This is a genomic window from Aliivibrio finisterrensis (assembly GCF_008933155.1).
Taxonomy (GTDB): domain Bacteria; phylum Pseudomonadota; class Gammaproteobacteria; order Enterobacterales; family Vibrionaceae; genus Aliivibrio; species Aliivibrio finisterrensis.
This window is the reverse complement of the sequence record NZ_WBVP01000012.1, coordinates 57,672-110,532: the sequence shown is the minus strand read 5'-3', so window position 1 is coordinate 110,532 and position 52,861 is coordinate 57,672. Positions and strand designations below refer to the sequence as shown.

The 52,861-nt window shown below is 40.6% G+C and carries 43 protein-coding genes and 5 tRNA genes (1 of these 48 running past the window's edge); 10 read left to right on the top strand and 38 right to left on the bottom strand.

Going from position 1 to position 52,861, the window contains the following annotated elements; all coding sequences use genetic code 11:
• Positions 1-67 precede the first annotated feature (67 nt).
• The 8 genes from F8B77_RS11815 to F8B77_RS11780 form a co-directional block, all read right to left on the bottom strand.
• Positions 68-160, bottom strand: a tRNA-Ser gene (locus F8B77_RS11815).
• A 67-nt stretch (positions 161-227) separates the two neighbouring features.
• A tRNA-Arg gene (locus F8B77_RS11810) sits at positions 228-304 on the bottom strand.
• A gap of 53 nt (positions 305-357) precedes the next feature.
• A tRNA-Ser gene (locus F8B77_RS11805) sits at positions 358-450 on the bottom strand.
• A 214-nt stretch (positions 451-664) separates the two neighbouring features.
• The gene (csrA, locus tag F8B77_RS11800; protein ID WP_005417777.1) at positions 665-862 is read right to left on the bottom strand and encodes a carbon storage regulator CsrA; all 198 of its coding nucleotides are present in this window, start codon (positions 860-862) and stop codon (positions 665-667) included.
• Between the two features lie 81 nt (positions 863-943).
• Entirely contained in the window at positions 944-2,113 is a 1,170-nt protein-coding gene (locus F8B77_RS11795) for an aspartate kinase (RefSeq protein ID WP_151655493.1), read from the bottom strand.
• Between the two features lie 12 nt (positions 2,114-2,125).
• Positions 2,126-4,705: an alanine--tRNA ligase gene (gene alaS / locus F8B77_RS11790; protein WP_151655492.1), complete on the bottom strand. Its 2,580-nt coding sequence runs from the start codon at positions 4,703-4,705 to the stop codon at positions 2,126-2,128.
• Positions 4,706-4,950: 245 nt separating this feature from the next.
• The gene (recA, locus tag F8B77_RS11785) at positions 4,951-6,000 is read right to left on the bottom strand and encodes a recombinase RecA (protein WP_151655491.1); all 1,050 of its coding nucleotides are present in this window, start codon (positions 5,998-6,000) and stop codon (positions 4,951-4,953) included.
• 142 nt (positions 6,001-6,142) lie between these two features.
• Positions 6,143-6,640: a CinA family protein gene (locus F8B77_RS11780; RefSeq protein WP_151655490.1), complete on the bottom strand. Its 498-nt coding sequence runs from the start codon at positions 6,638-6,640 to the stop codon at positions 6,143-6,145.
• Positions 6,641-6,780: 140 nt separating this feature from the next.
• Here F8B77_RS11780 and mutS point away from each other — a divergent pair, with 140 nt between their 5' ends.
• The 5 genes from mutS (at position 6,781) to F8B77_RS11755 (ending at position 14,548) form a co-directional block, all read left to right on the top strand.
• Entirely contained in the window at positions 6,781-9,315 is a 2,535-nt protein-coding gene (mutS, locus tag F8B77_RS11775) for a DNA mismatch repair protein MutS (RefSeq protein WP_208846140.1), read from the top strand.
• A gap of 251 nt (positions 9,316-9,566) precedes the next feature.
• Positions 9,567-11,243, top strand: a complete 1,677-nt coding sequence (locus F8B77_RS11770) for an AMP-binding protein (protein WP_151655488.1) — start codon at positions 9,567-9,569, stop codon at positions 11,241-11,243.
• A gap of 423 nt (positions 11,244-11,666) precedes the next feature.
• A complete protein-coding gene (gene codB, locus F8B77_RS11765) occupies positions 11,667-12,908 on the top strand; it encodes a cytosine permease (RefSeq protein ID WP_151655487.1) in 1,242 nt (413 codons plus the stop codon).
• Positions 12,909-12,918: 10 nt separating this feature from the next.
• Positions 12,919-14,196 carry a cytosine deaminase gene (locus tag F8B77_RS11760; protein ID WP_130046838.1) on the top strand — a complete coding sequence of 426 codons (1,278 nt, stop codon included), beginning with the start codon at positions 12,919-12,921 and terminating at the stop codon, positions 14,194-14,196.
• A gap of 112 nt (positions 14,197-14,308) precedes the next feature.
• Complete coding sequence (locus tag F8B77_RS11755; protein ID WP_130046839.1) at positions 14,309-14,548, top strand: VF530 family protein; 240 nt, start codon at positions 14,309-14,311, stop codon at positions 14,546-14,548.
• A 120-nt stretch (positions 14,549-14,668) separates the two neighbouring features.
• On the opposite strand, the gene fusA is transcribed toward F8B77_RS11755, so the two are convergent.
• A complete protein-coding gene (gene fusA, locus F8B77_RS11750; protein ID WP_151655486.1) occupies positions 14,669-16,753 on the bottom strand; it encodes an elongation factor G in 2,085 nt (694 codons plus the stop codon).
• Positions 16,754-16,947: 194 nt separating this feature from the next.
• Positions 16,948-18,333, bottom strand: a complete 1,386-nt coding sequence (radA, locus tag F8B77_RS11745; protein WP_151655485.1) for a DNA repair protein RadA — start codon at positions 18,331-18,333, stop codon at positions 16,948-16,950.
• A 117-nt stretch (positions 18,334-18,450) separates the two neighbouring features.
• On the opposite strand from radA, the gene F8B77_RS11740 reads away from it, so the two are divergent.
• Entirely contained in the window at positions 18,451-20,796 is a 2,346-nt protein-coding gene (locus tag F8B77_RS11740) for a PilZ domain-containing protein (protein ID WP_151655484.1), read from the top strand.
• A 62-nt stretch (positions 20,797-20,858) separates the two neighbouring features.
• Here F8B77_RS11740 and serB read toward each other — a convergent pair whose 3' ends face one another.
• The gene (gene serB / locus F8B77_RS11735; protein WP_167512812.1) at positions 20,859-21,827 is read right to left on the bottom strand and encodes a phosphoserine phosphatase; all 969 of its coding nucleotides are present in this window, start codon (positions 21,825-21,827) and stop codon (positions 20,859-20,861) included.
• Positions 21,828-21,960: 133 nt separating this feature from the next.
• Between serB and F8B77_RS11730 the strand changes: the two genes are divergently transcribed.
• Positions 21,961-22,557, top strand: coding sequence for a YtjB family periplasmic protein (locus F8B77_RS11730; RefSeq protein ID WP_151655483.1), 597 nt, complete (start codon positions 21,961-21,963; stop codon positions 22,555-22,557).
• Between the two features lie 52 nt (positions 22,558-22,609).
• On the opposite strand, the gene deoD is transcribed toward F8B77_RS11730, so the two are convergent.
• The 13 genes from deoD to ubiT all read right to left on the bottom strand — a co-directional run bounded on the left by deoD (position 22,610) and on the right by ubiT (position 33,685).
• A complete protein-coding gene (gene deoD, locus F8B77_RS11725; RefSeq protein ID WP_060992425.1) occupies positions 22,610-23,326 on the bottom strand; it encodes a purine-nucleoside phosphorylase in 717 nt (238 codons plus the stop codon).
• 71 nt (positions 23,327-23,397) lie between these two features.
• Positions 23,398-24,618: a phosphopentomutase gene (locus tag F8B77_RS11720; protein ID WP_151655482.1), complete on the bottom strand. Its 1,221-nt coding sequence runs from the start codon at positions 24,616-24,618 to the stop codon at positions 23,398-23,400.
• A 10-nt stretch (positions 24,619-24,628) separates the two neighbouring features.
• The gene (gene deoA, locus F8B77_RS11715) at positions 24,629-25,960 is read right to left on the bottom strand and encodes a thymidine phosphorylase (RefSeq protein ID WP_151655481.1); all 1,332 of its coding nucleotides are present in this window, start codon (positions 25,958-25,960) and stop codon (positions 24,629-24,631) included.
• Between the two features lie 115 nt (positions 25,961-26,075).
• Positions 26,076-26,852, bottom strand: coding sequence for a deoxyribose-phosphate aldolase (deoC, locus tag F8B77_RS11710; protein WP_122036691.1), 777 nt, complete (start codon positions 26,850-26,852; stop codon positions 26,076-26,078).
• A 265-nt stretch (positions 26,853-27,117) separates the two neighbouring features.
• Positions 27,118-27,288, bottom strand: a complete 171-nt coding sequence (locus F8B77_RS11705) for a XapX domain-containing protein (protein ID WP_151655480.1) — start codon at positions 27,286-27,288, stop codon at positions 27,118-27,120.
• 273 nt (positions 27,289-27,561) lie between these two features.
• The gene (locus F8B77_RS11700; protein WP_151655479.1) at positions 27,562-28,818 is read right to left on the bottom strand and encodes a NupC/NupG family nucleoside CNT transporter; all 1,257 of its coding nucleotides are present in this window, start codon (positions 28,816-28,818) and stop codon (positions 27,562-27,564) included.
• 198 nt (positions 28,819-29,016) lie between these two features.
• Positions 29,017-29,793 carry a TatD family hydrolase gene (locus F8B77_RS11695; protein ID WP_151655478.1) on the bottom strand — a complete coding sequence of 259 codons (777 nt, stop codon included), beginning with the start codon at positions 29,791-29,793 and terminating at the stop codon, positions 29,017-29,019.
• On the bottom strand, positions 29,793-29,906 hold the full coding sequence (locus F8B77_RS11690) for a DUF5363 family protein (protein WP_130044286.1): 114 nt from the start codon (positions 29,904-29,906) through the stop codon (positions 29,793-29,795). Before F8B77_RS11690 ends, F8B77_RS11695 begins: the two co-directional genes overlap by 1 nt.
• 102 nt (positions 29,907-30,008) lie before the next feature.
• The gene (gene prfC, locus F8B77_RS11685) at positions 30,009-31,589 is read right to left on the bottom strand and encodes a peptide chain release factor 3 (RefSeq protein ID WP_151655477.1); all 1,581 of its coding nucleotides are present in this window, start codon (positions 31,587-31,589) and stop codon (positions 30,009-30,011) included.
• Positions 31,590-31,706: 117 nt separating this feature from the next.
• Positions 31,707-32,153 (bottom strand): ribosomal protein S18-alanine N-acetyltransferase, encoded by a 447-nt coding sequence (gene rimI, locus F8B77_RS11680; protein WP_151655476.1) that lies wholly within the window; start codon positions 32,151-32,153, stop codon positions 31,707-31,709.
• Positions 32,143-32,544: a DNA polymerase III subunit psi gene (locus F8B77_RS11675; protein WP_151655475.1), complete on the bottom strand. Its 402-nt coding sequence runs from the start codon at positions 32,542-32,544 to the stop codon at positions 32,143-32,145. Before F8B77_RS11675 ends, rimI begins: the two co-directional genes overlap by 11 nt.
• A 129-nt stretch (positions 32,545-32,673) precedes the next feature.
• Positions 32,674-33,177, bottom strand: coding sequence for a GNAT family N-acetyltransferase (locus F8B77_RS11670; RefSeq protein ID WP_130044290.1), 504 nt, complete (start codon positions 33,175-33,177; stop codon positions 32,674-32,676).
• Entirely contained in the window at positions 33,167-33,685 is a 519-nt protein-coding gene (ubiT, locus tag F8B77_RS11665) for a ubiquinone anaerobic biosynthesis accessory factor UbiT (protein ID WP_130044291.1), read from the bottom strand. The genes F8B77_RS11670 and ubiT overlap by 11 nt, the downstream gene beginning before the upstream one ends.
• Before the next feature lie 216 nt (positions 33,686-33,901).
• On the opposite strand from ubiT, the gene F8B77_RS11660 reads away from it, so the two are divergent.
• The 3 genes from F8B77_RS11660 to F8B77_RS11650 all read left to right on the top strand — a co-directional run bounded on the left by F8B77_RS11660 (position 33,902) and on the right by F8B77_RS11650 (position 38,036).
• Complete coding sequence (locus tag F8B77_RS11660) at positions 33,902-35,929, top strand: putative bifunctional diguanylate cyclase/phosphodiesterase (RefSeq protein ID WP_151655474.1); 2,028 nt, start codon at positions 33,902-33,904, stop codon at positions 35,927-35,929.
• Between the two features lie 217 nt (positions 35,930-36,146).
• The gene (gene ubiU, locus F8B77_RS11655) at positions 36,147-37,148 is read left to right on the top strand and encodes a ubiquinone anaerobic biosynthesis protein UbiU (protein ID WP_151655473.1); all 1,002 of its coding nucleotides are present in this window, start codon (positions 36,147-36,149) and stop codon (positions 37,146-37,148) included.
• A gap of 9 nt (positions 37,149-37,157) precedes the next feature.
• A complete protein-coding gene (locus F8B77_RS11650) occupies positions 37,158-38,036 on the top strand; it encodes a U32 family peptidase (RefSeq protein ID WP_151655472.1) in 879 nt (292 codons plus the stop codon).
• Positions 38,037-38,107: 71 nt separating this feature from the next.
• On the opposite strand, the gene nlpI is transcribed toward F8B77_RS11650, so the two are convergent.
• From nlpI to ftsH, 14 genes are all read right to left on the bottom strand, one after another.
• Positions 38,108-39,076, bottom strand: a complete 969-nt coding sequence (gene nlpI, locus F8B77_RS11645; protein WP_151655471.1) for a lipoprotein NlpI — start codon at positions 39,074-39,076, stop codon at positions 38,108-38,110.
• Between the two features lie 110 nt (positions 39,077-39,186).
• Positions 39,187-41,316 carry a polyribonucleotide nucleotidyltransferase gene (gene pnp, locus F8B77_RS11640; RefSeq protein ID WP_151655470.1) on the bottom strand — a complete coding sequence of 710 codons (2,130 nt, stop codon included), beginning with the start codon at positions 41,314-41,316 and terminating at the stop codon, positions 39,187-39,189.
• A 350-nt stretch (positions 41,317-41,666) separates the two neighbouring features.
• Positions 41,667-41,936: a 30S ribosomal protein S15 gene (rpsO, locus tag F8B77_RS11635; RefSeq protein WP_130044297.1), complete on the bottom strand. Its 270-nt coding sequence runs from the start codon at positions 41,934-41,936 to the stop codon at positions 41,667-41,669.
• Between the two features lie 163 nt (positions 41,937-42,099).
• A complete protein-coding gene (gene truB, locus F8B77_RS11630; protein WP_130046864.1) occupies positions 42,100-43,056 on the bottom strand; it encodes a tRNA pseudouridine(55) synthase TruB in 957 nt (318 codons plus the stop codon).
• Positions 43,056-43,463, bottom strand: a complete 408-nt coding sequence (rbfA, locus tag F8B77_RS11625) for a 30S ribosome-binding factor RbfA (protein WP_151655469.1) — start codon at positions 43,461-43,463, stop codon at positions 43,056-43,058. The genes truB and rbfA overlap by 1 nt, the downstream gene beginning before the upstream one ends.
• A gap of 111 nt (positions 43,464-43,574) precedes the next feature.
• Positions 43,575-46,256 carry a translation initiation factor IF-2 gene (gene infB / locus F8B77_RS11620; protein WP_151655468.1) on the bottom strand — a complete coding sequence of 894 codons (2,682 nt, stop codon included), beginning with the start codon at positions 46,254-46,256 and terminating at the stop codon, positions 43,575-43,577.
• 23 nt (positions 46,257-46,279) lie between these two features.
• A complete protein-coding gene (gene nusA / locus F8B77_RS11615; protein ID WP_151655467.1) occupies positions 46,280-47,767 on the bottom strand; it encodes a transcription termination factor NusA in 1,488 nt (495 codons plus the stop codon).
• A 17-nt stretch (positions 47,768-47,784) separates the two neighbouring features.
• Complete coding sequence (gene rimP / locus F8B77_RS11610; protein WP_012549404.1) at positions 47,785-48,240, bottom strand: ribosome maturation factor RimP; 456 nt, start codon at positions 48,238-48,240, stop codon at positions 47,785-47,787.
• Positions 48,241-48,403: 163 nt separating this feature from the next.
• Positions 48,404-48,480, bottom strand: a tRNA-Met gene (locus F8B77_RS11605).
• 69 nt (positions 48,481-48,549) lie between these two features.
• Positions 48,550-48,634, bottom strand: a tRNA-Leu gene (locus tag F8B77_RS11600).
• Between the two features lie 9 nt (positions 48,635-48,643).
• A complete protein-coding gene (secG, locus tag F8B77_RS11595; protein ID WP_130044302.1) occupies positions 48,644-48,976 on the bottom strand; it encodes a preprotein translocase subunit SecG in 333 nt (110 codons plus the stop codon).
• A gap of 151 nt (positions 48,977-49,127) precedes the next feature.
• Positions 49,128-50,465 carry a phosphoglucosamine mutase gene (gene glmM, locus F8B77_RS11590; RefSeq protein ID WP_151655466.1) on the bottom strand — a complete coding sequence of 446 codons (1,338 nt, stop codon included), beginning with the start codon at positions 50,463-50,465 and terminating at the stop codon, positions 49,128-49,130.
• A gap of 44 nt (positions 50,466-50,509) precedes the next feature.
• Positions 50,510-51,346 carry a dihydropteroate synthase gene (gene folP, locus F8B77_RS11585; RefSeq protein WP_151655465.1) on the bottom strand — a complete coding sequence of 279 codons (837 nt, stop codon included), beginning with the start codon at positions 51,344-51,346 and terminating at the stop codon, positions 50,510-50,512.
• Between the two features lie 63 nt (positions 51,347-51,409).
• Positions 51,410-52,861: the 3' portion of an ATP-dependent zinc metalloprotease FtsH gene (gene ftsH, locus F8B77_RS11580; RefSeq protein ID WP_151655464.1), read on the bottom strand. The gene runs 522 nt beyond the window's last position; 1,452 of the gene's 1,974 nt are visible here — the last part of the coding sequence; the start codon falls outside the window, past its right edge; it ends in the stop codon at positions 51,410-51,412.

Genomic DNA, 52,861 nt, shown 5'->3' with positions numbered 1-52,861 from the left:
GCTGAGCTACTAGCGCACACTCATTCTTTTATGTTTTTGCTGATGTAAAATCAACAGAAACAAATAATGGCGGTGAAGGAGGGATTCGAACCCTCGATGCGGCTATAAACCGCATACTCCCTTAGCAGGGGAGCGCCTTCAGCCTCTCGGCCACCTCACCGTGTAAATTTGCTTATAGTCATCTACTAAATAACTATGTTATTGATAATCACTTACCAATGAAAGAATGGTGCGCCAGGGAGGATTCGAACCTCCGACCGCCTGGTTCGTAGCCAGGTACTCTATCCAGCTGAGCTACTAGCGCACAATAATTCTTTTTTCTTCTTGCTGACCATAAAGATCAACATGAATCAATAATGGCGGTGAAGGAGGGATTCGAACCCTCGATGCGGCTATAAACCGCATACTCCCTTAGCAGGGGAGCGCCTTCAGCCTCTCGGCCACCTCACCGTCTTGAGGAGGCACATATTACGGTTTACCAAAAATATGTCAATGACTTTCTTAGTAAAAAATAACGTTTTTTGTTTAACAGCCTATGAAATGACCAAAGCGAACAAAAATAAAACGTTATCCCTAGTTTGCGCCTTTTATTTTGTTTATTTTTACTCATAAATGCTAAATAAAAACAAACAAGGTCAACACTGTTAACCCTATTCATACGAAATTAAAAGTTACCTTGCGATGCTGCAGGTGTACCTTTTTCCGCTTGAATGCGCATATAAATTTCTTCACGGTGTACAGATACTTCTTTAGGTGCATTAACACCAATGCGTACTTGGTTACCTTTAACGCCTAGTACAGTAACTGTTACTTCGTCACCAATCATAAGAGTTTCACCTACACGGCGAGTCAAAATTAGCATTCGAATGCTCCTTGAGTTATCTCAGTTTTATAATAAATGTATGTTTTGTCCGTTATCGCTTATTTTCATAAACGTCTTTGCTCAAGAAACAGCGATCATAAGGTCATTATCTTGTGATTGCTCTGTAATAACAAACGTTTTATGTAAAATATCTGCCGCTCGTTCTAAATCAGCTTGATTCACGATAACCGAAAAACTTTTAGGCGCTATACTATGCTGATAAATATCAACAAAATTAGCCATTAGTTGATTGCAAGCAGAGTCTGCCATCCCTTCAACCTTATCTCCAACTAACGTCAGAATTGATAAGCTACTAATATTGCGTATTTTTGTGCTAAATGCCAGTTTCAATTGTAAAAAAGCCGCTTTTGGCACAACAATTTGAAAACAATCACACCTTTCAATTAACACAGGGTACTGTTTACGTAAATCAATCAACTCTTCTTCTAAAAAGCCATTACACTCTATTAGGAGTAAATCCTGCTTAAGCGCTAAACCAGTTACCCCTTTGCTCTCTACCGGTTGTTCACAAATCAGTGTCCCTTCACCATCATCAAATGATGATAATACCCGTAAGGTAACCGATGAATTCCAGGCGTGAGCGACAGAATGCTCCTGTAATACTTTGGCTCCAGACTTTGCTAATAAGTGCATATCTGAAAAAGAGATTTCTTTTAAACGACGTGTATTAGATACAAATCGAGGATCTGAAGAATACACACCATCAACATCAGTAAATATTTGGCACTCATCTGCATTTAATGCAGCAGCTAAAGCAACCGCCGTGGTATCTGAGCCGCCTCTTCCCAATGTCGTAATGTTGCCATTCTTATCTCGCCCCTGAAAACCAGCAACAATAACAATATAACCTTTATCTACCCACTGAGTTATTAAATCGGTTTCAATATGCTCAATAGTTGCATCATTAAATCTATTGTTAGTGTAGATTCCAGCCTGATCAGCCGTTAAAGAAATAGCTTTAATGCCCTTTTGATTTAAAGATAGGGCTAATAACGCGATAGAAACTTGCTCGCCAGCAGAAAGCAACATATCTAATTCACGTGGTTCTGGAACCTCGCTCATTTGATTTGCCAAATTCATTAAACGATTGGTTTCACCCGCCATAGCAGAAACAGCAACAACAACATCATGTCCTTGCTGCTGGGTTGAAATGATGCGTTCAGAAACAGATTGGATCCGCTCAACGGATCCAACTGATGTACCACCATACTTTTGTACGATTAATGCCACCGATACGACCTATTACAGACGCTCAGTTAGCCAAGCTTCAACGGAAGCTAGTGCTGCAGGTAATGCATTAGCATCAGTACCGCCAGCTTGAGCCATATCAGGACGACCGCCGCCTTTACCACCAACTTGTTGTGCAACCATATTCACTAATTCACCCGCTTTCACTTGGCCAATAAGATCTTTAGTTACGCCAGCAATTAAACCAACTTTACCGTCATTCACATTACCTAACATGATAACGCAGCTACCAATTTGATTTTTAAGCTCATCGACCATGCCACGAAGCGCTTTACTCTCTGCACCATCTAACTGAGCAATAAGCACTTTTGTTCCGGCAATGTCTTGAACTTGATTGATCAGATTTGCACCTTCTTGAGACGCTAGCTTATCTTTAAGCTGTTGGATCTCTTTCTCAAGTTGTTTTGCTTTTGATACAGCTTCATTCAGCTTTTTATCTGCTGATTTTTGTTGTGCTTCAATCGCGTCTAATGCTGCTTCACCAGTAACGGCTTCAATACGGCGGATACCTGCAGCAATACCACTTTCTGACGTAATTTTAAATAAGCCAATATCACCAGTGCTTGATGCATGAATACCACCACACAATTCAGTTGAGAACTCCCCCATAGAAAGAACACGAACTTCATCGTCGTATTTCTCACCAAATAGAGCCATTGCGCCTTTTTCTTTCGCTGCATCAATGTCCATTAGATTTGTTTCAATCTCATGGTTTAAACGCACTTGCTGGTTAACAATACGCTCAACTTTACGTAATTCTTCAGCTTTTACGCCTTCAAGGTTAGAGAAGTCAAAACGTAAACCTTCCGCCTTAACTAATGAGCCTTTTTGAGTTACGTGCTCACCGAGTACTTCACGAAGTGCTGCGTGTAATAAGTGAGTTGCTGAGTGATTTAAAGTAATCGCAGTACGACGAGCTTCATCAACTTGGGCCATTGCACTATCAGCCGTTGATAATACACCTTCAACTAACTTACCGTGGTGACCAATTGCATTACCTACTTTTTGAGTATCAGTAACAACAAACTTACCCGCTTCAACAGTAATGATACCGGCATCACCAGATTGACCACCTGACTCAGCATAGAATGGTGTTGCATCTAAAATTAGAATCGCATCATCACCAGCAGAAAGAGTCTCAACGGCTTCACCTTCGCGGAAGATTTCTAATACCGTTGCTTTTGCTTCAGTCGAATCATAACCGTGGAATACTGTTTCAGATTCAACTTTGATCACTGCATTATAATCAGTACCAAATTGACCCGCTTCACGAGCACGTTGACGTTGTTCTTCCATCGCTTTTTCAAAACCATCTTCATCGATAGTTAATTCACGCTCACGAGCAACATCATTGGTTAAATCAGCAGGGAAACCGTAAGTATCATAAAGTTTAAATACTGTTTCACCATCAAGAACCGTACCGTCAAGGTTATCTAACGCTTCGTTTAGAATTACCATTCCACGCTCTAGTGTGCGACCAAAGTTTTCTTCTTCAATCTTAAGAACTTTTTCAACTAGCGCTTGCTGTTTTTTCAGCTCTTCACCAGCGGTTCCCATGATCTCAGCCAATGGACCAACTAATTTATAGAAGTAAGAGCCTTTAGCACCTAACTTGTTACCGTGACGTACCGCACGACGAATAATACGACGTAATACGTAACCACGACCTTCGTTTGATGGCATAACACCATCAACAATTAAGTAAGAACAAGAACGGATGTGATCAGCAACAACACGTAGAGATTGGTTTGAAAGATCATCGTAACCAACTACTTTTGCTGTTTCTTTAATTAGTGTTTGGAAGATATCAATTTCATAGTTTGAGTGAACGCCTTGCATGATTGCTGCAATACGCTCAATACCCATACCTGTATCTACTGATGGCTTAGGAAGCAGTTCCATTGTACCGTCTGCTTGACGGTTGAATTGCATAAATACGTTGTTCCAAATCTCAATGAAACGGTCGCCATCTTCTTCAGGAGAACCTGGACGGCCACCCCAAATGTGCTCACCGTGATCGTAGAAAATCTCAGTACAAGGACCACAAGGACCAGTATCACCCATCTGCCAGAAGTTATCTGATGCGTAAGGTGCACCTTTATTGTCACCTATGCGTACGATACGATCTGCTGGAATACCCATTTCTTTATTCCAGATTTCGAAAGCTTCGTCATCAGTTTCATAAATAGTGACTAATAAACGGTCAGCTGGCAGTTCTAGACGCTCTGTTAGAAACTCCCAAGCATACTTGATTGCATCTTGCTTGAAGTAATCACCAAAGCTGAAGTTACCTAGCATTTCAAAGAAAGTATGGTGACGAGCAGTAAAGCCTACGTTTTCTAAATCGTTATGCTTACCACCAGCACGAACACAACGTTGAGCCGTTGTTGCACGAGTATAGTTACGTTTTTCTGAACCTAGGAAACAATCCTTAAATTGGTTCATACCTGCGTTGGTAAATAAAAGAGTTGGGTCATTTGCTGGAACTAGAGAAGAACTCTCAACAATTTGGTGTCCTTTGCTTTCAAAAAAAGCAAGAAACGCACGGCGGATCTCGTCAGTGCTCATATACATGTAGGTATTCCTGATTGAATCGTAGGTTAACTCACTCTTGTACTCAGTTAAGACAAGCAGTGTTTTTTAGACAGAATTTCGAACATTGTATACGCAAATGCAAGCGAAATATAGATAAGTAAAGTGATCAAATGAGGAATAAGGAGGGTTTTAGAATATCACTGATAGATTCTCAATAAATAGAAACAAAAAAGCCAAACACTGTGGTTTGGCTTTTGTCTGCATTTATTTTCAAAGAAAGCGATTTAGAACTCTTCGTTTTCTTCTACTTCAGAAGTCACATCTGGCCTTTCTGGCTGATCTTCTGCTGGAGTCAGTAACAGCTCACGTAATTTAGCGTCTAGTTCCGAAGCAATGGCTACGTTATCACGCATAAACTTAGAAGCGTTTGCTTTACCTTGACCAATCTTGTCGCCGTTATAGCTGTACCAAGCACCCGCCTTATCAACTAATTTATGCTTAACACCTAAATCAATTAATTCACCTTCGCGGTTAAACCCTTTTCCGTATAAGATTTGAGTTTCAGCTTGCTTAAATGGTGCTGCAATTTTATTTTTAACAACTTTAATGCGTGTTTCGTTACCAATCACTTCGTCGCCATCTTTTACTGCGCCTGTACGACGAATATCAAGACGAACTGATGCATAAAACTTAAGTGCATTACCACCCGTTGTGGTCTCTGGGTTACCAAACATCACACCAATTTTCATACGAATTTGGTTGATGAAGATAGCCATACAATTTGATTGTTTTAGATTACCCGTTAACTTACGCATTGCTTGAGAAAGCATACGTGCCTGAAGACCCATGTGGCTATCGCCCATTTCACCTTCAATTTCAGCTTTTGGTGTTAACGCAGCAACCGAGTCAATAACCATTACATCAACAGCACCAGAGCGCGCTAACGCATCACAGATCTCTAGAGCTTGCTCACCCGTATCAGGTTGAGAAACTAATAATTCATCAATGTTTACGCCAAGTTTTTTAGCATAAACAGGATCTAGAGCATGCTCAGCATCGATAAAGGCACATGTTTTACCCTCACGCTGTGCTGCAGCTATTAATTCAAGAGTTAATGTTGTTTTACCTGAACTCTCAGGACCGAAGATCTCAACGATTCGACCCATTGGTAAACCACCAGCACCAAGTGCAATATCAAGAGATAAAGAACCAGTAGACACAGTCTCAACATCCATTGTGCGGTTATCGCCCAACTTCATGATTGAACCTTTACCAAATTGTTTTTCAATTTGACCTAATGCGGCGGCCAGTGCTTTTTTCTTGTTATCGTCCATCTTGATTCTCCAGTTACTCTAGATCACGTAATCAGTTAATAACCAGTAGTATACTGTCTATTCATACAGTGTCTATAGGCTTGTATCATTTTTTCTTTAACTTTCGATATAATTTCGACTAAATAACACTTAACCTTCTGAATTAGTTAAGATCTAACAAACGATTCTTTAATGTGAGAAATGCATATTTGATCGCACTTTTTCTAATATCACAGCGTTCACCAGTAAAATATACAGTAGTTTCATAATGCCAGTCATGTTTATCAGCAAAGCCAAAACAAACGGTCCCAACAGGTTTTTCATCACTCCCACCACCAGGGCCAGCAATACCACTAATTGAAACCGTAATATCAGCGTTACTGTGCACCAAAGTACCTTTAGCCATCTCTTTTACTACGGGCTCACTCACAGCACCAAAACGCTGTAATGTCTCTAAACTAACGCCCAGTGATTCGTTTTTTGATTCATTACTGTAAGTAACAAAACCACGCTCAAACCAAGCGGAACTTCCTGCATTTTCTGTCGCGCAGAAAGCCACCCCCCCACCAGTACAAGACTCTGCACATGCCATGGTCTTACCTTGTTGCATTAATAACTCACCAACTTTTTGGGCAAGTTGCATATTTTTCACCATATCCATTAGATTCTTTCCATCTTGATTCGAATTTTATCCATTCTATCTTTGATTGCTGCTTTGATTCACGTATTCTTAGCAACAAATATTTTCTACACTCATTAGGTCTCGTTGTGGCAACAAAATCAACTGAAAAACACACCCCAATGATGCAACAGTACTTGCGTTTAAAATCTGAAAACCCGGATATTTTACTGTTCTATCGTATGGGCGATTTTTATGAGCTTTTCTATGATGATGCGAAACGAGCCTCTCAACTGCTTGAGATCTCTTTAACTAAACGAGGCTCTTCTGCAGGCGAACCTATCCCAATGGCAGGCCTTCCTTACCATGCTGTTGAGGGCTATTTAGCCAAATTAGTTCAGCAAGGTGAATCGGTTGCGATTTGTGAGCAAGTGGGTGACCCAGCGACGAGTAAAGGTCCTGTTGAGCGTAAAGTTGTTCGTATCGTTACCCCTGGTACTGTAACTGATGAAGCGCTTCTTCCTGAACGTTTTGATAACTTAATTGCCGCTATTTATCATCATAAAGGCCATTTTGGTTACGCTACATTAGATATCACCTCTGGTCGTTTTAAACTCTCAGAGCCAAATACTGAAGAAGCGATGCTTGCCGAGCTGCAACGTACAGCCCCAACTGAGCTGTTATTCAGTGAAGATTTTGAACCAGTTCATTTATTAGAAAAAAGAAATGGTAATCGTCGTCGCCCAGTATGGGAATTTGAGCTTGATACTGCTAAACAACAGTTAAACCAACAATTTGGAACTCGCGACTTGGTTGGCTTTGGGGTTGAAAAAGCTGAATTTGGTTTATGTGCTGCTGGCTGTCTTATTCAATATGTAAAAGACACTCAACGTACTACTCTGCCTCATATTCGCTCCATCGTAATGGATCATCAAGATGACTCAGTGATCCTAGATGCGGCGACACGTCGAAATCTTGAAATCACCCAAAATTTAGCGGGTGGATTCAATCATACGTTATCAGAAGTACTTGATCATACAGCAACCGCAATGGGTAGCCGTCTGTTAAAACGCTGGTTACATCAACCTGTTAGAACACATGATGTATTAAACCAACGTCTTGATGCTATTGGGGAATTAAAAGATGAAGCGCTATTTAACGAACTGTCTCCACAGTTAAGAAACATTGGTGATGTAGAACGTATTCTCGCTCGACTTGCATTACGCTCAGCTCGACCACGAGATCTTGCTCGCTTACGTAATGCACTGCAACAGTTACCAGAACTAGCTCAAACCGCACAAGAATTTAAGCAAACTCATTTACAAAACTTAGCTCAACTAGCACAACCAATCGATTCAATTTGTGAGCTTTTAGAGCGTGCAATAAAAGACAACCCTCCAGTGATCATTCGTGATGGTGGTGTTTTAGCTGATGGTTATAACGAAGAGCTCGATCAATGGCGAGATCTAGCCAATGGTGCAACTCAATATTTAGATAAGCTAGAACAAGAAGAACGTGAACGTCACGGCATTGATACATTAAAAGTCGGTTATAACAACGTACATGGCTTTTATATTCAAATCAGTAAAGGGCAAAGTCATAAAGCACCCGCACATTATGTTCGCCGTCAAACATTGAAAAATGCTGAACGTTATATCATTGCTGAATTAAAAGAGCATGAAGATAAAGTCCTAAGTTCAAAATCTAAAGCACTAGCAATAGAGAAAAAGTTATGGGAAGAACTATTTGATCAACTTCTTCCACACTTAGAACAACTTCAATTAATGGCGAATGCGATTTCAGAGTTAGATGTACTGAGTAACTTAGCAGAACGTGCGGACACCTTGAATTATTGTCGCCCTACACTATCTTCAAGTATTGGTATGGAAATAAAAGGGGGCCGTCACCCTGTTGTTGAGCAGGTAATGACAGACCCATTTATTGCCAACCCAATCAATTTAAATGATGACCGTAAGATGCTGATCATTACCGGGCCTAACATGGGTGGTAAATCGACCTATATGCGTCAAACAGCACTCATTGCATTAATGGCTCATGTTGGCTGTTATGTCCCTGCTGATTCAGCAAAAATAGGTCTGCTCGATCGTATCTTTACACGTATTGGCGCCTCGGACGACCTAGCGTCTGGGCGCTCAACTTTCATGGTTGAAATGACAGAAACCGCGAATATCCTTCATAATGCCACCAAGTATAGTCTGGTACTTATGGATGAGATTGGTCGTGGCACAAGTACTTATGATGGTTTATCGCTAGCGTGGGCAAGCGCAGAATGGCTAGCAACAAAGATTAACGCCATGACTTTATTTGCCACGCATTATTTTGAGTTAACTGAATTACCTAATTTATTTAATGGCTTAGCGAATGTACACCTTGATGCCGTAGAGCATGGCGATGAAATTGCCTTTATGCACGCAGTTCAAGATGGTGCCGCAAATAAATCTTATGGTCTTGCTGTCGCTTCTTTAGCGGGTGTTCCAAAAACCGTTATTAAGAAAGCAAAACTAAAACTTCAGCAACTTGAAAGCGCTAAAAATACATCAGTATTACCACCAAGCGCGCAAGTGAAAGAAGAACATCAACTCTCTTTGATCCCAGAACCAAGCGAAGTTGAAGAAGCGCTATCTAATGTAAATCCGGATGATTTAACACCACGCCAGGCATTAGAAGAACTATATCGCTTAAAAGCTCTTCTATAACCAAGAAACAGTACTAAACCCCAAAGCCTGCTTATGAACTGTTATAGGCGGGCTTTTTTATATTATTTTTGAAACCCTCGAATTATACTAGTTCCAATAATGATCATCTAATTAACCACATTGGTATTAGTGCAAATACTCACTTATAAAGTTCTCATTATTTTGATTAAAATTTGACTGAATCATTAAAAGGATATTTAATTAACATAAAATTAACAACGAATAATAACGATAAACCGCAGGATGCCCCTATGAGCCAATCAGTATTAAACCACAATACAAACCCACAACTTCCTCACCAAGCAATGCTTGAATGGGCCGAAAAAAAACCTAATGACGTTTTCCTTCGTCAGATTAAAAATAGGCAATTTGTGGATTACACTTTTTCTGAAGTGGCTGATAAAGCACTCCGCCTAGTGACATCCTTGCAAGAGTTAGGCGTTAAACCAAAAGATAGGGTTGCTTTAATTTCGAAAAATTGCGCTGAATGGTTTATTACGGATCTCGCTTTAATGCTCGGTGATTTTGTCAGTGTTCCTATTTTCCCAACAGCTGGCCTTGAAACAATTGAACACTGTTTAACTCACAGCGAAAGTAAAATCCTTATCGTAGGAAAACTTGATGATGTTAACGCCACTCAAAAAGCGATGGAAAACCTTCCAGAGATAAACACCATTGCTTTTAATTATGACTCTGCCGCAAAATGCCAATATCAATTTGATGAACTAATTCAACAATACCAACCATCCGAGTTTAGGCCCGAGCATGATAACAATACCCTAATGTCAATTGTTTATACCTCAGGAACTTCTGGATTACCAAAAGGGGCAATGCTCACCTTTGGTGGATTTAGTCATTCATCAAAACACCTTATTAATCATATTGGTATACAAGCAGGCGATCGTCTATTTTCTTACCTGCCTCTTGCTCACATTACTGAACGTGTATACATCCTAGGTTCTGCTTTTTTTGGTGGTATCCAAACCGCTTTTCCAGAGTCACTCGATACTTTCATTGATGATGTAAAAATGCATCGCCCTACGCTATTTATTTCAGTACCAAGGTTATGGACCGTATTCCAACAACGAATTCAAGATAAGCTACCGCAGAAGAAGCTAAACATTTTACTGAAGATCCCTTTTGTTAACGGGTTAATTAAACGCAAGCTGGCAGATGGTTTAGGGTTAGACCAAGCTCGTGTACTAGGGTGTGGCTCTGCACCAGTCTCCGCAGGATTATTAAAATGGTATGAAAGTATTGGATTAAACATAACCGAAGCATGGGGAATGACTGAAACCTTTGCCTATAGCACATTGAATTATCCTTATCGCTCCGATAAAGTCGGCAGCGTTGGATCTGCAGGCCCTGGCGTTGAACTCAAAATTGCTAACGATGAAGAAATATTAGTAAGAGGCGATGGGCTTTTTGCTGGTTACTATAAAAATGATGAAGCAACAGCAGAAAGCTTTAATAACGAAGGTTGGTTACATACCGGAGATATTGGCTCTATTGATTCTGAAGGTTATTTAACCATTCAAGGTCGTAAAAAAGACACCTTTAAAACCGCAAAAGGAAAATTTGTTGCTCCTGTTCCTATTGAGAAACGTATTTTCGATCTTAGCAATTTAGAAATGATGTGTCTTATTGGCTCTGGCCTACCCGGACCTATTTTACTCGCCATTCCACATGCTTACCCTAATTTTGACCAAGCACGTTATGAGCGCACAGCCCTTAAAAACTTAGAGACAATTAACAGTGGATTAGAGTCTCATGAAAAACTAAAAGGGATATTAATGATCAAAGAGCCGTGGTCAATTGAGAATGGTATTTTAACCCCAACATTAAAAATAAAACGCCATATTTTAGAAAAGAAATACCATGAATTCGCATCATCATGGCCTAAGGATAAAAAAATAATATGGGAATAACCCATAAAAAGCCTTAGTTAACAAAAATAAATAAAGCTCTAAGTAAACTATCGACCTCAAACATGCAAAATTATATGTTTGAGGTTTTTTTTTGCTCGAAAAATCTCAACCTGACCCAACTCAGATAAATAATGAGATAAAAAACCTTATTTACAGATTCAAATTAGACGTTTATTTAAATTAAATGCATTTAAGTCCAATTATCTACCAAAAAAGACTTTTTCATACCCATTCTATAAAAACAATCGTTTGCAATTGAGATAATTATAATCAATAAAAATTACAAATAATTATAATTCAACAACTTAAATTACAAACCAAATAAAATAACAACTTCGTTATTGACATTATTGTTATTCCATTTAGACTCCTGTCCGTTTATCAAAAAACTGACCAGAAAATCAAGACAGATGAGGAACGGATATGTCGAATGACAATGATTACAGCTTGAGTGCTGTGCCTAAAACCGCAAGAAAAGGTGCGGTTTCCCTGACATTAGTAATGCTAGGGTTAACCTTCTTTTCTGCAAGTATGTGGACAGGTGGCTCTCTTGGCACTGGGCTCTCTTTTGATGACTTCTTCCTCGCTGTTCTTATTGGTAATTTAATCCTCGGTATTTACACTTCTTTTCTTGGCTACATCGGCGCTTCAACTGGTCTCTCCACTCATCTTCTCGCTCGTTTCTCTTTCGGTTCTAAAGGCTCATGGATCCCATCTCTTTTACTTGGGGGTACTCAAGTTGGTTGGTTTGGGGTTGGTGTCGCCATGTTTGCAATTCCAGTTCAAAAAGCCACTGGTATTGACACCAATGCATTAATCGTAATTTCAGGTCTATTAATGACCGTTACCGTTTATTTTGGCATTTCAGCATTAATGGTTCTCTCCATGATTGCGGTTCCAGCTATCGCAGTACTTGGTGGTTATTCAGTATTGACTGCCGTTGACAGTATTGGTGGTGTAGCTGAACTACAAAAAATCCAACCGACTGAACCAATGGATTTCTCAATTGCACTTGCGATGGTTGTAGGCTCTTTTGTAAGCGCTGGTACATTGACTGCTGATTTTGTGCGATTTGGTAAAAAGCCGATGGGAGCCGTAGCCATTACTATGATTGCTTTCTTTATTGGTAACTCACTGATGTTTATCTTTGGTGCAGCAGGCGCTTCTGTGACTGGCCAGTCTGATATTTCAGAAGTAATGATAGCTCAAGGTTTATTGATTCCTGCCATCATTGTGCTAGGGCTAAACATTTGGACAACTAACGATAATGCACTATATGCCTCAGGTCTCGGGTTCTCGAATATCACTGGTCTACCAAGTAAATACATTTCAATGTTAAATGGCTTAATTGGTACTGTGTGCGCCCTATGGTTGTATAATAACTTTGTTGGATGGCTAACTTTCTTATCTGTCGCTATTCCGCCAATTGGCGGCGTTATCATCGCTGATTTCTTTATGAACCGTAAACGCTATATGGATTTCGAAAACGCCAAATTCAAAACGATTAATTGGGCGGCTATTATTGCGGTTATTATTGGTGTTGCTGCTGGTAATTTCCTACCAGGTGTTGTACCTGTAAATGCTGTGTTTGGTGGCGCACTAAGTTACCTACTACTGAACCCTCTTTTAAACAAAGAAAAAGCCTCTGAAACAGAAGCTGCATAGAAGAATTCTTATGACTGATTTATTAATTAAAAACGTAACATTACGAGATCAAGAAGGGTTATTCCAAATCTTAATCCAAGATGGTCAATTCAATAAAATCGCTTCAAATGAAGAACAACTTTCCTACTCAGGCAAGGTACTAGATGCGGAAGGCGGTCTTGCTAATGCGCCCTTTTGTGAGCCTCACGTTCATTTAGATACAACTCAAACTGCTGGCGAGCCAAGTTGGAATATCTCAGGAACCCTTTTTGAAGGTATTGAGCGCTGGTCTGAACGTAAGCAACTGCTAACCATTGAAGATGTTAAGAGCCGTGCCAAACAAACACTTAAATGGCAAATTGCTAACGGTATTCAGCACGTTCGTACTCACGTTGATGTTTCTGATCCAACATTGATTGCCTTAAAAGCAATGCTAGAAGTTAAGGAGGAGATGAAAGAATGGGTCGATATTCAAATCGTTGCTTTTCCTCAAGAGGGCATTCTTTCTTATCCAAATGGTAAAGAGTTACTAGAAGAAGCCGTACAACTTGGTGCTGATGTTATTGGTGCCATTCCACACTTTGAATTCACTCGTGAATACGGCGTTGAATCTTTACATTACGTTTTTGAATTAGCACAAAAGTACGACCGCTTGATCGATGTACATTGTGATGAAATTGACGATGAACAATCACGCTTTGTAGAAACACTTGCCGCTCTAGCTCATAAATTTAATATGGGTGAAAAAGTCACAGCAAGCCATACAACAGCGATGCACTCTTATAATGGCGCTTATGCTTCTCGCCTCTTTCGTTTATTGAAAATGTCAGGTATCAACTTTGTTGCCAATCCATTAGTGAATATTCACTTACAAGGCCGCTTTGATGATTACCCTAAACGTCGCGGTATTACCCGCGTAAAAGAGATGCTTGCCAGCGATATCAACGTCTGTTTTGGTCATGATGATGTATTTGACCCATGGTATCCACTAGGTACTGCCAATATGCTACAAGTTCTGCATATGGGGCTGCATGTTTGCCAAATTATGGGGTATGACCAAATCAACCAAGGGCTTGACTTAATCAGCTACAAGTCAGCACGAACCCTGAATATTCAAGATAATTATGGCATTGAGGAAGGCAAGCCAGGTAACTTAATTATTTTACCTGCAGAAAATGGTTTTGATGCATTACGTCGTCAAGTACCTGTTCGTTACTCGATTCGCCAAGGTAATGTAATTTCAGAAACGCAACCAGCAACAACAATCATTACTTTAGATGAATCAGAAGTGGTGTCATTTAAGCGTTAATTGGAAACTAAATAATCAAATATACATGGGAGCCTATTATGCTCCCATTTTTTATGAATATCTTTAAGGGTGAATGCTATACTTACCCTAATTCAAGAAAAATGGCGATATTATGACACAGCAAAATAACCCGCTTCATGGCGTAACCTTACAGGCAATCTTAACTGAATTAGTGGAGCACTATGGATGGGAAGAACTAAGCTACATGGTTAACATTAATTGTTTTAAATCTGATCCAACCATTAAATCGAGTTTGAAATTTTTAAGAAAAACCGAGTGGGCGCGAGTGCGGGTAGAGAATATCTATTTAAAACTTCAACGTCATAAAGAAAAAGCAGAAAAATTAAATTAATCTGAATAATACCAATCTACATAAGTATTTGATCATTCTTACTTGTGAAAATCGATTAAAAACAAAAAGCCCCGCAAGTAAACTTGCGGGGCTTTTTTAATTAAAGAGCGTTAGCCAGAATTACTTCTTAGCGTTAGCTTCTTTAACGTCAGCAATTACTTGCTCTGCTACGTTCATAGGACAAGGTGCGTAGTGAGAGAACTCCATAGAGAACTGACCACGACCAGAAGTCATTGTACGTAGTGAACCAATGTAACCAAACATTTCTGAAAGAGGGATGTCAGCTTTAACACGAACACCTGTTACGCCAGCCATTTGGTCTTTGATCATGCCACGACGACGGTTAAGGTCACCGATTACATCACCAACGTGATCATCTGGAGTGAACACGTCTACAGCCATGATTGGCTCAAGAAGTTGTGCACCAGCTTTTGGCATAGATTGACGGAATGCACCTTTCGCTGCGATTTCAAATGCTACTGCAGATGAATCGACTGCGTGGAAACCACCATCTAGAAGTTCGATTTCAACGTCAAGAACAGGGAAACCAGCAAGAACACCAGTCTCCATCATGCCTTTGAAGCCTTTCTCGATTGCAGGCCAGAATTCTTTAGGAACGTTACCGCCCACAACAGAAGACTTAAACGTAAAGCCAGAACCAACTTCACCTGGTTTCATAACGTAGTCGATCTTACCGAACTGACCTGAACCACCAGATTGTTTCTTATGCGTGTAGCTATCTTCAACAGGTTGAGTGATAGTTTCACGGTAAGCAACTTGAGGTTGACCAACAGTTAGGTCCACACCGTATGTACGACGAAGGATATCAACTTTAATGTCTAGGTGAAGCTCACCCATACCTTTAAGGATTGTTTCGCCAGTTTCTTCGTCAGTTTCAACTTGGAAAGATGGATCTTCTGCAACCATTTTACCGATCGCGATACCCATTTTCTCAGTACTGCCTTTATCTTTAGGCGTTACAGAGATTGAGATTACTGGTACAGGGAATACCATTGGCTCAAGCGTTACTGCGTGCTTAGGATCACACAGAGTATGACCAGTTTGCACGTTTTTCATACCAACGATAGCGATGATATCACCAGCTTGCGCGTAAGTTAATTCGTTACGATCGTTCGCTTGCATCTCAACCATACGGCCAACACGCTCAGTTTTACCTGTGAACGAGTTAAGGATTGTGTCACCCTTGTTTAGTTTACCAGAGTAAATACGTACGAATGTTAGTGCACCAAAACGGTCATCCATGATTTTGAATGCTAGCGCTTTGAATGTTTCGTCTACAGAAACGATAGCGTGTTCGCCAGTCTCTTCGCCTTCTTCGTTCATTAGCGGTTGAGGATCTACTTCTGTTGGAGAAGGTAGGTAATCAACTACAGCATCAAGAACAAGTTGCATACCTTTGTTCTTAAATGCAGAACCACAGAATGCTGGGAAGAAGTCCATTGTGCGCGTACCTTTACGGATACATGCTTTTAGTTGCTCGATAGATGGCTCTTCGCCTTCCATGTAAGCTTCCATTAGATCGTCGTCTTGCTCTACAGCAGTCTCAACTAGCATCTCACGGTATTCTTCTACTTGATCAACCATGTCCGCAGGAACATCAGTGATTTCGAAGTTTTCTGGAAGACCAGAATCATCCCAAATGTGTGCTTTACGAGTTAGAAGGTCAACAACACCAACGAAATCGTCTTCGATACCAATTGGTAGAACCATGACTAGTGGGTTAGCACCTAGTACGTCTTCAGTTTGCTTAACAACACGGAAGAAGTCAGCACCCATACGGTCTAGTTTGTTAACGAAGATGATACGAGCAACTTCTGATTCGTTCGCGTAACGCCAGTTAGTTTCTGATTGAGGTTCAACACCACCAGAACCACAGAATACACCGATACCACCGTCAAGTACTTTAAGAGAACGGTAAACTTCTACTGTGAAGTCAACGTGTCCCGGAGTATCGATAACGTTAAAACGGTGATCTTTCCAGAAACAACTTACAGCTGCTGATTGGATAGTAATTCCGCGCTCAGCTTCCTGTTCCATGAAGTCAGTCGTAGATTCGCCATCATGTACTTCACCAGTTTTGTGGATCTGACCAGTAAGTTTTAGGATACGCTCAGTTGTGGTAGTTTTACCCGCATCAACGTGCGCGAAAATACCAATATTTCTGTATTTAGATAAATCAGTCATTGTTTTACTCTATTAATAGGATAGAAAATGCGCGCAGAGTATAACACAAACTGCCAATTGGTACATGCTTTGTTCTATTTTTGGATAGAATTTAGCCCAAATAAGCTCTGCGTACGTTCTGCTTGAGGAAATTATAGATGAAATTACACGATTTCAAATAAAAAATCGGAAAAAATCAGTAATAAATTCAATCTTTATAATTCATCAAAAGCATCAATTGCTTCAGATAATTTTTTTACACCATGTATTTGCATGCCTTCAATGCCACCTTTAGGCATATTAGCCACTGGGACAATCGCTTTTTTAAAACCATGTTTATAGGCTTCCATTAAACGCTCTTGCCCACTTGGTACTGGGCGGATCTCGCCAGCAAGGCCTATTTCACCAAACACAACAACATCCTTTGCTAATGGTCGTTCTTTAAAGCTGGATAACAGTGCAATAATTAACGCCAAATCCGCGCTGGTTTCAGCCACTTTAACGCCACCGACTACGTTAACAAAAACATCTTGATCTGCCATTTGCAAACCTCCATGTTTATGCAATACCGCAAGCAACATCGACAATCGATTTTGATCTAAACCCACCGATACACGTCTCGGATTTGAAAGTTGAGAATAATCAACCAGCGCTTGTATTTCAACTAGTAATGGGCGTGTCCCCTCCCATACCACCATCACTGAGCTGCCAGAAGTTTCTTCTTCTCCACGAGATAAGAAAATCGCTGATGGATTACTCACCTCTTTCAGTCCTTGTCCGGTCATAGCAAAGACACCTAGCTCATTCACCGCGCCAAAACGGTTTTTATGGCTGCGAAGCGTTCTAAAACGACTATCAGCGCTACCATCAAGTAATACGGAACAATCAATAATATGCTCTAATACTTTAGGCCCTGCTAAAGTGCCATCCTTGGTTACATGGCCCACTAAGAAAATGGCCACATTATTTTGTTTTGCGTATCGAGTTAAAGCGGTTGCTGACTCACGAACTTGTGCGACACTGCCTGGTGATGATTGAACATCCGCTACGTGCATGACCTGAATTGAATCAATAACCATGATTTTCGGTTGCTCTTTTTCAGCGACCTGACAAATCTTATCAATATTGGTTTCGGACAACATTTTTAAGTTATCTTTTGGTAACCCAAGACGGGAAGCTCGCATAGCTACCTGCTGTAACGATTCTTCACCAGTGACATATAACGTTGGCATTTCAGTGGCTAATCGACACATTGTTTGCAAAAGCAGTGTCGATTTGCCCGCCCCAGGATTACCACCAATTAAAATTGCAGCACCAGGAACAATCCCACCACCTAAAACACGGTCGAACTCCTTAAATGAGCTACTAAATCGAGGGACCTCTTGTAGATCAATACTCGATAACGTTTGTACTTCGGAGTCTATCGCTGCCCCTGCATAACCACCTCCAGACAGTCGTTCATTTCGAGCCACCTGTGGAGAAGCGGCCAATCGAACCTCTGTAATCGTGTTCCATGCCCCACAAGCATTACACTGGCCTTGCCAACGAGGAAAGTCTGCTCCACAATCATTACAAACATAGGCGCGTTTTGCTTTTGCCATATATCACCGACATATAAATAGTTAAAGTGATGGGTATTACTATTTAACGTATAGTGTTAAATATTTAAGCAACTCTGCCGATAACCCCATTAGATTGTTATTACTGTACCAGAAATCATGCAGCAAGAAGAATATCAAAGCTACGTAGAACAACTTATCCCTGTATTTGGCGAACCAGATTTTGAATTGGTTTGTAATCAAGTCATGGCTCATGAACACGCATCAATTAATTTAATCGTCAAAATTGAGTTGAAGCGTATCATGACGCCTTGTAAAAAAAGCATTGATTTACGGGGGAGAGTAAAAGGGCAATGCCATCAATACGAACTAGATGGCTATACTCATTGGTTAGATGATGTCGCCATAAATACCTACCATAAAAGCATTGAACGTTATGGCAGCTATACCGAAGGTGTATGGGAAGCATTAACCAATACACGAAATAATTTTCGCGTTTTACATAAAAATAAAGAACTGATTTCAACATCTGAAGATAAAAACGATGACGGTTTATTTAAAACCAAACTAATTCGTTTTGGTCATTATCTAACACGAAGTGAAAACCGTTTACGCATGTCAACGCAAGTTACCGTACTTCTACCAAATGGCAATCTAATTCATGGTACGAGTAGCGATCTTTCCTCTTCTGGTGCCAAAATCAAAGTTCCTGCCGCTTTCGAATATGGTTTAGGTCAAATTGTTCAAGTCAGCTTCCCTACTCTTGCAAAAGAAACAGGCATTAAAGATCTTAATGGTGATTTCCCATATCGAATTCTTGGTATTCATGACAGTGAAGAAAGCGACAGTTATCGTTGGTTGCGCCTTAAAATGGAAGCTAACCACAATATTATCTCTATCGCCATTGATGAAAAGCTGAATAAAAATAAACGTCGAACTCTGCACGATCAAAAAGATCAAGTTGTCCGCGTACGAACGCAAGGGTACGAGCACTGTTTTTTACGTCATACCACTAACATCCCGTTATTCTTCTCTGGTGATGTCTTAAAATATGCTATCCTTACCGATCATAATGAATCCCTTTGGAAGCACTGGCATGACGAAAAGAACCAACCAGTAATAAATCACCTATTTAAAGCTGAGCGTATGCAGTTTTTAACCAAGCCAGGGTTAAAAGCCAGTCGAACACATTTTTACAGTTTTAAACATGATCATGAAGATAGAGAACTTTTCTATTCAATGATGTCTTCAGAAGGGACTCAGCAGGAACGCCTACTATTCTGGCATATTGGTGCTAAACGAAAGAGCTGGAAGGTGATCCGCCTTTCTCTTTTTGAACTAGAAAAAGAAGACAAAGAACGCCTGCTTACCGTTGCTCCTGAGATGGAAGGCGTACTTTCGACTCTAACGCACATGGGGATCTTAACAGAGATCAGCTTACCCGATACACAGAAGGATTATCTCTTAACAGATAAACCAGCACTTGCGCCTAAAGAATTAAACCCATATCGTCATGCCACGGCACCAATCAGCCAAGCGCATGCACTTTATTTTGATTCAGCACCTCGTCGAACAGAGCCTAGGTTTAACTATCAAACTCTCGTGACCTTACATCACCCTCAGCTTGGCGATGTGACAGGAAGAACATTAGATATATCAATAAATGGACTCTCAATTCAATTAGATAAAGCGGTGCAACTGACAAAAAAATCAGACGTAAAAGTAACATTTAATGATTTGCAGAGTTTAGATAAAAATACGCCACTAAGTCGCATTGGATATCATGTATTAAAAGTCGCTTCTAATGGTATTAATATCCAGCTTCATATTGAAGACAGCTTAAAAACCCAAAAAAGCAAAGCATTTTTAAGCCGCTTAATCGAGCATAATATTGAAAGATTACCGATGGATTATGAGCAACTTCCATCCATGGAGATGCTGAAAATTATGCATCAATTATTGCTTAATAAACTAACGACAACACCTTTTTTTATCGAAAAAGATAACCATAAAATTAAGACTCGTTGTATTGGGGTTAACTTCCCTCTCAACCGCCTAAATAAGATTTGGCAGCATTTAGGGGATGAAAACACCCTCAATTTAGAACCGATTTTTAAAACAAGGGTACGTCAATTGCTGGTTGAACCATTAAAAACACCCGCAAATCAACGTTCGCATCATCACGAAATCTACCTTGCGGTTGTGATTAAAGATGGGAAGATCAAATCTGTTTTCACTCGCATGCTGCAGGAATTCAGTTCATATAACGATCGCTTAACTTTTATAAAGAAAGCAAAAGAACATGGTGAATTTTTAGCTATCAGAGTGACTACTACAGCGGTTAAAAATCCATTATCAACCACATCAGAGAGTGAGTTGAGTCAACTTGCACAGCATGCAATTCACTATGCTCGAGCACTTGAAAATGAATTATCAAGTATTGTCGGCTGTGGTGAAATCGCTGATATTACTGATGAAGTATTAATTCGACTTGAGTTAGGGTAAATTCTATCTCATTTATTGTTTAATAAAGCCGATAATACATCGGCTTTATTATTTGCTTATGTTTACCAGCTCAATTTTTTATTCAGTAATAAAGATACTGACAATATACAAGCAACGCCACCTAAATCAGCATGACGAATGGCTGCTTGAGCTTGTTGTTGAACTTTAGGTTTGGCATGATAAGCTATCCCAAGACCAGCAGCCTCCATCATTACCAGATCATTGGCTCCATCACCAACGGCAACGGTATTGCTTATCTCAATATCATATTTATCTGCTAACTCGACTAAAATCTCAGCTTTAGTTTCAGCACTAACAATGTCACCTAACACTCTCCCTGTGAGCTTACCGTCTACGATTTCTAGTTGATTTGATTGTGCGTGTATTAAATTTAATTCGTCTTTAAGATAATCCGAAAAATAAGTAAAACCACCAGAGGCAATAGCAGGTTTCCAACCGTATTTATGCATGGTAGCAACCAACTCTCTGATTTCATTCATAAAAGGCAAGTCTGACTTTACTTTAGCTAAAATAGCTTCATCAGCTCCGGCTAAGGTTCCTACCCGCTGAATTAAGCTCTCTTTAAAATCAAGCTCTCCTTGCATTGCGCGCTCGGTTACTTCTGAAACTTGTTTTCCAACACCTGCTAATTTGGCGATTTCATCAATGCACTCAATTTCTATTGCTGTTGAATCCATATCAAATAAGATAATTCCAGGCTTTGATAAATCAGGAATATCTTTAACTTCAGCGTAATCTAACTCTAGTGCATCAAGAATCGTTTTATGTTCAGGCGTCATTTCACCTGCCATCGCTGCGACATCATAATGCCCAACTTTCCAAGTCGCGAGTACTAAACTTTGCTCGCCAATAAAGAAGTCAATATGTTGAAAGTGATGTTGCGATAAATGGGAACTATATACAATCCACCTAGTCTGTTTTAGATCCAATTGGGTGATTTCTTGAGTTGATGAGAAACGCTTTAATAGGGGTATATTTTTCTTAATTGAGAATGGGGTTATTATATCCATGATTCGTATCCTTACTAATCCTATCTCAAAAATACCGATTGCAGAGCAGATGAGCAAGAGCCAAACAACATAAACTGCTATTTTTATGTAAATTGAGTATAATTCCCCTATTCTAATTTGCATGGTGATCTCGATGCTTTCTCAAAATTTTATTGTAAAAAGCCTAATGCTAATTTCCCTTCTTGCATTCAGTTACTTTATCTTAATCAACAGTACCGTTATCAGTGACAATAACCAAATTATCCAAAATAAGCAGCTGCAAGATCTTAGTCGTACTATGGTACGCCAAGCTGCTCTCTTTTCTGTTGAGAATATAAAACAAGACAATCACGAAGGCTTACTGCAACTGGCTAATAATTTAGCCACAGAACCTCTCGTATTTGATGCAACAATATACGATGCAGAAGGTGGGATCCTAGCCAAAAGTGATAATGCGCTGACTGCTTCACAAATTACAGGGTTATATACGCCACTCTCTATAGATGGTATTGGTCGCCAACAGTTAATCGAACCGATAATCAAAGAAGATCGTTTACTTGGCTTTCTTCGAGTCACCTTTGAGAAGTCGACACTGACAGGGTTTGCTAATCACCATTACCGTAAAAGCGATCGCTTAATGTTTGGTATGTTAATAATCAGTTTAGTTTCAGGGATGATGATTATGGCTTTATTACGAAAAAAAGAGCGTTCGAGTAAACCAGTTACCACATTATTTGGTGGTAAAGCATAAAAAGAAAGGCGATGAAGTTACCCTCATCGCCTTTTTATTTCTAAATATTTTACTACTTGTCGCCAAGCAGTACCGAATCTAGTGCAATTAACATCATTTCATCAAATGTCGTTGCTCGTTCATCAGAGGTTGTTTGCTCACCGGTTTTAATATGATCCGATACGGTACAAATTGCTAATGCTTTTGCTCCGTATTCCGCAGCCACTCCGTACATGCCCGCCGCTTCCATCTCTACGCCTACGATGCCGTATTTGTCCATTAGATCAAACATGCTTGGATCTGGTGTGTAGAACAACTCAGCAGAGAAAAGGTTACCTACTTTTACATCGATGCCACGCGCTTGAGCAGCTAGCTCTGCATTACGAACCATTTCATAATCAGCAATCGCTGCAAAGTCATGGTCTTTAAAGCGGATGCGGTTCACTTTTGAATCCGTACATGCGCCCATACCAATGACTACATCACGTAACTTAATGCCTTCATTAACCGCACCACAACTACCAACACGGATCACTTTTTTAACGCCGAAATCTTTTACTAACTCAGTCATGTAGATTGAGCATGATGGGATACCCATACCGTGGCCCATAACTGAAATCTTACGACCTTTATAAGTACCTGTAAAACCGTACATGTTACGAACATCACATACTTGCACTACATCATCAAGGAATGTCTCAGCAATGTATTTTGCTCGGATTGGGTCACCAGGCATCAGTACTACGTCTGCAAAATCACCCATTTCAGCATTAATATGTGGAGTAGCCATAATTTATATCCTTGCTTATTTAACTGTAAATAGAAAAAAGCAGTAGAGAGAGCTCTACTGCTTATTATTTTTTATAGGAACGATTTACCATATTCCATATCAGAGGTTTCAAAGTACTCTGCTAAGGTTTGACCAATATCGGCAAATGTATCACGACGGCCTAATGAACCCGCTGGTACTTTATGACCATAAACAATGACTGGAATATGCTCACGAGTATGATCCGTACCCGGCCATGTTGGATCACAACCGTGATCCGCCGTTAAAATAAGAATATCGTCTTCTTGCAGCATATCCATGATTTCAGGAAGGCGACCATCAAAGTACTCTAACGCAGCTGCATAACCTGCAACGTCACGACGGTGGCCATACGCTGAATCGAAATCTACGAAATTTGTAAATACGATGGTGTTATCACCTGCTGTTTCAATTGCGTCTTTAGTCGCATCAAACAGCGCAGGAATACCTGTCGCTTTGGTTTTCTTAGTAATACCGCAGCCAGCATAGATATCAGAGATCTTACCAATTGAGTGAACTTGTCCGCCTTTTTCATCCACTAATTTTTGTAAGATAGTCGCAGCTGGTGGCTCAAGAGATAAGTCACGACGGTTACCTGTACGTTCAAATTGACCTTTACCAGAGCCAATAAATGGACGAGCGATCACTCGACCAATATTGTAATCTTCAAGCTCTTCACGAGCAATCTGACAAAGCGTTAGCAAATTATCTAAACCAAATGTCTCTTCATGGCAGGCAATTTGGAATACGGAATCGGCAGAGGTATAGAAAATAGGCATGCCTGTTTTCATGTGCTCTTCGCCCAAATCATCAAGTACTTGAGTTCCTGAAGCATGGCAGTTACCTAGGTAACCAGAAAGATTTGCACGAGCAAGAATGCGATCAGTCAGTTCTTTAGGGAAGCTGTTTGTTTTATCAGAAAAGTAACCCCAATCAAACAATACTGGAACACCGGCGATTTCCCAGTGACCTGAAGGCGTATCTTTACCTGAAGACAATTCAGCCGCATGACCGTAAGCACCAATGATCTCAGCGTTCGCATCTAAACCTGCGGCAAATTGACCTGTAGACTCTTTACCTGCCATCGCTAAACCAAGTTTAGAAAGATTTGGAAGAGTTAAAGGTCCTTGACGATTACTGTTGTCAGCTAGGCCTTTATCACACTGCTCAGCAATATGACCCATAGTATCTGAACCTACATCGCCAAATTTTTCAGCGTCGCCTGCGGCACCGATACCAAATGAATCTAGTACTAAAATTATTGCACGTTTCATGTTTTCTTCCTTACACATCTTCAGGGCGAATTTTGCGATAAACTTCCGGAGTCATTTCTGGTTGTTCTTCACTAATCACGATTGCTGCTTTTACCGCATCCGCGGCTTGTTGCCATTGTTCTTCACTGCGAGCATGGATCATCGCTAGTGGTTGTTCTGTATCTGCTGTTTGACCAAGGCGGATCATATCACTTAAACCAACCGCATAATCAATCGTATCGGTTGCAACACGACGGCCACCGCCCATACCTACCACGACCATACCCAAATCACGAGTATCCATTGCATTAACAAAACCGGCTTTATCTGCAAATACTGGTTTAATAATTTGTGCGCTTTCTAAGTGGTTATCGTAATTTTCAATAATGTCACTTGGACCACCAAGACCAAATACCATTTTACCAAAGCATTCTGCTGCTTTGCCATTATCTAATACCGTCTGTAATTTAGCTCGAGCTTCTTTTTCATCTTTTGCTAAGTTAGCAATGACTAGCATCTCAGCACATAGTGCCATCGTTACTTCGTATAAACGAGGATTACGATATTCACCAGTTAAGAAACGAATCGCTTCACGTACTTCTAATGCATTACCGGCTGTCGAGGCCAATACTTGGTTCATATCAGTAAGCAGTGCAGTTGTCTTAGTTCCAGCTCCATTTGCTACTGCTACGATAGATTTTGCTAACTCTTCAGATGCTTCGTAAGTTGGCATAAATGCACCAGATCCTACTTTAACATCCATAACTAACGAGTCTAAACCCGCGGCTAATTTCTTAGATAAGATAGAGGCCGTGATCAATGAAATATTATCAACCGTTGCTGTTACATCACGAGTCGCATACACACGTTTATCAGCCGGCGCTAAATCACCTGTTTGGCCAATAATCGCCACACCAGCTTCTTTAGTTACTTTTCCAAAAATCTCATTGCTTGGCATAATGTTGTAACCAGCAATAGATTCAAGTTTATCCAGAGTACCGCCTGTATGTCCTAAGCCACGACCAGAGATCATTGGAACATAACCACCACACGCAGCGACCATAGGACCAAGCATCAATGAAGTCACGTCACCAACGCCACCTGTTGAATGCTTATCAACAATAGGTCCGTCAAAGTTCATGTGACTCCAATCAATCACCATGCCTGAATCACGCATTGCACACGTTAATGCGATACGTTCTGGCATTGTCATTTCATTAAAGTAGACCGCCATTGCAAAAGCTGCAATTTGACCTTCAGACACGGTATTGTTTGCAACCCCTTGAATAAAGAAGTTAATTTCTTCTGTTGTTAGTACTTTATTGTCACGTTTTCTGCGAATAATCTCTTGTGGTAGATACATTAGTGCCTCCCCAATCTTGGTTGGGTAATTTATATAGGTAGGGTTGAGGTAGGTGAGACGGTAATGCCTCACCTGAGTCGATTTATTTTTTAGCTATAAATCAAGTAACGAGAAACTAGTAAGCTGATGGGTCAGCTGTTTCTTCAGTTACTTCTAATGTATTTAAAAGATTAGTCAGTAGGCTTGAAGCACCAAAACGGTAGTGCATGTTATCAGCCCAATCGCCACCTAAAATATCATCAGCCATTGCTAGGTATGCTTGTGCATCTTCAGCAGTACGAACGCCGCCAGCAGGCTTAAAGCCAACCGTTTTAGCTACGCCCATATCACGAATTACTTCTAGCATCATGCGTGCGTATTCAGGTGTTGCGTTAACTGGCACTTTACCTGTTGATGTTTTAATGAAGTTAGCGCCCGCTTCAATACAGATTTGAGACGCTTTTTTGATCAATGCTTCTTCTTTTAGCTCACCCGTTTCGATGATTACTTTAAGCAGAACATCACCACACGCTTCTTTACACTGTTTAACCAGTTCAAAACCAACCGTTTCATCACCTGCGATAAGCGCACGGTATGGGAATACCACATCAACTTCATCAGCACCGTAAGCAACAGCGGCTTTAGTTTCGGCAACAGCGATAGCAATATCGTCATTACCGTGTGGGAAGTTAGTTACTGTTGCAATGCGTACTTCTGGTGTGCCTTGCTCGCGCAGCGTTTTCTTAGCGATAGGTACGAAGCGAGGGTAAATACAAACAGCTGCTGTATTACCTACTGCTGTTTTCGCGTTCTTACATAATGCGATTACCGCTTCATCTGTATCGTTATCGTTAAGCGTCGTTAGATCCATTAATTTTAATGCACGTAGTGCCGCTGCTTTTAAATCGCTCATTGTTATCTCCAAAATAGAATAAATTCTTTGATAGTTTTGCTGTTCATATATTAAGTTCAACAGCAAATGAGCGGACTTGATTCCCTGAAGACTTGAGCGCATAACGCCCAATCAATATCCATTTTGCCGCCAGTACTTACTTCAATAGTATGAATGAGTACCGCTCTAACATCTCATCATGAGACGCCGTTGAAACATGATTCATTTTACCAATACTTCTCTAGTGTCACTAGTGAAACCATGTTTCCATATAAAGACACAGAGATTATGAAAAGAAACGTTCAATTATCCATTGATAACCGACTGCACCGGCGTAAACACCGACAATCCCCATCACTCCTGATAAAACAGGTGGTGCTGGAATAGGTAATTTAATTGCTGAAAAAACAACGCCAACAATCAAACCTGCCAATATAGACAATAGAACTTCATTCATAATTAACTCTCTAGATTCTCATTATGTGTATGCATTAAACATAGTTTATTTTTGATAATCTAGCTGTGTTTCTCTTTACTATGCCTCACATTATACCAAGTTAATTGACTGCTTATGTTTCTAACGAGTAACGCAATCGGTTTGCATCTCAAACTTTTTACCTAAAAAATGTGAAAACGAACCATTCAGGCATCACAATTTTTTCTTTTCTATAGATATAAAAAAACCCGCATTGAATGCGGGTTTTTAGGTATCTAACTTACTCTATAATGATTATAGAGATAGGAATAGGCCTGCGATTGTTGCAGACATTAAGTTTGATAATGTACCAGCAGCAACAGCTTTCATACCCATCTTAGCGATATCATGACGACGTTCAGGAGCAAGGCTACCTAAACCACCAAGTAGAATCGCTACAGAAGAAAGGTTAGCAAAACCACATAATGCGAATGAAATGATTGCTTTTGTTTTCTCAGAAAGAACTACTTCAGCGCCTTCAGCTAGGTACGGTGCAAAGTTTAGGTAAGCAACGAATTCGTTAACTACCAGTTTTTGACCAAGGAATGAACCTGCGATTGTCGCTTCTTCCCACGGCACACCGATAATGAATGCAACTGGAGCAAAGATGTAACCAAGAATAAGCTCTAGAGTAATGTCTGGCATACCGAACCAACCACCAACACCACCAAGGATACCGTTGATTAGAGCGATTAGACCGATGAATGCAAGAAGCATTGCACCTACGTTTAACGCAAGTTGCATACCTGTTGCTGCACCAGCAGCTGCTGCATCAATTACGTTTGCAGGTTTGTCTTCGCCTTCTTGTTCTAAAGCATCAAATTGATCAACCGGAGTTTCCGTTTCTGGTTTAAGAATTTTAGCAAATAGAAGACCACCAGGTGCCGCCATGAATGATGCTGCGATTAGGTATTCTAGAGGTACGCCCATAGAAGCATAACCAGCAAGTACACCACCAGCTACAGAAGCTAGACCACCACACATTACTGCAAACAATTCAGATTGAGTCATTTTTGGAATGAATGGACGAACTACTAAAGGTGCTTCTGTTTGACCAACGAAAATGTTCGCAGTAGCAGATAGAGATTCCGCACGAGAAGTGCCTAGTGCTTTTTGAAGTGCACCACCTAGGAAGTTAATCACGATTTGCATAATACCAAGGTAATAAAGTACCGCAGTTAATGATGCAAAGAATACGATTACAGGAAGAACACGCAGTGCGAAGATGAAACCGCCGCCGCCAAATAATTCAAACATTTTACCCGATACTAGGCCACCGAATAAGAATTCGATACCAGTGTTACCGTAGTTTATTACATTAGCAACCGCTTCAGATGCACCTAAAAGTACATCACGACCCACAGGTACATAAAGTATGAATGCACCTAAAAGAAATTGAATGGCAAAAGCGCCACCGACAGTACGTAGATTGATTGCTTTGCGGTTATCAGATAGAAGTACTGCAAAAGCAAGCAGTGCTACAATCCCAACCAAGCTCATTAACAGGCTCATAGTTAAAAGTTTCCCTAAAATTGATTGTTGGCGTGTTTCAAATTAGCGGGGCGATTATACTCACTGAAGCACTAATAAAGTAATGCTGCTGTCACACATTCGTCGTCCGTACATCATGCATTCACTCATAATTGTGACCTTTATCACTAATTGAAATCTAAATATTCATCAATTACACCTAAAGTAATGACAAATAACTCAAATCCCAAACAATGAGGTGGTATTTTTATAAACAGTTTCCGAAATCGTTTGCATTGACTCTTTTCTAATCAAAGCCAAGTGTTCGCACACTTTTTGTACTTTATCTGGCGTATTTTTTTGTCCTTGAAAGCCAAACAATGGCATGTCTGGTGCGTCGGTTTCTAATAAAATTGTATCTAAAGGCAATTGTGAAACCACCATTTTGGTCTTCTTAGCTCTTTCGTAACTGATCACGCCACCGACACCAATATAGAAACCTAATTCAATAAATTGATTCGCCTGCTGCAGGCTACCACTGAAACCATGAATAACCCCACCTCTCTCTGGCCTAATTTCTCTCAACAGCTTTACTACCATATCGTGGCTTTTACGACTGTGAATAATTAAAGGACGTTGATGCTTTTTTGCTAATAAACACTGCTGGCGAAAAACAGAGATTTGTATTTCCTTATCACTTTCTTGATGCCAAAAATCTAATCCACATTCACCAATCGCTACACACTTATTATTTTCTTCATCAAGCAACGCAGCTAAACTTTTTAACTCTTTTTTATAGTTTGATGTAATAAATAATGGGTGAATGCCTAATGCGTAATAAATACCATCAAACTGTTTGGATAAACCATTCACTTGATTCCAATTTGATTGATTCACACTAGGGACAATGAATGTTGTTACTCCTCTTTCTTTTGCCATTTCTAAATACAAGGTTTCGTTACCTTTAAAAGGAGCAAAGTCAAAATGACAGTGTGAATCAATGAATCGGAAAGCCATTACTCTTCTTCTTTTTTATAAGGGACACAACTGCGTTTATTTTCAGGCGTTAACCCTAGCGACTTACACCAATCATCGTATTTCTTAATCCATAACTTAATCAGTTTCAGCACCCTCGCCTTCCTTATCATTAATTACAGTCATTATCTCTATACTATAGATACAAAAACGGAGTCCGTTAAGACTCCGTTTCTATTTATTTGATTGCAACTAGATTAGTGCTCACGAGTCGCTCTGAATTGAACCTCAGGGAAACGCTCAGACGCTAAATTCAAATTAACCATCGTTGGAGCAATATACGTTAAGTTATTGCCACCGTCTAACGCTAGGTTACTTTGGTTTTTACGCTGGAAGTCATCCATGATTTTGCCATCAGTACATTCAACCCAACGAGCAGTTGCTACACTGATGCCTTCATAAATAGCTTCAACGTTATATTCAGATTTTAAACGAGATACGACCACATCAAACTGAAGTACACCAACCGCACCAACGATCAAATCATTGTTTTGAAGTGGACGGAATACTTGTACCGCGCCTTCTTCAGAAAGTTGAACAAGACCTTTAAGCAGTTGCTTTTGCTTTAGTGGATCTTTTAGGCGAATACGACGGAACAATTCAGGGGCAAAGTTTGGAATACCTGAGAATTTTAAGCTCTCACCTTGTGTAAACGTATCGCCGATTTGAATAGTACCGTGGTTGTGTAAACCAATGATATCACCCGCATACGCCGTCTCAGCACGAGAACGATCGCCCGCCATGAAAGTTACCGCATCAGAAATACTGACACTCTTACCTGTACGCACGTGATTCATTTTCATGCTTTGAGTATAAGTACCCGACACAATACGCATGAAAGCGATACGGTCACGGTGCTTAGGATCCATGTTTGCTTGGATCTTAAATACAAAGCCTGAGAACTTATCTTCTGTTGCTTCAACTGGACGTTCTACTGCTTCACGTGTTTGTGGTGCAGGAGCCCAATCAGTTAAGCCTTCTAGCATGTGATCAACACCAAAGTTACCTAATGCGGTACCAAAATATACTGGCGTTAATTCACCGGCAAGGAAAAGCTCAAGATCAAATTCAGGGCAAGCACCCATTACTAACTCTAGCTCTTCACGAACATTCGCAGCTAGCTCAGCACCAACAGCTACATCTAACTCTGGGTTATCTAAACCTTTAATAGTACGAACTTCTTGAATTTCATGACCATGACCTGATGCGTATAAGATCGTTTCATCGCGGTGGATGTGGTAAACACCTTTAAATTCTTTACCACAACCAATCGGCCATGAAATAGGTGCACAAGCCATTCCTAGCTCCCTTTCTACTTCATCAAGCACTTCCATTGGGTCACGTACTTCACGGTCTAATTTGTTCATAAACGTAACGATAGGTGTATCACGTAGGCGTGTTACTTCCATCAATTTACGAGTACGATCTTCGACACCTTTAGCGGCATCGATAACCATTAGACATGAATCTACTGCCGTTAGTGTACGGTAAGTATCTTCAGAGAAATCTTCGTGTCCAGGAGTATCAAGAAGGTTAACAAGACAACCATTAAATGGAAATTGCATTACCGACGTAGTTACCGAGATACCACGTTCTTTTTCCATTTCCATCCAGTCTGATTTTGCGTGCTGGTTTGAACCACGACCTTTTACCGTACCCGCTTTTTGAATCGCGTTTCCGAATAATAATACTTTTTCAGTAATGGTTGTTTTACCCGCATCCGGGTGAGAAATGATGGCAAACGTTCTGCGTTTACCCACTTCTTGTAAAAAAGACATAAGCGTTGATAATCCTGTAAGATTTCAGAAAGGATGTAATTAGGCGAGATTATACTCAAAGACGGCCATTATCTAAAGCACCGAATTAAAATAACCTCAGCATTAAATAAGAGGCATTTAAAAGAAAATATAACTCATGATAATAGCGTCTTCTTTACCAGTAGCTGTTGGGTAGTAATCATGACGTCGAGTGACTTCATTAAACCCTTCTGATTCATATAAAGAAATTGCTTTTACGTTACTTTCACGAACTTCAAGCCAAGCAGATTCAGCGCATTGTTCCATGCACATATCAATAAAAAACTCAGTCAATTTACGACCAAGCCCTTTTCTTTGATGCGCAGGATCAATAGCAATATTCAGCAAGGTAACTTCGCCTACCACGTTTTGAGCGTAGAAGTAGCCCACCACCTGATCATTTTCTAGCATCACTCGATGTTGCGCGCAGCGACTGTTCAGCTCCCGGATCATAGATTCTGCCCAAGGATGTGAATGTGCTGCGTTTTCGATTCTCCAAATATCATCTAAATGAGAATCAGAGATCGGTTGAATATTAATGGTCATAAGAACAAATTTGTCGCCATAAATCGCGTCGTGATTGAGTATTGGTATGCATTTCTGAAAGCAGTGGTGAGCTTAATGCTTTTACCCCTTCCAGCTCAGTAATAGGTACACCCGAAAACCAAGACCATGTTAGCTTGTGTTCAGCTAAATACTCTAACGCGCTAGAAGGAAGAAATAACGCCTGCTCTGGTGATAATTTCATGCTCGCAAGTACCTTTCCAAAAAGAAAAGCATCGCGCTCAGTAGGAACTGCAGGAGCCACAAAAAGTAACTGACAAGTTTCTGGTAACGATATGGTATTGGCTTCTAATATTGGAAAATATTCAGGTTGTCGGACTTGCCAAACTGAAATACTCATCTCATTTAAAAACTGTAACGCTTGCTGTGGCATATCACTTCACTTGTCAATCTAGGGAGAAGAATATTATCAATATTCCTCAACTGATGCCACTTGTTGTCGGAGGGATTAAAGCGATAAATAAAAATGCTCATTAATCATAATGAGCATTCTATTATTGGATTATAGCAAATCAAACTCTGGGCAATATTCAATTAAGCCCGCTTTCCCTTCTAGAAACTCAGGAGAGCACGCCTTAATCATAAATGCCTCTTCTGGCACTTCCCATTTACAATTCATATTATATGTTTTTGCAGATTCAAAACCGAAACGTTGATAATAAGCGGGATCACCTAATACCACTGAAACCGGGTAACCCAATTCAGCTAAGGTTTCTAATCCCTCTTTCACTAAGGTTTGAGCAATACCTTGCTTTTGGTATTCTTTTTTAACGCACAATGGCGCTAAACCTTGCCAATTAAAATCTTCCCCATCAAGTGTTACAGGGCTAAATAAGCAGTGTCCAATCACCTCTCCTTCATCAGAGCAAGCGACCAATGATAACGTTAAGTGACTGTTTTCACGTAAAGACATCACAAGCTTTGCTTCTGCTTCTGTTTCAAAGGTTTCACGAACTAATCGATCTATCGTTAAAATATCCGCTGGCGCTTCAGTTCTAATAAGCATTTATCGTCTCTTTTACTTCAGGTTCTTGTAAACCTTGTTGGACAAAATTAGCCAACGTCATCAATGCTTGGTTTAAAGGTTTTGGAAGTGAATCAAGATCAACACTGTCCATTAAGTTTTTCACTTCAAGCCCAAGCTCTGTATCCCCTTCAATTTTAAGGCGACGTTGGAAAAATAGAGTGTCAGGATCTTCTTTACGGCCTGCAATTAAAATCAAATCATTTAATTGGCCACTAAAGCTTACATCATCACTCTCTTCTTTGTTTGAGACTATCAGTTTTTCATCTTGATAACTGATAAACCAATGTAATTCGAGATCAAGAATGGAAACTTTTAACCATTTATCCTCTAAAAACTCAAAATCTCCATCGTCAAGCGCTTCATGAAATACTTGTTTCAAGCCTTCGAGCAATGCCTTCTGTTGAACTGAAACAGGAACTAACTTTGCAGGAACTTTTAAGATCGATGCCGCATTTTTTACTAGTTTTGAACGAATTTGATTAATCACGCTTAATTTCCATTACATTTAGTCGATAACTGTAAGCAAGTATAAATTGATTGTCCGATATCTAACCTGTTTCTTATCAAAAAAAGTACTTATTACAATTTAGGGTAGAAAATAGGGATTCATTCAATGTATATTTTATCGTTCGACTTATAAATACTAATAATTATTACTAATTCTGGAAGTTATTTGTCTTCTTTTACTAAAAGCGGTAACACTATGTCTCTTTCTCAAATACAACACTGGCTTCCTTTGCTTACAGATAATAGTCCATTTCTGTTTGCTATTTTGGACACAGATCATAACTACGTTACCGTTAATAATCGTTACTGTGAAATCAGTGGGTTAAGTAGGGAAGCGTTATTCGGTCGTTCTGACACCGATATCTTAGGTGCTCATTTCTATTCCTCGCTTAAAGCTTATTATGATAGAGCCTTAAGTGGTGAAAAAATTGAAGCTGAAATCACATTAGACGATCATCGTTTTGATACCAGTCTTCACTTTAGCTTATTCCCCATAGAGCAGGACGATAACACCTACATTGTCTTTCATGCTGTTGATACTTCAGAGCGACAACAACTACTTAATTCTTTAAAAGAAAGTGAAAGCAAATATCACAAGCTTACCGAACTGCTAAATGACTCCGTCTTGCTGATTGAAGGGGATATTATTGTTTCAGCAAATACCGCTTCCGCCAAAATGCTTGGGTTTAATAAAGCCTCTGAATTTGTAGGTGAAAGCATTGAGCAGTTATTAACCTCCGCAAACAAAACTCAGTCACTTTCCGAAACCATTATTGAATTGGCATCAGAGCAATCTCTCATTGTAAGAACTACCGTTAATTGTGGCACCCGAGCTGAACTGATATTAACCGTTGAAAAAACACATATCCTAGGTAGCCCCGCTCATTTAGTTATTTTAAAAGAGCACAAAAAACAAACCAAAAATGAAAATCAAATCGCGGTTTCTCAAGTCGACCTATTAACCGGGATCTATAATCGACATGGTTTCACTCATGTAATTGAAAAAGTGATTAAAGACGATATTCCTTTTTTCATGCTTTACCTAGACATCGATAACTTCAAAAATATAAATGACTCTTTAGGCCACCACATTGGCGATAGAGTGTTAAAAGAAATTTCCACCCGCTTACAAAAATTACTTCCCAAGCACGCTATTGTTGGTCATTTAGGTGGTGATGAATTTGGTATTCTTTTTCCAAAGCCTGAACATAATCAGATCCTTGACCAATTATCTGAAAAGATCATATCTCTTATTAACCAACCTTTTGATCTTGTTCACTTCTCTAAAAGACTCGCTTGTTCAATTGGTAGCGTTCAATACCCGACCGATGGCAGTGATGCGCGCAGCTTATTACAAAATGCTGACACCGCAATGTATGAAGCCAAAGATCGCGGTCGTAATCGTTTAATCAAATTCCATGACCAAATGAACAAAGAAGCGCGTATGCGTTTATGGCTAGAGATCGAGCTTCAAAAGGCACTGCAAAATAACGGCCTTGAGGTTTGGTATCAGCCAAAAGTCAGCGCTCGTGATTTTAGAATTAATGGTGCTGAAGCGCTTGTTCGTTGGAAGCATCCTGTTGAAGGTTATATCAGCCCTGCTCGTTTTATTCCTGTTGCTGAACGCTCTGGATTGATTGAAACACTTGGAAAAGTGGTTATGCGTGAGGTGTTCCAAACCGTTAAAGAGTGGTGTAATCAAGGTATTTTACCTGGCCGTATTGCGATTAATTTATCACCAGAGCAATTTGGTAATCCTCAATTAATTGAATACATGGAACGTTTGCTTAAAACCTCACAAGTTGACCCGAACTGCATCACTTTAGAACTAACAGAAAGTGCTGTAATGAGTGATGGTGAACACGCCATTCAAATGCTAGATGCGATTAAAAAACTTGGCTTTACCTTATCTATTGATGATTTTGGTACTGGTTACTCTTCTTTGGCTTACCTTGCGCGCTTCCCTCTTGATGAACTAAAAATTGACCGTGGCTTTATCAGTGAAATCGACACATTACCTAAGCAAATCACTATCATTGAAAATGTGATTAATTTAGGCAAAAACTTAAACATGGATATCGTGGCTGAAGGGGTTGAGACAAGACAACAAGCGATGCTGCTATCAAGTTTAAACTGTGACTCTATCCAAGGCTTCCACTTCCATAAACCTCAACCAAAACATGAGATTGAAGCGCTATTAGTACAAAATAAACGTTCTAGATAATCAAATACTAGATAACTTAATACCTAGGAAAACCCTGCCACTTCCTAGGTATTACAACCAATTATGAAAAATTAAATCAAAAAAAGTCACCTTTCAGACCATTCTATTTCAAAGCTGTATTTCAAGAACAAAAGAACCAAAAACCTGGCTTAAATCAAGTTTCAAAATTATCTTATCATTATCATAGAGCATCAGATTCTTGTAACTAGGTATTCTAATGGAACTCCTCTGCCCTGCCGGTAATTTACCAGCCCTGAAAACCGCAATCGATTGTGGTGCTGATGCGGTTTATATCGGTTTTAAAGACGATACTAACGCTCGCCATTTTGCAGGCTTAAACTTCACAGGTAAAAAACTTGAGAAAGCGGTGCAATACGTTCACGACAATAATAAGCATATTCATGTCGCTTTAAATACATTTGCTCACCCGGATGGATTTAGCCGTTGGACAAAAGCCGTTGATAACGCGGCAGCAATGGGGATCGATGCGCTTATTATCTCGGATATCGGGGTGCTAGAATACGCGGCAACCACTTATCCAGATTTAGAGCTACACTTATCCGTTCAAGCTTCGGCAACCAACGTTGCTGCGATTGATTTCTATAAGAAAAACTTCAACATTAAACGTGTAGTTTTGCCACGAGTTCTTTCAATCCATCAGGTAAAGCAACTATCACGTAACCTAACTTCTGATGTTGATTTAGAGGTGTTTGCGTTTGGTAGCTTATGTATCATGTCTGAAGGTCGTTGTTACCTATCCTCATACATGACAGGCGAATCACCAAATACGGTTGGTGCCTGCTCTCCAGCAAAATACGTTCGCTGGCAAGAAACTGCAAAGGGCTTAGAATCACGCCTTAATAACATCCTTATCGATCGTTATGGTGAAGGTGAGAATGCAGGTTACCCTACCCTTTGTAAGGGTCGTTTTGACGTAGAAGGTAAAACCTTCCATGCGCTTGAGGAGCCGACAAGTTTAAATACTTTATCTCTTGTTCCTGAGCTTTTTGCTGCCAATGTCGCTTCAGTTAAAATTGAAGGTCGTCAGCGTAGCCCTGCTTATGTAGAACAAGTGACACAAACTTGGCGTGCAGCCATTGATCGCTATAAAGCAAACCCTGAAGGCTATTCAGTTGAACCTAAGTGGGATGCAACATTAGCTAATGTATCAGAGGGGACTCAAACAACCCTTGGTGCATATCACAAGAAGTGGCAATAGGAGAACATTATGAAATACGCACTAGGTCCACTTCTGTACTTTTGGTCAAAAGAAAATATTGAAGACTTTTACCAAAAATCGATCAGCAGTGAAGCTGATATTATTTATTTAGGCGAAAGTGTTTGCTCAAAGCGCCGAGAAATGAAACCTAAAGATTGGTTTGCGATCGCTAAAGAGATTTCAGGTTCTGGCAAGCAGGTCGTTTTATCAACCATGGCACTGTTAGAAGCACCAAGTGAAGTCAATGTAATGAAAAAGTACATTGATAACGGTGACTTCATTATTGAAGCTAACGATGTTTCTGCAATTCAATTAGCCTCAGATAGCAAGGTTCCGTTTGTGGTTGGTCCTGCCGTTAACTGTTATAACGCACAAACATTAAATTTATTTTTAAAACAAGGCATGACTCGTTGGTGTATGCCGGTTGAATTATCACGCGAATGGCTACAAAACGTATTAATTCAATGTGATGAATTGAGCATTCGCGATAAGTTTGAAACTGAAGTATTCAGTTACGGTTACTTACCACTGGCTTATTCAGCTCGCTGCTTTACCGCAAGAGCTGAAAACAAACCAAAAGATGAGTGTGAGACTTGTTGTATCAAGTACCCAAATGGCATCACTGTAAATAGCCAAGAAGGGCAAGAGGTCTTTACTTTAAATGGTATTCAAACCCAATCAGGCTACTGCTATAACCTTATTAATGATTTACCAAGTATGGAAAAATTAGTTGATGTGGTGCGATTAAGTCCGTTAAGCGTAGAAACCTTTAGTGAAGTATCTAAATTTAAAGCGAATGAAGCAGGTGTTGAGAAGTTTGCGCTAAAAGATGCTCGTCAATGCAACGGTTATTGGCACAATATCGCAGGGCTAGATATCCAAATCTAGTATAAGCCTTAATGATACAAAAAAGCCCTTCGCTTAGAACTAAGGGCTTTTTATAAACACTAAATACAGCGTTATTCCGCTAACGCTTCTTCTTTTAATACTTCTTTTTCTGTACTTTCAGCAACAGGATCTTCTTTCGATTCTAATGCTTGCTGTTCTTTTATCTTCTGCTCTTGTAACTCGCGTAATGATTGATAGATTTTACCAAGCTCAACAAAAGAGTAGCGATGTTCCACATATTCATACACATTGCCTGCTATTGCTAATTTATACAGAGCAATCGCATTAGAGTAATCACCTTCATGTTGATAACGCTTAGCTAAGTAAAAATACCCTTCCGTTAGTTTTTCTGCCAACGCAACGTTATTACGAGTGGTAGTCAGGATCTTTTTAAAGAACTCATCTTCTGCTGTCTCTTTTAAAATAAGTCCTGCAAGATCCCATCCAAAATCTTCATCCGCTCTTTGTTGATATTGTTTTTGGAAAGTTTCTGTTGCTACTTTCGCATCCACTTCCAATCCAATCCAATATAACCAAATGGCACGATATGGGTCTTTTGGTGCATCGTTATAATGTTTTGTGGCAATTTTATAAGCTTGATCGTAACGCTCGCCATAATAAAGGGCGATGGCTAGATTGCGCTCAGCAAATTGATTCAATGGATCTAGCTCTAATGCAGAGTCTAATGCTTCATAAGCACCATCAAAGTCAGTATTTTGCGTGTAATACACACCCAAAATATTAAAAACATCACTTTGATCTGGTTTTAAATTAAGAGATTGGGTGAAGTCTACACGAGCTAAATCACGTAGACCTAAACTGTCATTAATTAAACCACGTTCATAAAACATTTTAGAACGAGTAATATCATCAACATCTGGTCGTAGTAATAATTGATCTAAACGAGACAATTGAATCTCTTGCTGGATGCTTGGTTGCAAAGGAACCGCCATTGGTGGATAACCCCAACCAGAGGAGTTTGATGCACACCCTGATAATACTAATACTGCGCCTACTAACGCAACTCGAATCCAATTCACTCATTTTCTCCTATGATAAGCCAATTTCTTTTAACGATACTTAAAAGAAAAGGGAGCACTTCTGCTCCCTTTATAACACGCTTTAAATCAAAAGACTGTAATCAATAAGATTATTCTGCGTCTTTTGCTTCAGCAGCAGGTGCTGGGTTTAGCTCAGCATTTGCTTCTTTAATACTTAGACGAATACGGCCTTGACGGTCGATTTCTAGTACTTTAGTTTTCACTTCTTGACCAACTTGTAGGTGATCAGCTACTTTCTCGATGCGCTCTTCAGCGATTTGAGAAATGTGTACTAGACCTTCTTTAGGACCAAGAACCGTTACGAACGCACCGAAATCTACGATACGCATAACTTTACCTGTGTAGATCTTACCCACTTCAACTTCAGCAGTAATTTCTTCGATACGACGGATAGCTTCTTTAGCAGCAGTACCTTCAGTCGCAGCGATTTTGATAGTACCGTCGTCTTCGATTTCGATAGTTGTACCTGTCTCTTCACAAAGAGCACGGATAACTGCACCACCTTTACCGATAACATCTTTGATCTTATCAGAGCTGATTTTCATTGTGTGGATACGTGGAGCGAACTCAGAGATATCTTCACGAGCACCAGAGATTGCTTCATCCATAACAGCAAGGATGTGCTTACGCGCACCTTGTGCTTGGTTTAGAGCGATCTGCATGATCTCTTTAGTGATACCTTCGATTTTGATGTCCATTTGAAGAGCAGTAATACCTTCGTTAGTACCCGCTACTTTAAAGTCCATGTCACCTAGGTGATCTTCGTCGCCAAGGATGTCAGAAAGAACAACGAAATCGTCGCCTTCTTTAACAAGACCCATTGCGATACCCGCAACAGATGCTTTAATTGGAACACCAGCATCCATAAGTGCTAGAGAAGTACCACATACAGAAGCCATTGAAGATGAACCGTTAGATTCGGTGATTTCCGATACTACACGTACTGTGTATGGGAATTCTTCAACAGAAGGCATAACCGCTTGGATACCACGCTTAGCTAGTTTACCGTGACCAATTTCACGACGCTTAGGTGAACCAACAAAACCAGTCTCACCTACACAGTATGGAGGGAAGTTGTAGTGTAGAAGGAAGTGATCTTTCTTCTCACCCATTAGGCTATCGATGATTTGCGCATCACGTTGTGTGCCAAGCGTTGCAGTAACAAGTGCTTGAGTTTCACCACGAGTGAATAGAGAAGAACCGTGTGTACGTGGAAGAACACCAGTACGTACGTCTAGCGCACGAACCATGTCTTTTTCACGACCATCGATACGTGGGTGACCAGCAATGATGCGGCTACGTACAACTTTTTTCTCTAGAGAACCAAGCATGCCACGGATTTCACGCTCGTCTAGTTCTTCGTTTTGAGCTAGAAGTGCTTCAACAGCTTCGTTTTTAATTACGCCAACTTGCTCGTAACGCGCCATTTTTTCAGTGATTTGGTACGCTTCAGAAAGACGAGTTTCTGCAAGCTCAGCAACTTGTGCTTTAAGCTCAGTGTTTACTTCTGGAGCCGTCCAATCCCAAGCAGGAGTAGCAACTTCAGCAGCAAACTCGTTGATAGCTTTGATTACGACTTGCTGTTGTTCGTGACCAAACACAACAGCAGAAAGCATTTCTTCTTCAGATAGGTTGTCAGCTTCTGACTCAACCATTAATACTGCGCCTTCTGTACCAGACACAACTAGGTCTAGTTTAGAGTTTTCAAGCTCAGTGTTTGATGGGTTAAGAACTAGCTCACCATTAATGTGACCAACACGTGCAGCACCGATAGGACCATTGAATGGTACACCAGCAATAGAAAGCGCTGCAGACGTTGCGATCATAGTGATCATGTCTGGGTTTACGTCAGGGTTGATAGAAACAACCGTCGCGATAACCTGAACTTCGTTTTTAAACGCACTTGGGAAAAGTGGACGAATTGGACGGTCGATTAGACGTGCCGTTAGTGTTTCGCCTTCAGAAGGACGACCTTCACGCTTGAAGAAACCACCAGGGATTTTACCAGCAGCGTATGTACGCTCTTGGTAGTTCACTGTTAGTGGGAAGAAATCTTGACCTGGTACTGCGTCTTTCTTAGCAACAACAGAAACGAATACTGATGTATCGTCCATACTTGCCATTACAGCTGCAGTTGCTTGACGTGCCATTACGCCCGTCTCTAGAGTTACAGTATGGTTACCGTACTGAAATGATTTTACGACTGGATTCGCGAACATTATTTTTCCTTTATTCTTAACTGCTGGATCATTACTGACCTGAATTAAGAAAATTTAAGTGTTAACTCAATCTATTACCAATCGCGACTAGTACAAATTTACTGACGAAAAGATAACTTGTAATAGTCGCGACCTAGTGGCCGACTTCGGTGACTGTAATAGTTGAATAAAATGATAACGTTAAAAACGCACACTGCGATTTCAACGGCCATAGTATACCCCAATTGAGGCAATATGCGAGGTTCAGAAATGAAAAAGGAGAGTTATACCAAGCGACATAATATTGCAGGTATAAAAAAAGGAGCGATAAACGCTCCTTTTCGTCAAACTGTCTTTACAGACATCGCAAATTAGCGACGTAGGCCTAGACGTTTGATTAGATCTTGGTAACGAGCAAGGTTTTTGCCTTTCAGGTAATCAAGAAGCTTACGACGGCTAGAAACCATACGTAATAGACCACGACGGCTGTGGTGATCGTGCTTGTGATTAGCAAAGTGACCTTGTAGGTGGTTGATAGAAGCAGTAAGTAGTGCTACTTGTACTTCTGGTGAACCTGTATCGTTTTCACATTGTGCGTATTCTGCAACGATTGCTGCTTTAGTTTCTGCATTCAGAGACATAATTCTCTCCTGATAAGAGTTGTTTAATATTTGTAGTAGCCAATCTCTGATTCAGCCACTACGCGAAGGCCGAATTATACGGATGAACAATAATAAAGCAATAAAAAAAGAGCAAAAACCACAAGGCTTTTGCTCTTTTTTGAATTATGCAATTTACGTAGGCTTACTTATCTTCTTCGACTTCGTCTCTAAAAACAACCAAACGCTTAGGTGCAACACGACCATCATCATCGATATGACCAACGCCGATAAATAAACGTTCTTCACCCGATGTCATGCGAACGATACCCTCTTGAGGAGCACCAAACACTTGAACCGGTTGACCATGAAGAACATGATCAGCCAATTCTGGGATCATATTAACTTCAGGCAAATCTTGAACCGCTGAGTCCATAGGCATAAGCAATGGATCAAGCAATTCACGTGGCGCACGATCTTCACGGTGTGCTTGCTCAAGCAGTGCTTCTAAGTGCTCAATCGTTACCATATTTTCATATGGGTAGTTTGATACACCTGTACGACGTAAATAAGTTACGTGCGCACCACAACCAAGCATTTCACCAAGATCATCGGTAATAGTACGGATGTAAGTTCCTTTTGAACAGTGAACTTCCATCTCAACTTCTTGACCTTCAAATCGGATCAATTCAATTGAGTAAACCGTGATCTTGCGTGATTCACGTGGTACCTCAATGCCTTCACGTGCGTATTCATACAAAGGGCGACCTTGGTATTTTAATGCCGAGAACATTGATGGAATTTGATCTGTTGTACCACGAAATTTTGCAATACAGCGCTCAAGTTGGCCACGGTCGACTTTCACTTCACGAGTTTGAACGACTTCACCATCGGAATCCGAGGTATTAGTACGTTCACCAAGTTTAGCGACAACACGGTAACGCTTATCAGAATCTAAAAGAAACTGAGAAAACTTAGTTGCTTCACCAAAACATAATGGAAGCATACCTGTTGCTAGTGGATCAAGTGCGCCTGTATGGCCTGCTTTTTCAGCAAAGTAAATACGCTTTACTTTTTGCAGCGTATCGTTCGATGTAATTCCAGTTGGTTTATCAATTAAGATAACGCCATTAACTGGACGACCCTTACGACGGCGAGCCATTACTCTTCACCTTCATCTGATTCAGAACGACCAGATTCAGCCATTTTACGTTTGTCTTGATTCATAACATCCGTAACTAAGTTCGACATACGCATACCTTCAACAAGTGTATTGTCATAAGTAAAACGAACTTCAGGAGTTAGGCGGTGACGGATACGCTTGCCAAGTAACATACGCACTGGAACTTCATGCTCTTTCAATGCTGCTAGACAAGATTCAGGAGTTTGGTCGCCTACACAGAAAAAAGTAACAAATACTTTTGCGTAAGCAAGGTCACGAGACACTTCAACATCTGAAATCGTCACCATACCGATGCGTGAATCACGAACTTCACGTTGTAGAATTAAAGCTAATTCTTTTTGTAATTGTTGCGACACACGTTGTGTGCGGCTAAATTCTTTTGACATATCATTTCTCTCTTAGAAAGATGGGGGGCGTGGTAATTACCAGCCCCCCATGGTGTATTCAACAACCGATTATTACGTAACGCTACTGATAACGTTAGTAATTATAGTCAATTAGTCAAGAGTACGTTTAATCTCAACAATTTCGAATACTTCGATTTGGTCGCCAGCACGAACATCGTTGTAGTTCTTAACGCCGATACCACACTCGTAACCATTTTTAACTTCAGCAACGTCATCTTTGAAACGACGTAGTGACTCTAGCTCACCTTCGTAAATAACAACGTTTTCACGTAGTACACGAATTGGGTTGCTACGTTTAATTGTACCTTCAGTAACCATACAACCAGCGATAGCGCCAAGTTTTGGAGACTTAAATACTTCACGTACTTGTGCAAGACCAATGATTTCTTGACGGAATTCAGGAGCAAGCATACCGCCCATCGCCTGTTTAACTTCGTCAATCAATTGGTAGATAATTGAGTAGTAACGTAAATCTAGGTTTTCGTTCTGTACAGTATTACGCGCAGTTGCGTCAGCACGAACGTTAAAACCAAGAATGATAGCGTTAGAAGCTGCTGCAAGAGTTGCATCAGTTTCAGTAATACCACCAACACCAGAACCGACGATGTTAACTTTAACTTCGTCAGTAGACAGTTTAAGTAGTGAATCAGCGATTGCTTCAACAGAACCTTGTACGTCAGCTTTAAGTACTACGTTAAGCTCAGCAACTTCACCTGCTTCCATGTTTGCAAACATGTTTTCAAGCTTAGCTTTTTGTTGACGTGCTAGTTTAACATCACGGAATTTACCTTGACGGTAGTTTGCAACTTCACGTGCTTTACGCTCATCACGAACTACTGTAGCTTCGTCACCTGATGCAGGTACACCAGAAAGACCAAGGATCTCAACTGGGATTGAAGGACCCGCAGTTTCAATGTCTTTACCGTTTTCATCGCGCATTGCACGAACACGGCCATACTCTTGACCACAAAGAACGATATCGCCTTTGTTTAAAGTACCAGACTGAACAAGAACAGTAGCAACAGGGCCACGGCCTTTGTCTAGACGAGATTCAACAACAACACCTGATGCCATACCATCTTTAATTGCAGTTAATTCAAGTACTTCAGACTGAAGAAGGATAGCCTCTAGAAGACCTTCGATGTTCGTACCTTGCTTAGCAGAGATATGAACAAACATGTTCTCGCCGCCCCACTCCTCAGGAATAACGTCATATTGAGCAAGCTCATTTTTAACGTTATCTGGGTTAGCGCCTTCTTTATCGATCTTGTTTACAGCAACAATCAGAGGGACACCAGCCGCTTTTGCGTGTTGGATAGCTTCGATTGTTTGTGGCATAACACCATCATCTGCAGCAACAACAAGAACAACGATATCTGTCGCTTGAGCACCACGAGCACGCATAGCGGTAAACGCAGCATGTCCAGGAGTATCAAGGAAAGTGATCATACCGTTGTCAGTTTCAACATGATATGCACCGATGTGCTGTGTAATACCACCCGCTTCTGCATCAGCAACGTGTGCACGACGGATATAATCCAGTGTAGAAGTTTTACCGTGGTCAACGTGACCCATGATAGTAACAACTGGAGCACGAGATACGGCTTCTGCTGTGTTATCACGATCTGACAGTACTGCTTCTTCTAATTCGTTTTCTTTACGAAGAACCACTTTATGACCCATTTCTTCAGCAACTAATGCTGCTGTTTCTTGGTCGATAACTTGGTTGATAGTCGCCATAGCGCCCATCTTCATCATAACTTTGATGACTTCTGTTGCTTTAACAGACATTTTGCTTGCTAGTTCAGAAACAACGATTGTTTCACCGATAGCAACCACTTGCTTAGCAACGGTTGCTGTCTTATCAAAGCCGTGTTGCATCGAAGTTGGTTTGCTTACTTGAGGCTTTTTGTTGCGACCGCCACGTTGGTTACGACCACCTCGAGGAGCAGCTGCTTCAGCAGGTTTTGCTTTTTTCTTACGACGACGAGGTTGTTGCTCATCTTTACGGTCAGCAGCATCTTCCGCTTCACGAGCGTGAGATGACGTTGTCACGTGGTAATCTGCAGTTTTTTCAGCTGCTGATTTTTTCTGCTCTTCTTCTTTCCAACGAGCTTCATTTTCTTCAGCAAGTTTACGAGCATCTTCAACCAGTTTTGCAGCTTCTGCTTCTGCTTTACGAGTCGCTTCTTGTTCTTGACGAAGTTTTAGTTCATCAGCTTCTTTTTTCGCTTGATCGTTTTTAGTAGTCATTTCTTTTTTAGCCTTTTCGGTCTCAGCCTGCTTCGCTTTTTGTTCAGCGTCACGTTTTGCTTTAACCTTTGCTTCAGCATCACGCTTAGCTTTTTCTTCCGCTTCACGTTGTGCTTTCTGTTCAACTTCGCGAATTGCAGCATCCTCTGCATCACGTTTTGTTTGCTCTTCAGCTTCTGCTTTCAGCTGCTCAGTTTTCTTCTCTTCTTCAAGCGTGCTTGCTTTTACATAAGTACGTTTTTTACGGACTTCTACTTGCACATCTTTACTTTTACCGCCAGACCCAGCAACACTTAATGTGCTGCGAGTCTTACGTTGAAGAGTTAGACGGGTTGGTGAAGCACTTTCATCAGCACTACCATGCTCTTTCTTTAGGTGAACTAACAATGATTGTTTTTCACCTTCAGAAACAGAATCGCCATCTTTTTTATTAATACCAGCATCTGAAAATTGCTGAAGTAAGCGGTCAACTGGAGTTCCAATTTCATCACTAAGTGCTTTTACCGTAAGCTTTGTCATACCGCTTCTCCTTGCTGAAATAATTATGCTTCGTCGCTAAACCAACAAATGTTACGTGCTGCCATGATTAACTCGCCAGCACGAGCTTCCGTTAGTTCTTCAATATCAGACAGTTCATCAACACCTTGGTCTGCAAGGTCTTCTAGTGTAATTACACCTTTAGCTGCAAGCTTAAACGCTAATTCACGTTCTAGACCTTCAAGTGCAAGTAGGTCTTCTGCTGGCTCAATACCATCAAGAGATTCTTCTTGCGCCAATGCCAGTGTTGTTAACGCTTCTTTAGCGCGAGTACGAAGAAGATCAACGGTTTCCTCGTTTAAAGCTTCAACTTCTAATAGTTCGTTTACAGGTACGTAAGCGATCTCTTCAAGTGTTGTGAAGCCTTCTTCAACTAATAGTTGAGCAAAATCTTCATCAATATCTAAATGCTTAACAAATGCATCAATAGAGCCTTTAGCTTCTTCTTGGTGCTTTTTATTAAGATCTGCAACTGTCATTACGTTAAGTTCCCAACCTGTCAGTTGAGACGCTAGACGCACGTTTTGACCACTACGGCCAATTGCTTGTGCTAGGTTATCAGCTTCAACAGCGATATCCATAGTGTTGTTATCTTCATCAACAATAATAGAAGCAACTTCTGCTGGAGCCATTGCATTGATAACGAATTGTGCAGGGTTATCATCCCAAAGCACGATATCAATACGCTCACCACCTAAATCGTTCGATACAGCTTGAACTCGAGCACCACGCATACCAACACACGCACCTACTGGGTCAATACGTTTGTCGTTAGTTTTCACTGCGATTTTAGCACGAGAGCCTGGATCACGAGCAGCCGCTTTTAGTTCAATCAGTTCTTCACCGATTTCTGGCACTTCTACGCGGAATAATTCAGTTAGCATAATGCCTTTTGAGCGAGTCATGAATAACTGGAAGCCACGAGCTTCTGGTTTAACTGCGTATAGCAGACCACGAACACGGTCACCTGGACGGAAGTTTTCACGAGGAAGTTGATCTTCACGTAAAATTACCGCTTCAGCGTTATTACCAAGATCAACGATGATAGCATCACGATTTACTTTTTTAACGATACCAGTGATTAACTCACCTTCGTTATCAATAAATTGTTCAACAATCATTGCACGTTCTGCTTCACGTACTTTTTGTACGATAACTTGTTTTGCAGTTTGAGTCGTAATACGGTCAAACGTTACTGAATCGATATCATCTTCAACGTAACCACCGATTTCGATAGTTTCATCTTCAAACTGCGCAGCTTCAATAGAAATTTCAAGCGTTGGATGCTCAACTTTCTCTACTGCAACCCAACGACGGAATGTTTCGAAGTCGCCTGTTTTGCGATCGATCGCAACACGTACTTCAATTTCCATTTCAGATTTTTTCTTTGTTGCTGTTGCTAGCGCAATTTCTAATGCTTCAAAAATTCGCTCACGAGGAACAGCTTTTTCATTTGATACTGCTTCTACAACAGCTAAGATTTCTTTGTTCATTTTAGCCTCTTCAAGCCTTAAAATTTAGGAACTAAGTTCGCCTTTGAAATGTTGCTTAACGCAAATTCTTCATTGTTACCATCAACTGTAACCGTAACAATTTCACCGTTAATATCTAGGATGTCACCTTTCCACTTACGACGGTTATTCATCGGCATCTTTAATACAAGGCTGACCTCGTGACCAACAAATTGTTGATAATGTGCTGCTTTAAACAGTGGACGTTCAAGACCTGGAGACGAAACCTCTAGGTTATATGCTACTGTAATTGGATCTTCTACATCCATTACTGCACTGATTTGACGACTGGCTTCTGCACAGTCCTCCACAAAGATGCCATTTTCATGATCGATAAACACACGTAGCGTTGAATGTTCACCCGCACGAATAAATTCTAAACCGACCAATTCATAACCTAAAGCACCAACAGGAGCCTCAAGCATTTCTGTTAGTTGTCTTTCTAATCCTGTCATTGATATCCCCTGAAAACAAAAAAAGGGCTCTAGGCCCAATTCTTAAAAAACAGTCTGTTTCAGATAGCAAAAAACCCCGATAATTGCGGGGTTTAGTACTGCTGGACCCTGAATGCCACTTGCGTGACTTATCTAATAAGAGCAATTACTTTCATTAGATAATTGGTTGCGGGAGCCGGATTTGAACCGACGACCTTCGGGTTATGAGCCCGACGAGCTACCAAGCTGCTCCATCCCGCGTCCGAAAAGAACAAAGAAAGTATAGTTTCTTTATGCTTTTATTACAAGAATCAGATTCTTGTCTGAATATGGTGCCGAGAGAGGGACTTGAACCCTCACACCATAAGGCACTAGCACCTCATGCTAGCGTGTCTACCAATTTCACCATCTCGGCTAAATTCTTTTAAAGAGGTACGTCGCTGTTTTCAGTCGCAGGAACGTCACTCGTATTATCAATTACTTGCTCTGTAGCTTGTTGATCTAATTTAAGATCAAAACCTTCAGATTTGTGCGTAGACATATTGCCTAGCGCTAAACTGATAATGAAAAATACTGTTGCACAAATTGCAGTCATTCGGGTTAAAAAGTTTCCAGAGCCACCAGAGCCAAATACTGTATTTGATGCTCCAGCCCCAAATGAAGCTCCCATATCTGCGCCTTTACCGTGTTGTACCAATACTAGGCCAATTACACCGACTGCGGCAATCAGATAAATCACAAGTAGAATCGTATGCATTCCGTCACCCATGTATCTAATTAATGTACCGGTAGCCTATTGGCAACACCAGCGCCCTCTGAATTAAGAGGCCGAGGGATATTAACCAAACTAGGCTACTATGACAAGTAAAAATTAACAAAAAACGTTCAATTTCATTTAATTGCTCAAATTAACAGCTTTCTTTTACTGCATCCGCAATTTGCAGCGCATATTGCTTAACAAGCTCAGCGCTTTCACCCTCAACCATAACGCGGATTAAAGGTTCAGTTCCTGATTTACGTAATAATACTCGACCGTTATCACCTAATTTTGATTCTACATCAGCTTGAGCTGCTTTAACTGCATTAGAATCAAGAGGATTACTATCTCCAGTAAAACGAATATTTTCCAATACTTGTGGGAACATTGTCATGCCGCTGCATAATTCTTTTAATGACATTTTACTGCCAACAATCGATGCAATCACCTGAAGTGCAGCAACAATTGCATCTCCAGTAGTCACTTTATCAAGAAGGATAACGTGCCCTGAGTTTTCTGCACCAATAAGCCACTTATTCTCAAGCAGTTTTTCCATCACATAACGATCACCAACATTAGAACGAACGAATGGGATGCCTAAATTACGTAACGCCACTTCCATTCCCATATTGGTCATCAAAGTACCAACAACTCCACCTTTTAATTCACCACGACGTAACGCATCACGAGCTATAATATAAGCAATTTGGTCACCGTCTACTTTTTCACCAAACTCATCAACCATGATGATACGGTCGCCATCACCATCAAAAGCGACACCAAAATCTGCTTTCTCTTCTAATACTTTTGCTTGTAAGCCGCGAACATCGGTCGCCCCTACTTCATGGTTAATATTGGTACCATTTGGCTCACAACCAATAGTAATGATCTCAGCGCCAAGTTCTTTAAATACGTTTGGGGCGATGTGGTACGTTGCGCCATGAGCACAATCGATGACCATTTTCACACCCGCCAAGCTCAGCTCTTTAGGGAAGGTACTTTTACAAAATTCAATGTAACGACCTGCGGCATCGTTTAAACGAGATGCTTTACCTAGCAAAGCAGACTCAACACATGTCATTGGCTTATCAAGTTCAGCTTCAATCGCCATTTCAATATCATCTGGTAATTTCGTTCCTTCAGATGAGAAAAATTTGATCCCATTGTCGTAATATGGATTATGAGATGCAGAAATAACAATACCCGCTTCAGCACGGAACGTCTGAGTAAGATAAGCCACAGCAGGCGTCGGCATTGGTCCTGTAAATGTCGCTTGTAACCCAGCAGCAGCCAAGCCAGCTTCTAATGCTGATTCAAGCATGTAACCTGAGATACGCGTATCTTTACCGATAATGACTTTCTTTGTGCCTTGCTTAGCTAAAACTTGTCCAGCAGCCCAACCGAGTTTCATAACAAAATCTGGAGTAATAGGCGCTTGCCCTACCAGACCACGAACCCCATCGGTTCCAAAATATTTACGCTCAGACATGTTGTACTCCATGTTTTAATTTTAATAATTTGTTTAATTGATTACTAACGAGCACTTTGCTCTAACGTTGCCTGGCACACTTTTACGATGTCCATCGTTTGCTCAAAGTCATGAACACGGATAATATGTGCGCCCTTCATTGCTGCAATAGTGGCACACGCCAAGCTACCAGACACTGCATTTTTCGGCCCCGTATTTAGTAACTTAAAGATCATTGATTTACGAGACATCCCAGCCAAAATAGGAAAACCTAATTGGTGAAACCGCTCTAATTCAGCAAGCAGTTGGTAATTATGCGCTAAGGTTTTACCAAATCCAAACCCAGGATCAAGAATTAACTTATCTTTTGCGATACCAACCGATTGGCATGCTGATACTCTTTCCTCAAGAAAGCGAGATACATCAACTAATAGGTCATCATAGGTAGGATTAGATTGCATGGTTCTAGGTTGACCTTGCATGTGCATCAAACACACTGGAACGTTTGCTTTTGCTGCTATTTCTAACGCATTTGGTTCTTGCAGTGCACGCACATCATTAATTAAATCAGCGCCAGCATTGACCGCTTCATCCATTACAATGGCTTTACTTGTATCAATTGAAATCCATGTATCAAAACGCTGGTTTATCGCATCGATAATAGGAATAACACGATCTAACTCTTGCTGAAGGCTCACATCAGGAGCCCCAGGTCTTGTCGACTCACCACCAATATCAATAAAGCTGACACCTGAATTTACCATTTTTTCAGCTTGCTTTAGCGCTGCATCTAAATGAGTAAATTTACCGCCATCAGAAAAAGAGTCAGGCGTTACATTAAGAATGCCCATTACATGTGAGCGATCTAATAATAACGTTTTCTCTTTGCTTACCAATTTCATGATCAGTCCTTTAAATACAAAAACCCCGAGCATAGCTCGGGGTTTAATTTATCTTACTTCATCTTACTTTTCAGATGATTCAGAATCGCTTTTTGTATCACCAGTTGGAGTTGGTTGCTCTTTTGTTTCTTCAACCTTCTCTTCTGCTTGTGATTCTGTTTGTTCTTTTTCTGCTGGAGCTTCAGCTTTGGCTTCAGGTTGTGGATTATTATCGCCCCAACCTTGCGGCTCACGAATATCAGCTTTACGATCCATTAAGTCATCAATCTGACCTGCATCAATGGTTTCAAACTTCATTAACGCATCTTTCATTGAATGCATGATATCCATGTTGTCTTCAAGGATCTGTCTTGCACGTGCATAGTTGCGATCAATGATAGTACGGATTTCAGCATCAATCAGTTGCAGTGTTTCTGGAGAAACATGCTTAGCATGATGAGAGCCACCATGACCAGAGAACGGGTCGCCTTGATCTTCTGCATAAAGTAGAGGGCCTAAAGCATCAGAGAAGCCCCACTGCGTTACCATTTTACGAGCAATATCAGTGGCGCGTTCAATATCGTTCGATGCACCTGTTGATACTTTATCAACACCGTAAATAAGCTCTTCAGCCAATCGACCACCGTATAGACTTGAAATCATCGATTCTAAGTGCTGACGGTTCATGCTTACTCGGTCTTGCTCAGGTAAGTACATCGTTACACCTAGCGCACGGCCACGTGGAATGATTGATACTTTATACACAGGATCGTGTTCAGGAACTAAACGACCAACAATAGCATGACCAGCTTCATGATAAGCAGTCGAGGCTTTCGTCTCTTCTGTCATTACCATTGATTTACGCTCTGCGCCCATCATGATTTTGTCTTTCGCAAGCTCAAACTCAACCATTGTTACAACACGCTTATTAGTTCGAGCAGCGAATAACGCAGCTTCGTTCACTAAGTTTGCAAGATCAGCACCAGAGAAGCCTGGAGTACCACGAGCAATCAATGATGGTTCAACACCTGCACCTAGAGGTACTTTACGCATATGAACTTGAAGTATTTGCTCACGTCCACGGATATCAGGTAGACCTACAACAACTTGACGGTCAAAACGACCAGGACGAAGTAATGCCGCATCTAGAACATCAGGGCGGTTAGTTGCAGCAACAACGATAATACCTTCGTTACCTTCAAAACCATCCATCTCTACAAGCATTTGGTTTAATGTTTGCTCACGCTCATCATTACCACCACCAACACCCGCACCACGCTGGCGACCTACAGCATCAATTTCATCGATAAAGATAATACAAGGAGATGATTTTTTCGCTTGTTCAAACATGTCACGCACACGAGATGCACCAACACCAACAAACATTTCAACAAAATCAGAACCAGAAATTGAGAAGAAGGGTACTTTCGCTTCGCCAGCAATAGCCTTAGCAATCAAAGTTTTACCAGTACCAGGAGGACCAACTAATAGAACACCTGTTGGGATTTTACCACCTAGCTTTTGGAAACGACTTGG

Excerpts from the sequence above, each read along its gene's own strand:
- truB (WP_130046864.1), bottom strand. The coding sequence starts at position 43,056 with ATGGCTCGCCGTCGTAAGGGTCGTCCAGTTAATGGCGTTATCTTAATT.
- fusA (WP_151655486.1), bottom strand. The coding sequence starts at position 16,753 with ATGACTGATTTATCTAAATACAGAAATATTGGTATTTTCGCGCACGTT.
- folP (WP_151655465.1), bottom strand. The coding sequence starts at position 51,346 with ATGAAATTGGTAAGCAAAGAGAAAACGTTATTATTAGATCGCTCACAT.
- rimI (WP_151655476.1), bottom strand. The coding sequence starts at position 32,153 with ATGACCATTAATATTCAACCGATCTCTGATTCTCATTTAGATGATATT.
- F8B77_RS11740 (WP_151655484.1), top strand. The coding sequence starts at position 18,451 with ATGCAGCAAGAAGAATATCAAAGCTACGTAGAACAACTTATCCCTGTA.
- rpsO (WP_130044297.1), bottom strand. The coding sequence starts at position 41,936 with ATGTCTCTGAATGCAGAAACTAAAGCAGCAATCGTTGCAGAATACGCA.
- pnp (WP_151655470.1), bottom strand. The coding sequence starts at position 41,316 with ATGTTCGCGAATCCAGTCGTAAAATCATTTCAGTACGGTAACCATACT.
- infB (WP_151655468.1), bottom strand. The coding sequence starts at position 46,256 with ATGACAAAGCTTACGGTAAAAGCACTTAGTGATGAAATTGGAACTCCA.
- deoD (WP_060992425.1), bottom strand. The coding sequence starts at position 23,326 with ATGGCTACTCCACATATTAATGCTGAAATGGGTGATTTTGCAGACGTA.
- csrA (WP_005417777.1), bottom strand. The coding sequence starts at position 862 with ATGCTAATTTTGACTCGCCGTGTAGGTGAAACTCTTATGATTGGTGAC.
- F8B77_RS11760 (WP_130046838.1), top strand. The coding sequence starts at position 12,919 with ATGACTGATTTATTAATTAAAAACGTAACATTACGAGATCAAGAAGGG.
- F8B77_RS11705 (WP_151655480.1), bottom strand. The coding sequence starts at position 27,288 with ATGAATGAAGTTCTATTGTCTATATTGGCAGGTTTGATTGTTGGCGTT.
- radA (WP_151655485.1), bottom strand. The coding sequence starts at position 18,333 with ATGGCAAAAGCAAAACGCGCCTATGTTTGTAATGATTGTGGAGCAGAC.
- glmM (WP_151655466.1), bottom strand. The coding sequence starts at position 50,465 with ATGTCTGAGCGTAAATATTTTGGAACCGATGGGGTTCGTGGTCTGGTA.
- deoA (WP_151655481.1), bottom strand. The coding sequence starts at position 25,960 with ATGTATCTACCACAAGAGATTATTCGCAGAAAACGTGACAATAAAGTA.
- prfC (WP_151655477.1), bottom strand. The coding sequence starts at position 31,589 with ATGTCTTTTTTACAAGAAGTGGGTAAACGCAGAACGTTTGCCATCATT.
- serB (WP_167512812.1), bottom strand. The coding sequence starts at position 21,827 with ATGGATATAATAACCCCATTCTCAATTAAGAAAAATATACCCCTATTA.
- F8B77_RS11720 (WP_151655482.1), bottom strand. The coding sequence starts at position 24,618 with ATGAAACGTGCAATAATTTTAGTACTAGATTCATTTGGTATCGGTGCC.
- recA (WP_151655491.1), bottom strand. The coding sequence starts at position 6,000 with ATGGACGATAACAAGAAAAAAGCACTGGCCGCCGCATTAGGTCAAATT.
- F8B77_RS11675 (WP_151655475.1), bottom strand. The coding sequence starts at position 32,544 with ATGCCACAGCAAGCGTTACAGTTTTTAAATGAGATGAGTATTTCAGTT.
- ubiU (WP_151655473.1), top strand. The coding sequence starts at position 36,147 with ATGGAACTCCTCTGCCCTGCCGGTAATTTACCAGCCCTGAAAACCGCA.
- F8B77_RS11670 (WP_130044290.1), bottom strand. The coding sequence starts at position 33,177 with ATGCTTATTAGAACTGAAGCGCCAGCGGATATTTTAACGATAGATCGA.
- nusA (WP_151655467.1), bottom strand. The coding sequence starts at position 47,767 with ATGAACAAAGAAATCTTAGCTGTTGTAGAAGCAGTATCAAATGAAAAA.
- secG (WP_130044302.1), bottom strand. The coding sequence starts at position 48,976 with ATGCATACGATTCTACTTGTGATTTATCTGATTGCCGCAGTCGGTGTA.
- rbfA (WP_151655469.1), bottom strand. The coding sequence starts at position 43,463 with ATGTCAAAAGAATTTAGCCGCACACAACGTGTGTCGCAACAATTACAA.
- F8B77_RS11730 (WP_151655483.1), top strand. The coding sequence starts at position 21,961 with ATGCTTTCTCAAAATTTTATTGTAAAAAGCCTAATGCTAATTTCCCTT.
- F8B77_RS11650 (WP_151655472.1), top strand. The coding sequence starts at position 37,158 with ATGAAATACGCACTAGGTCCACTTCTGTACTTTTGGTCAAAAGAAAAT.
- alaS (WP_151655492.1), bottom strand. The coding sequence starts at position 4,705 with ATGTATATGAGCACTGACGAGATCCGCCGTGCGTTTCTTGCTTTTTTT.
- F8B77_RS11695 (WP_151655478.1), bottom strand. The coding sequence starts at position 29,793 with ATGGCTTTCCGATTCATTGATTCACACTGTCATTTTGACTTTGCTCCT.
- deoC (WP_122036691.1), bottom strand. The coding sequence starts at position 26,852 with ATGAGCGATTTAAAAGCAGCGGCACTACGTGCATTAAAATTAATGGAT.
- F8B77_RS11660 (WP_151655474.1), top strand. The coding sequence starts at position 33,902 with ATGTCTCTTTCTCAAATACAACACTGGCTTCCTTTGCTTACAGATAAT.
- codB (WP_151655487.1), top strand. The coding sequence starts at position 11,667 with ATGTCGAATGACAATGATTACAGCTTGAGTGCTGTGCCTAAAACCGCA.
- rimP (WP_012549404.1), bottom strand. The coding sequence starts at position 48,240 with ATGACAGGATTAGAAAGACAACTAACAGAAATGCTTGAGGCTCCTGTT.
- F8B77_RS11780 (WP_151655490.1), bottom strand. The coding sequence starts at position 6,640 with ATGGATATGGTGAAAAATATGCAACTTGCCCAAAAAGTTGGTGAGTTA.
- mutS (WP_208846140.1), top strand. The coding sequence starts at position 6,781 with ATGATGCAACAGTACTTGCGTTTAAAATCTGAAAACCCGGATATTTTA.
- F8B77_RS11755 (WP_130046839.1), top strand. The coding sequence starts at position 14,309 with ATGACACAGCAAAATAACCCGCTTCATGGCGTAACCTTACAGGCAATC.
- F8B77_RS11700 (WP_151655479.1), bottom strand. The coding sequence starts at position 28,818 with ATGAGCCTGTTAATGAGCTTGGTTGGGATTGTAGCACTGCTTGCTTTT.
- F8B77_RS11770 (WP_151655488.1), top strand. The coding sequence starts at position 9,567 with ATGAGCCAATCAGTATTAAACCACAATACAAACCCACAACTTCCTCAC.